Here is a 57,671-nt window from a genome sequence, read left to right on the forward strand (position 1 = left end):
TTGCTAACAGTGCCCAGTTTGGCATTTGCCAGCCACAATGATCCGTTAATGACGTTTTCCCGCGCAAAATACTGGGCGAAGGCCTGGGGTAGTGAACTGGTGGATGTTGGCGAAGGGGGACATATTAACGCGGAGTCCGGTTTCGGTCCGTGGGAATATGGGCTGCAACGTCTGGCTGAATTTGCTGAAAAAATCGCACCTTGATCACATTGTCTGGGGAGACGTTCCGCGTCTCCTGTGACTGTCTCCTTTTCTATCCCGGCGTGACCCCCTCCTTTTAAACTGGCTTACTTATCGCCGTATCTTCTCTGATATTCAAGGTCGGAAAATAATGGATAAAATTACCCTGATTACCGGGGGATCTCGTGGTATCGGTCGCGCAACAGCACTCTATCTCGCTGACAAAGGGCATAAAATCTGTATTGGTTACCATACTCGTAAAGACAGCGCTCAAGAGGTTATTGCGGCTATTTGTCATAAAGGTGGTAAGGCTATCGCCGTTCAGGCTGACATCGCAGATGAAGAACAGGTGCTGGAACTGTTCCGACAAACCGACAAAGATCTGGGGTGCCTGTCTGGTTTGGTGAACAATGCCGGGATCCTTAAACCACAGGCAACCATTGAGCAGGTGAATGCTGATCGTCTGAACGCGATATTTGCCACCAATGTGGTGGGGAGTTTTCTCTGTGCACGTGAAGCGGTCAAACGTATGGCCTTCAGACATGGCGGGCAGGGCGGTGCCATTGTCAATGTATCATCTGCCGCATCCCGGCTGGGTTCGCCACATGAATATGTTGATTATGCTGCCTCGAAAGGGGCAATTGATACTCTGACGATCGGCTTGTCGCAGGAAGTTGCCGGGCAAGGAATACGGGTTAATGCCATTCGTCCTGGATTCATTTATACCGAAATGCATGCTGATGGTGGAGAAGCCACTCGCGTCGATAGGATAAAAGATAATCTACCGATGAAACGCGGCGGCCAGCCTGTCGAGGTCGCACAAGCGATAGCCTGGTTGCTGTCTGATGAGGCTTCTTATGTTACTGGGAGTTTTATCGATCTGGCGGGTGGGAAATAGGCATCGCGCTAAATGGTGTCCCGCAGTAAACCAGCTAGATAAACGGTAATATAAAAAGGCCGTAGGTAACATACGGCCTTTTTGATTATATTTACTGCCCTGACCAGGACTGAATGGATCTATCCCGAACCTGTAGTTTTTGTGCCGGGGTGAGTGTGTTATAGCCCTTACTCATACCGCTTTCCCAGTCACCATACAAGGGATTGGGTAACACAATAAACTGTGTACCAAATTTAGTCTGGTTATGACGGACAAATTCACGTCGCTCCGCATTTTCCTTATGGTAAGTGGTGGCGCCAAAATCATTCAGATTATCGCCGATATATAGCACGATATCGTTTCCGGCTGACTTGACGGCGTTAAAGCGTTCCTGCTTGTTCGAATTCCCGGTATTTAGCAATACAGTTTGCGCTGATACACCGGGGAAACCCAACTTAATCATGTTATCGCGGGTATCATTAAATTCTGATTGTTGACGGTTTGAGATATAAACCATCTTCCCGCCGTGGCTGTTAACATAATTGGCGAACTGCACCGCGCCTGGAATAGCTGATGCCTGTTTGGCTTGAATCCATTTTGCCCAGCTTTTACTATCAAAAGGTTGGTCATGTTTGACTTGCCAGCCGCTATAAAGACTGTTATCCAGCATGGTTTCATCAAGGTCAACTACGACAACCTTTTTCTTGCCTGGCGCGGCGGATGCATTATCAAAAGCACTCCGTGCGGTGTTAAATGCTTGATAGCATAATGCCTGATATTCGCCTGATTCCTGGAACCAGTTAAGCGCCAGCACGCTCTGATTGGATAATGTGGCCTGTGCTTGTGCTTCCTGGTGCGCTTGTTGTGCACAGCCAGTTAAGGCCAGCAATACGACCAGTGTCCCTGCCTTGAAGGTCAAATTTCTCATTGTCTCTCCTGTATGTATTTTGCCGGATAAAAAATAAAACTCATCAAATCGGTACGACTATAGGCTGTAAAGCTATTCATGCCAGTTTTACTCACCTTACTCAGTTCAGATGACGAGAAAATTTTATTTATGAACACATCGGTTTTCGCCGAGAATTACCACGGTATATATAATGTAATGCTTTTTATTTATAACGAATTTTATAGATAACATCGTATTCTACGGATGAATTGCCTACTGACATCACACATAGAGACTACTTTATGAAACTGGAATCGCTGGCTTTACACCACGGCTATGTATCAGAAGCGACCACGAAATCGGCCGCTGTACCTATCTATCAGACAACCTCTTACACCTTTGATGATACTCAACACGGCGCTGATCTTTTCGATCTAAAAGTGGCAGGCAACATCTACAGTCGCATTATGAATCCAACGACTGACGTGCTTGAACAGAGGCTCGCCGCCATTGAAGGCGGTGTCGGTGCTTTGGCGGTTGCTTCTGGTATGGCTGCCATCGCCTATTCCATACAGGCATTGACTGAAGTCGGCGATAATATCGTCAGTACCAGCCAGCTCTATGGCGGTACTTATAACTTCTTTGCACACACGCTACCTCGTCAGGGCGTTGAAGTCCGTATGGCTAACTTTGATGATTTTGACGGGCTTGAATCGCTTATCGACGATCGCACGAAAGCACTGTTTTGTGAATCTATAGGCAACCCAGCAGGTAACATTGTCGATATTGCCCGTCTTGCACAAATTGCTCACCGGCATGGTATCCCCGTGATCGTGGATAATACGGTGGCAACGCCTGTATTGTGCCGGCCTTTCGAACACGGTGCCGATATCGTGGTTCATTCACTGACTAAGTATATTGGCGGACATGGTACGACTATTGGCGGAATAATTATCGATTCAGGAAAGTTCGATTGGGTTGCCAATAAGTCTCGCTTTCGTTTATTGAGCGAACCCGATCCTTCTTATCATGGCGTGATTTATACCGAAACGTTTGGTCCTGCGGCTTATATAGGCCGTTGCCGTGTCGTACCGCTGCGTAGCACTGGTGCTGCACTCTCGCCGCATAGCGCCTTTTTATTGCTTCAAGGGCTTGAAACATTAAGTCTTCGCATGGAGAAGCATTGTAGCAATGCACAGGCGTTAGCCGCTTTTCTTCAGAATCATCCTTTGGTTAACTGGGTTAACTACGCCGCGCTTCCTGGCAGTCCTTATAAGTCGAACTGTGAAAAAATAACGTCTGGCAAGGCTTCAGGGATTGTGAGTTTTGGAATAAAAGGGGGCAAAGATGCCGGTGGACATTTCATCGACGCATTAAAAATGATCTTACGACTGGTTAATATCGGTGATACCAAGTCTTTGGCTTGTCATCCTGCCAGTACAACCCACCGACAGCTTAACCCGGATGAGTTGGCTCGCGCCGGTGTGAGTGAGGACCTGGTCAGGATTTCTGTCGGTATTGAGAGTGTTGAAGACATCATTGATGACATTTCACAGGCCCTGGACGCTTCTCAAAAATAATACCTTTGGCTCTCCTGATAATGACCACATTTCATGTCGAAAGACGGAATTAAAGGAGAGCTAATATGGACATCCCCGCGACAAAACGATGTATTCATAAGCAGGATTTCTTCGTCATCTGAATGGGGAAAATCGCTATGATCTGAAGGGTAGTGAAGCTCATAAATCGCGTTTCATCGACAATCAAATCAGTCAGCAGTGAAAAACTGATCAACGGAAGATACTAAGGCGATAAAGTCCTGGCAGGACACCATAGCAGTATGGGAAGCCCGCAGGCAAACCGGAAAAGAGAGATATACGGGACCGGAATATGGCTCAGGTAAGTCTTGGAGAAAAAATCTGACGCCATATACAGCAATAAGGACAAAGAAGACACTATTACGGCATTCTTTCACGACGAAAAGCGGGCCGAAGCCCGCTCAAAAACACCGACATGTTTCGTTTCTGACGAGAGCGTTCAGAATTCTGTGTCACGTTAAAAACTCTATAGCGTTATCACACTATTCAGTCGCCCTTCAAAATAAATGGCTAACTGCGACAATGTCAAATTCCAGCTCTGGATCGGCATTGTCTATTTCTCCTGTGCATTCATCAGTCCCAGATAAAGCAGTTTCAACAGGCTGTTTTCATTCGGAAAAGCGCCTTTGGTTTTGGTCAGTTTCCTGAACTGACGGTGCACCGATTCTATCGCGTTGGTTGTGTAGATCACTTTGCGTATGTTAGCCGGGTAGCGGAAGTACGCTGACAGGTTTTCCCACTTGCGCCGCCATGACTGGAGCACCACCGGATATTGCTGACCCCATTTGGCCTCCAGCTCATCCAGTGCCGTTTCTGCGGCTTCTTTTGACACTGCACGATACACCGGCTTCAGGTCGGACATGAAGGCTTTATGGTGCTTTGAGGCCACGTATTTAATCGAGTTGCGTATCTGGTGAATAACGCACAACTGCACCTCTGTCTGCGGATAAATGCTGTTTATCGCCTCCGGGAACCCAGTCAGCCCGTCCACGCAGGCTATCAGGATGTCTTCAACGCCACGGTTTTGCAGATCGCTTAATACAGATAGCCAGAAGTTTGCCCCTTCGCTTTCCGACAGATACAGACCCAGAACTTCTTTTTTGCCTTCCAGATTCAGCGCCAGCACAGTGTAAACGGCTTTGCTCTGGTAACGGCCATCCTCGCGGATTTTATAGTGAATGGCGTCCAGCCAGACGAAAGGATAAACTTTCTCCAGCGGGCGCTGTTGCCACTGTTTTAACTCAGGAATGACTTTATCGGTGACGGCACTGATGGTGGCGGTAGACACGCTGAATGCGTATAAATCTTCAATCTCCCGGCTGATATCCTGGTAACTCATCCCCAGCGCAAACAGACGAATGATTTTGCGCTCGATCTCATCGGACAGTGTGGTCTGATGCTTTTTCACCAGTTGAGGCTCAAAAGTGCCATTACGATCGCGCGGAGTCGTCAGTTCGAAGCTGCCGGTCGGGGCTTTAATGGTTTTTTTACCAGAGCCGTTTTTACGGTTGGCTTCCACATCTGAAGCCAAATGGGAGTCAAGTTCCGCAGACAGGGCTGCTTCAGTTAACTGTTTGATTAACGGGGTTAAGATGCCATCTTTGCCGGTCAGTGACTGACCGGACTGTAGCGCTTTCAGGGCTTTGTCGAAATCAAAGGGTTGGGACATTTGTCATTCCTTTTTGATGATATATTACTGGAATGAGTCGGATAAGAGAGCCGCATTTCTGCGACTCCCTCTCCTCAGAACCGTGCGTGCAAGTTTTCCTGCACACGGCTCAAGCCCTCCATAAGGCCAGAGATACCTGACCCAGCAACCCACTGTTGTGAAGGATATTTCCGCATTCGCTCTTTAAAGTAATCAAGGTATTCCACATCGTAAGGATTGGCGGCTGAACGGATTTGTCTGTGACGTCGTATTGGCGTTGCCGAAGCTTGTTTCAGGCTGATGGTCCTGATTTCGCCACTTTTCACCCGATAGACCGCGTGAAATATCCAGCGTCGCAATCCTCTGCTGCCATAATACTTTCGGCAGAGCCAGCCGGCCGATTTCCTGCTATGTTTTCGCCTTATCATCCGATAGAGCGCCCGAAAAATGACGGCGTCAATTTTACTGAAGACGGCTTTTGCCACCACGTGTCGATAATAGTTTACCCAACCCATCAGTTTGCGGTTGAGAAGGCCTAGTAACGTTGCAGTGGGTAAAGCTATGCCTGCTTTGATCTCTTTTCGAATAATATCAAGGAAAGATTTGATGCTGCTTTTTGCAGGTTTAATCAGCAATTTGTTTCCATACTTGCGAACATTAAACCCCAGAAAATCAAATCCCTGCGAGATTGAAACGATCGAAGTCTTTTCTTCAGATAACGTTAACCCTCTTTCCTGCAGGAATACCGTTACTGCCGGTTTGATCATGTTTTCCAGCTGTTCTTTTGAACTTCCGGTTATCACAAAATCATCGGCGTACCTGACCATATGAACTTTATCAGCGGGTCTCGTGATGCTTTTCAGCATTGATTCCATGCCGTCCAGAACGCCATTAGCCAGACAAGGGGAAATTATTCCACCCTGCGGCGTCCCTGCAGCGGTTGAGAAAAGCTGCCCTTTCTCCACAAACCCTGCCTTCAGCCACTGCGCGAGTACTCTGCGCTCGACGCGGAGATGTTGTATCATCCAGTCATGGCTGATGTTATCAAAACAGCCTTTAATATCCCCTTCGAGGATCCATTGCGCTGATGACCTCTGAGCCAGCACCACAAAACACCGTTCTATTGCATCTGCGGCTGAGCGTTTTGGCCGAAAACCATACGAGTGATGATCAGCTGTAGTCTCTGCCACGGGTTCTGTTGCCAATAGAAAAAGTGCCTGCATGGCACGATCATGCATCGTTGGGATCCCTAACGGCCTTGTTTTGCCATTCTTTTTGGGAATATGGATACGTCTTAGAGGCTGAGCCTGATAACCCCGGCAGGTCAGCGCTTGAGCCGCTTGCCATTTTTGCTGCGGATTTACCCATAATGCGCCATCAATACCTGGAGTATTACGCCCCCGGTTCGATGTGACGCGTTTCACTGCCAACAACTTCGCCTGATGAGACCGGGTAAGAAGTCGTTGGAGCACACACACTTTATTCCAGCGCTGTGCTTTGGTTGCCTTGGCGATACGCATCTGTGATCGAAATACATCATCCTCCACCTGTTGCCAGTCGATCGATGACCACATGGACGATGCTGAAGGTGCACCGCATTGGCTTGTGGCCTGCGTCATTTGCGTTCCCTCATAACGTCGATATTCCCGATTTTCTCGCCAGAGAAGACCCACTGGACGTCAGCCCCCTTTCGGGTCGGTTAAAAAAAAAAAACCGTATATCGGTCATTACAACCGATCATTCGCTTCTTCCAGCGTCCCGTTCCCGCACAACCATGGCTTGCTCTCACGAGTTCGCTACCTTACGGAGTTGTACGGGATTACCACGTTCCGTTCCTGTGACTCAAGAGGTTAGGTCCCCCGTTAACACCGGCGATACACCACTCACGATGTCCCATCTGTGAGAGAACATACCTGATCGCGTGCCTTTTTGGCTGAAGCCTGACAGCCGCTTTGGCTTCTTAAGTATTACGGTGCTTATCGGGGTTTGCTTATGCTGACCATACCCTTATCCCTGGCGCCTTCACCGCCTGCGGCTGGCAGTTTCAGATTGAACCTCACGGTCCGCTCTTACAGATAATCCGTGGCTACGTTGTCCCCGGCGCTTTGCACATTGAAATTACTCTCAACGCACAGCCGGGTAGGGAACTGCTGGTGAGACAGCAGGTTTCTTCGCACTGATTACTACATACTGGCTGAAACAATCGCAGGAACAGCCTCGTGTCGCACCACGGAATTTCTAACACTCCCTTTCTGACGGGCTCATTTTGACCGTTCCAGATAATGACCTATATACACCCGGTATTCGTCATTCATGTTTTCCGGCAAATTGTCAGGAGAGAAAAAAGCGAGATCCAAACCCTCCTCAGGATCATTGACCATCTCTCCTGACCAGTCACAGGCCCAAAAAAGAGATGTAATTACGTTGATTTCATCTTGGTTGCAGAGCGTGAAAGTGTATTCCGGCCCAGAGAATACACCCAACAAGGCCAGTTGCCGGACGTCCAGGTTGGTTTCCTCTTTGACCTCCCGTACCGCTGTTTCTTCCAGGGACTCTCCCGGCTCCAGAAGTCCTCCAGGAAGCCCCCATGTACCATCCCGGCGCAGTTGCAGAAGGATCCGTTGGTGGGAGTCTGTAAGAATCACGTTAGCGCCGGCCAGCAGAAGTAAACGGTGACCAATCAGGCTTCGCATCTGTTGAACATAGCTCATTTCTCATTCCCTGCTGGCAAGTTTTCGTGACAGCGATGGTGGATTTCAATAATAACTTTACAGATTTTTTCGGCGTCCCGAGATGACAGGCCTGGGTACAGAGGCAGGCATAAAATCCCGGCCATGATCCGTTCGGTATGGGGCAGTGAACCGGTGGAATATTCCCTGAATGCTTTCATCAGATGAAGTGCGGGGGAAAGTCTTTTCGCGTGGGGATCTCTTCCTTCTGCATGTTGGCAGCCAGTTCATCCCTATCACACCCAAAAAGGTCTCTGTCAATCACCAGGGAGATATCCTTGAACGTTGTCCTGGCATATTCAGGTATTGTCTGGAGCTCAATGCCAGGAATATGACGGAGCATATTCCTGTAAATTTCAGCCGCGAGCAAATTTTACGAAAAGAAACCCGATAGCTTCGCTGGTCTGTTACAGCTCCCTGGATATTTATCTTAACAGCAGGAATAGCCTCACTGATCTTTTCACCGAGCACTCCCAGCGTCATATTCTGATGATTGTCACCAATATTAAATATTTCACCGGCTATTGATATTTTATCCGCGTGTTGGATCAGGCACAACGCCGAGGCTACAGCTTGAGGCAAATATAAATCGCCTGACTCCGACACTTGCCGACAGCTCTGCAAGTCGTGATGTCGCCTCCATTAACTTAATAAAACTTAAAGTTTATTTATACAACGATTATTTTTTGTATTTATTAAATAAAATATAAAGGAATATTCATATTATTATAATAGTTATGTGATTGAAAAAGAGGACAGGCTCACGTTCTATCAGGGATAGTCCATAGTGCATTTTTGAAATCCACCGCTGACCAGCCTGCAAACCTTAATTCGCTCGAACGCACAAATGTCAGGAGTGTAAGCTGGACTGAAATTTGTGTGATGCCTTTTCCTTTATAAGCTTCAAGGTGGTGCATAAGTTCTGGCAGACTTTCCAGAGAAAGGGTGGGGATATGGACACTCTTAGTGGAGATCACCGCACCAGCGAGATCATAGGCAGGATGTTGTCCAATCAATGCATTGTGAACTGCATATCTCATTATCGCAGTTATTCGTTGTTGCAAACGCAAAGCGAGTTCAGTGTAACCTGTTGCTTCTGCTTTTTTCAGTGGAACCAGTAAATCACAGGTTTTTAGTTCTGAAACATTACGTTTGCCGATTACAGTAAACACATGGGTAATAAGGCTGTTCAATACAGTAGTTCTATGGCTGTCAGAACCAGGTTCTGTTACTGGAATGCGAGTCTCTTGCCACTTTCTCAAAAGTCAGTAGCCCCTTGCTTCGATTTTGTAAGCTTTGCGTTTTTCACTGGGGTCAATATTTTTTGCAACGAGTTGTCGGGTTTCGTCTCTTCTGCGTCTGGCTTCTGGTAACCTCACCTCAGGATAAACACCGAGTGCGAGAATTTTCTGTTTGCCACCGAAGCGATACTGGAAACGCCAGTATTTAGAATTGTTCATTGTGATCAAAAGGTGCATATCATCACCGTCTGTCATTTTGACAGGCTTCTCAGCAGCCTTTTCATTTCTTACTTTTAACTCAGTGAGCGCCATAGTAAAAACCTTCTGATGATGGTATCTGCAAACATACCAACATATGTATCAAACAGTGTGGATTTTCCGAGCCGACTAGAGACGGAAGGAGACTATAAGACAAGGGTAACTGGCTGAAAGTAATGGGGTAAGTGAGTTTTTATATACTTTTGGAGGTTAACATATGGTGTCCCCAGCAGGAATCGAACCTGCAACTAGCCCTTAGGAGGGGCTTGTTATATCCGTTTAACTATGGGGACGTTAAGGGGGGTCATTATACTCAATTCTGCCTTGATCATAAGCACTTATCGGCTCGATTGCTCAATCCGCCACCACTCGGCCGTGATTATTTTTCTCTTATAGGATTTTTCTTCGCTTTTGGCGGTGGTGTCGTTATCTGAGTGTCCATGGTTGCCAACATCCAGTGCCTCTGCATCCGTAAACCTCGCTGCCTGATACGCCAATATGAGACGTAACCCTTTGGCAGTGGACAATAGTCACCTGTGGTATTATTACTGTCACAAAAAGTGGTGATAAACTTTCGATATGGAAGCACTGCACCTAATTTGTATCTATGCTAATCAGTAGGTTGAGTCTTGTGGTAGCGCCAGACATGGTCTGGATGGTGCTTACCACCTCGTCGCGGAATAATTCGGCAACAAAATTCAAAAGTGAGAAAATATGAAAGTGACCAGATGCATGTCTAACGCCGCTGCGGGAATGACCATGAAGGTATCGTCCAGCGTTTAATGGTGGAAACTGTTTATCACTTTTATGGTCTGCTTGAGGGTTGCTGAGCTTCGTCTATTTACTGCACAAATATTACTGAGCCGCGGCTTAACTGTCTGATTAGTGCACCATGCTGAGAAAAATGTAGCGGGAACATGCATGCCAATCACTCAATTGTGAAGAAATCGCACATTTGGCGCTAGCGCTACACAATTGGTTACAGCAGGATCCTCATACTGAAATAATGGGCCTTTGGACCTGATTTTCACCGCCGCTGAAGTGAGATCAAGTATCTGCAATTGTAGGCAAAGTAGATGCGGTGAAATAAAATGTTACACTGTTAGAAAGGCTATCACTTTATTTTCTTAATTCATTTTTAACTGAGAAAGTAAATACACATTTCTGCCAAATGGCTACACGAAAATGATCAGGGAGAACTATTATGAATTTCCGCCTGAGTGGAGTGATATTGACGAGTTTATTGCTCGTCGGATGCGCCAGTTCCAAGGAGTCTGCTCCACCACAGCGTTCAGACCCTTTTGAGGGCTTTAACCGTTCTATGTTCAACTTTAACTATTATGTCCTGGATCCCTATCTGGTTCGTCCTGCCGCTGTCGTCTGGCGTGATTATCTGCCGCAGCCTGCGCGTAATGGACTTGATAACTTTTTCACCAACCTGGCTGAGCCAGCTGCCATGATTAACTATTTTATCGAAGGCAATCCTTATAGAGCAATGGTGCATTTTAACCGTTTCTTTCTTAACACTTTGCTGGGAATGGGCGGTTTTATTGATGTGGCGTCTATGGCGAATCCTAAACTGGCGAAGGACGAACCACTCCGTTTCGGCAGTACGCTCGGGTATTATGACGTGGGTTATGGCCCTTACATTGTTTTGCCGGGTTATGGTAGTGCGACAATCCGTGAAGATGGTGGCGATGTAGTGGATACGCTTTATCCGCCATTGAGCTATCTAACCTTTTGGATGTCGGCCGGGAAGTGGGTGCTGGAAGGATTGGAAAGTCGGGCCCAGTTGCTGGATTCCGATGGCTTGCTGCGTAATTCGTCAGATCCTTATTTGGTGGTTCGCGATGCATACTTCCAACATAATAATTTCCTGGCTAATGATGGCAAGTTCACGCCACAGGTGAATCCCAATGCGAAATCAATTGAAAGTAGCTTGAGTGAGATAGATTCAGGCAAATAACTATGCCAGTTTGTTCTCCAGAGAGTCCCAGCCGGGACCGGAGAGGTTGGCAATTATCGAGTCTGAACGGTGCTGTTGCGTGATGCCGTTCACTTGAACCGGAACACCATGTTTGGTTCCCTGTAGATGCCAAACGTGGTCGTTGCCTGGGTATTCCGGTCTCTTGGCTGACGAGAATTGTCTACGCCATGATGAACTAAAGGCAGTGATCAGAATTTGTAGTTGACGTTGACGCCATAAAGCCAGGCTTTACCTTTGGAAGTGAAACTATAGGAAGGTAAAGACGCACTCACTCCCGGCTCCGTTATGCTCACTTTTTGTCCGTGCATGTAAGACACCCCGACGTCGACAGACATATCTTTATTAAACGCATAAGTGGTACCGGCACTCAACCATAAACGATCTTGATCGGGGATGGAGATAGTGCGTTTATCGGAAGGAACCGGACTATCGTCATAGGCAATCCCGGTGCGGAACGTCCAGTTATCGTCAAAGTAATAGGTCGTTCCCAGTGCAATACGGTAGACATCATGGAAACTTTCATCTTTAAGAAACAGCGTTTGTCCATTGCTACCCGTGGCTTTCAGTTGTTGGAAATGACTCCAGCCGGTGTAAGTGAGGCTGTAGTGAACCGCCCATTTCGGGGCTACGCGGTGGTAAGCGGAGACTTCCCACATTTCCGGCAGATTAAGGGTTAATTTCCCAGGTATTGTCGCACCCGCGGTGGAAATGGCGCTGCTGAATTTGCCATCAAAATCAATGTCTACTTTTGATCGATACGTAAAGCCGAAACGATTGTTTTGATCTAACTCGTACAGGATGCCCGCGTTCCAGCCATATCCCCACTCATTGCCTTCAAGTCGGGTGATTTCAGCAGAAGAACTCAGACCAAATGCTGGTCCGATTTCACCTGCATTACGCACGATTTTTGCGTCGGCATAAACGGCGTCGATTCCCAGGCCAAAACTGAAATGTTTATTAAGCCGATAGGCGGCGCTGAGGTTTAGGTTCGACGTCGACAAATCGGTTTTGCCACCGATTGAGCCTGCAGAGTAATTGTCACTGAATTCAGTCGACAAACCATAGTAGGTGACGGCAGAAGCGCCTACGGCCCACTGCTCATTCAACGGCATAATGAAATGGAGATTCGGCACCCAGGCATGTGGGGCAATGTTTTTTGCCCCCGCATCCTGGCCACTGGAACTGGAGCCAGATAGATTGATATCAGGATTAATATAGGTCACGCCACCAGAGAATGCCGGACGATCAAACAACGTCATAGTCGCCGGGTTACGGCTGCCGGACGTTGCGTTATCAGCTACGGCACTTTCGCCAGAGAAAGCGCGTCCGAGACCTGATGATGAATATTCATTGAGTTGAAAACCGGCAGCGGAAGCATTAGTGGATATCATGGTCACAACGGCAGCAAGTGACCATTTTTTTAGCGAACTTTTCTGGTTGTTCATGACCAAAACCTCATCATCTGCTCGTTATTTAACGCTGTTGTACATGTAACAAAGGATGTGCACTTCAGGGAGGGCTACGGGCAAGCAGAGTAGGCCCAGTGACAAAAATATAAAAAACAAAGCTAAGAATATTTTATTAAAATGTTAAAATTGTTAGCAAAATTATGCGTAAAGTGAGTAAAATATAACGAAAATGATAGCTTTCTTTATATTTATTTACATTTTCTTTTTTGGTAAGCCATCCAGAAATGTGATCGGTTTCACTTAATATCCCGGTGACCAGTAAATTCTAGTGATATCTCTCAGTGACGAGTAAAATGAGCTGGAAGATATCATTTTACGATCTAGGTCGTGCCTGCCCGTCAGGTTATTGCCGTAGGAGAGTTTTGCGATGACAAATGTAATAAATAATTGCCATGCCGAAGAAACAGCTGCTTGTTGTTGTGTTGATGTAGGTACGGTGATAGACAACACTGACTGTACGGCCTCTTATAGCCATGTATTTGTTGCTCGTGCTGAAGCAGAATCCATGCAAAAAGCGTTGTCGGATAAAGCGCGGGCGGTAGAATCAGACCCCTGCATCATTAGCAGCACGTTGTCAGATGTGGAAGGCGGGGTAAAACTGGACATGAATTTCATTTTCAGTTGCCAGGCTGAAACGTTGATTTTTCAGTTAGGTCTGCGTTAATTCCTTTCCTGTCAGGGGGATGCTTTCCCCCTTTCTTAACTTCTTTTTAATACCTCATTCCTGATCTTGTTTTTTATTCAGCAAAGCTCGCCATAAAACGTGGATAGCGTCTATTTTTATTACTTATTGGTTTGTTGGTTGTAATAATGTAGCTAACAATGAAATCAAATCATATCAGTCGTACCCCTCTTCTTAATATCAGCAGGAGTATTTATGGGCGAGGTATTACCAATGGTAACCCGTCGGGGCGATCGCATTGCGATTGTCAATGGGTTACGTACCCCGTTTGCCCGTCAGGCAACGGCGTATCGTGGTATACCGGCTTTGGAATTGGGCAAACTGGTAGTCACAGAGCTATTGATACGTAGCGGTATTGACTCGGAACTTGTTGAGCAACTGGTTTTTGGTCAAGTGATTCAGATGCCTGAAGCGCCGAATATTGCACGGGAAATTGTCCTGGGAACAGGCATGAGCGTTCATACCGATGCCTACAGCGTTTCACGTGCCTGTGCTAGCAGTTTTCAGGCGGTAGCCAATGTGGCAGAAAGTATTATGGCCGGTACAATTGAGGTAGGTATTGCGGGAGGTGCGGATTCATCGTCGGTATTACCCATTGGTGTCAGCAAGCGACTGGCTCGTATATTGGTGGATCTCACTAAAGCCCGTAACCTGAGGCAACGACTGGCCTTGTTTGCTCAACTGCGCTTTAACGACCTGTTGCCAGTGTCGCCAGCCATCGCCGAATATTCGACTGGACTACGGATGGGTGATACCGCAGAGCAGATGGCTAAAAGCTATGGAATTACCCGTCAACAGCAGGATGAATTGGCGCATCGCTCACATCGTCTGGCGGCACAGGCATGGCAGCGCGGTGTGCTGCGCGATGAAGTGATGACAGCCTATGTTCCTCCTTATCAACAGGCGGTAGAGGAGGACAATAATGTTCGCCATGACTCCTCTTTGGCGCAGTATGCGCAGTTACGCCCCGCATTTGATCGCCAGCATGGCACTGTCACTGCGGCCAATAGCACACCAATGACAGATGGCGCCGCCGCGGTATTGATGATGAGTGAATCCCGGGCCAATGGGTTGGGATTGACGCCTCTCGGTTATCTTCGCAGTTACGCTTTCATTGGCATTGATGTGCGGCAGGATATGTTACTGGGACCGGCCTACGCCACGCCGCTGGCGCTCGATCGCGCTGGTATCACCCTATCCGATCTGACCTTGATTGATATGCATGAGGCTTTTGCGGCACAAACGTTAGTTAATCTGAACCTGTTCGCCAGCGCCGATTTTGCCCGGCATCAACTGGGGCGCAGTGAGCCGCTGGGAAACGTGGATATGGATAAATTCAATGTGTTGGGGGGATCAATTGCTTATGGGCATCCTTTTGCCGCGACGGGAGCACGTATGATCACACAGACATTACGTGAATTACAGCGCCGTGGCGGTGGCTTGGGGTTAACCACTGCCTGTGCGGCCGGAGGATTGGGGGCCGCAATGATTCTGGAGGTGACAGCATGACGGAACAACCGGCAATTGTCGCGCTGGAGAAGGAGAAATCGGCTTTCTCGCTGACGTTGCGACCCGATAACATTGGTATTATCACAATGGATGTCGCGGGTGAAAAAGTGAATACCCTGAAAGCGCAATTTGCCAGGCAAATCATGGCGGTATTAACCCAGGCGCAACAGCATGCCGCTCTGCGGGGGGTGATTTTTGTGTCAGCCAAAGCGGATTCCTTTATCGTCGGGGCAGATATCACCATGTTGGATAATTGCACTGATGCCAAACAGGCCGAAGCGTTAGCCAGAACAGGGCAGGAGACACTGGCGTATATCGCCGGACTGCCTTTTCCCGTCGTAGCCGCTATTCATGGCGCTTGTCTGGGCGGCGGACTGGAGCTGGCACTGGCATGCGATTATCGGGTTTGTACCACAGAGGATAAAACCGTATTGGGATTGCCGGAAGTTCAGCTAGGTTTGTTACCTGGTTCAGGCGGAACACAGCGTTTACCCCGCTTAATTGGTGTTGATAAAGCGCTGGATCTTATGCTGACAGGAAAGCATGTTCGCAGCCAACAGGCTCTCAGGCTGGGCCTGGTGGATGACGCCGTACCATACAGTATTTTGCTGGAGACGGCCGAGGCGATGATACGACAAGGCAAGAGAACATCATCGCCAGTGAATTGGCGTATCGGTTTTATGCATAGTCGTCTGATCAGATCGTTGTTGTTCAGGGTGGTTAAGCAGAAAACACAGGCCAGGACGCAGGGACATTACCCGGCCACCGGGAAAATTATTCAAGTGGTACGCGATGGTTTGGAAAAGGGTGAAGCGGAAGGATATCTGGCGGAAGCGCGAGCGTTTGGCAAGCTGGTCATGTCACCAGAGTCCATCGCTCTGCGTGGTCTGTTTTTCACCGCTACAGCACTGAAAAAAACGTCGGAAGCCGGTGGTGAAGCGCGGGTGATCCATCGGGTTGCTGTGTTAGGTGGCGGTTTGATGGGGGGAGGTATTGCCAGCGTAACGGCGATTCGAGGCGGGCTGCCGGTAAGAATCAAAGATATCCAGGAAAAAGGGGTAAATCGCGCATTAAAGCACCATTGGCAGAAGCTTGAAAAACAGCTAACCCATCGACGCATAACGCATATCGAGCAGCAACGGCAAATGAGCCTGATGACTGGCAGTACGGATTATCGTGGTTTTGAGCAGATCGATATTGTTATTGAAGCGGTATTTGAGGATTTAGCCCTGAAGCAACAGATGGTGTCAGAGGTTGAGCAATTTGCCTCACCTGATACGATTTTTGCTTCGAATACGTCCTCGTTGCCTATTCATCAGATTGCCGCCAAAGCCAGTCGACCAGCACAGGTTATCGGCCTGCATTATTTCAGCCCGGTGGAGAAAATGCCGCTTGTTGAGGTTATTCCCCACACTGGTACTAGCGCGGAAACTATTGCCACTACGGTGGCATTAGTAAAAAAACAGGGAAAAACGGCTATTGTTGTCGCTGACCGTGCGGGGTTTTACGTTAACCGGATTCTGGCGCCTTACCTTGATGAAGCGGCGCGTTGCCTGCTGGAAGGCGAGCCAGTAGATACTATCGATCAGGCGCTGGTTCGCTTCGGTTTTCCGGTCGGGCCTTTTACGCTGTTGGATGAAGTGGGAATTGACGTTGCGATAAAGATTGCTCCGATCCTGACTCGTGAGCTGGGTGAACGTTTCAGTGTGCCTCCCGCGCTGAAGGTTATTGCCAGCGATGATCGTCAGGGACGGAAAAATGCGCGTGGTTTTTACCGTTATGGTCATCAGCAGCATATCTGGCAACGGTCTAAGAAAGATGTTGATAATACCGTTTATCCGTTGCTCGGTGTTACCCCGAAAGCGCATTTGGATTCGGCATTGATGGCACAGCGTTGTGTGATGCTGTTGCTGAACGAAGCAGCGCGTTGTCTGGATGAAGGCATTATTCGTAGTGCCCGCGAAGGTGATATCGGTGCGGTATTGGGTATTGGTTTTCCACCATTTCTGGGAGGACCATTTCGCTACATCGATCATTTGGGGAGCGATACGGTGGTTAAAACACTGCAAGTATTACAACAACAGTATGGTGATCGTTTTGCGCCTTGTCGTGCTTTGCTTTCCCGGAGTGAAAGCGCGGAACCGTATTTTTATCCTTCAAGGCATTCTGATACGTCCGCCCTGAAATCTGAGGCAGGGTAATTAGCTTTCAGGGATTCACTCGATTGCCTCTTCCCTGCATTTTGAAATCTATTGGGTATATTACGAATGGTGGTCATCTATACCGAATAGATCTTTTTATTAAATAGACTAGAAGCCAATAATTAATTAGCTCATTGCGTTTTAACAGTGATATACCCTATTGGGCTATGACCAAATAAAATATGTTAATGTAAAAACGGCGAATATAGTAAAAAACAGCGCGCATTGAAGCGGAACGTGCATGTAATAAATGGGCTGAATAAGTAGTGAGTTTACTGATATAACAGGGGGTTTTGATTCCCTGGATGTTGGGCATAACCCTAAAATAGGACAGGAGAAAAATACAGTGAGTCTTCATTAATAAATGTAGATGAACAATCCTATTTTTCCAATCGCATGAAATGAAATTGTCATAAATAAGCGTCACGATATATTTAGAATAAAACTGGCATTATTTGTTCTGTATTTATTACTTTATTGGGCTTTTATGCTTAATTTGTCTTGTTATTTGGGTGAAAATAACGGAAAGAAAATAAATAAAGACATTGAAAAGAATATTGTTTTTATAATAACAGTGTCAGCCATCCCGTATGCAAGAGTAATGTGCTGAAAAGGTAGAAAATTACATCCCAATGCGTGATATGACGCTTTTGTCGGATAGTCGAGTGGTATGGCTGGTTGCTATCCAAGGATAAATGGGGTAAAAAAATGCGCTTTGTATTGGTTAAAACTGCTGCAAATATGCATTCAAGTACGCTGTTCCAGTCTGTGATGTAGAGCAACACGAGGGCGCGGCGTTTCAGGTAATCTATGATTGTTATAAATTTTTACCATCATTTTCATCAATATAGCGGTGTAATATGCAAGTTTTGATCATGCGTCATGGTGATGCTGTACCTGACGCAGCCAGTGATGCGCTCAGGCCTCTTAGCGCCCGGGGCTGTAATGAGACACATCAAATGGCTGCCTGGTTGAATAATCAGGCGATTGATATCGATCGAGTCTTGGTCAGCCCTTATCTCCGTGCCCGTCAGACGTTGCAGGCTGTGCGGAGCACACTTCCCCTGCCAGAGGAAGATGAATGTCTGCCGGAATTGACACCAGGTGGTGATGCGAAACTGATAAGCTACTATTTGCAAACACTGGCAAAAGAAGGGACTGGCGGTGTGCTGATCATCTCTCATTTACCGCTTGTTGGCTATCTGGTCGCCTCGTTGTGTCCTGGTGAAACCGCACCGATGTTCGCTACTTCAGCGGTTGCCTGCGTGAACCTGGAAGCGGAGTCCGGTGTCGGCGAGTGTCACTGGCAAGTGAGCCCTTCGCAGTTAACGATTAAAGCCAGTAGTTAGTAAAGCCAGTAGTTAGCCAAGCCACCTGGTCCTATTATTCCACTGTCGGAATATCCATTGCGACAAGTACCAATAACGCGGCGTCGCCGCCGAATTCCCGTGGTGCCTGATGAAACGCCAGCACATCGGGGTGTTGGGCCAACCAGAGTGGCGTCTGCTGTTTTAGAATGTGTTTGCCGTGTCCATGCATGACGCAGGCGCAATACACATGTTCGCGGCGGCAGGCGGCCAATAGCGCCCCAAGTTCCTGTTTTGCTTCCTGCTGCGTCAGCCCATGTAAATCCAGAAAAAGCTCGGGTGAATAGTCGCCACGGCGCAACTTTTTCAGTTCGTAGTGGTTGGTATCAGGACGAATGTAGCGCGTCGGCCCTTCATTATCCAACTGGGGCTGAAATTCGTCAGAGAAATAGAAGCTGGCATCTACCTGTTCCTGTGTCACCCGACGAGGCGCTAATTCCCCAAGTTTACGACGTTCTGGTTTATGAACAAAAGTATCCTGACGTAACCGACGGGCTCCAGCCACAGAGGAGCGAAAAAGCTGTAATTCCTCCTCATTTAGCGTGTATTTTTTTTTCATAACGGTTTCACTTCGCGATAATTTCCTCACAGTGTACATTTTCTTCCTGACGTCACTAAATAAAACTCGGTATTACCGGGCGTTGGACGGTGATATCTGCTGATTTGTCGTAGGCTTCATGGCAAACTAGACGCCGACTTTATATTGAGAGACATCTGCGGAGGGCAGACTTGGACAAAATTTTCGTCGATGAGGCGGTCAACGATCTGCATACCCTTCAGGATATGTTGCGTTGGACCGTGAGCCGGTTTAACGCAGCCCATGTCTATTATGGTCACGGTACTGATAACCCGTGGGATGAAGCGCTGCAACTGGTATTGCCCAGTCTGTTTCTGCCGCTTGATATTCCCGAGGATATGTATCGTGCCCGGTTGACCTCCAGCGAACGCCACCGCATCGTTGAACGGGTGATCCGCCGGGTGAACGAGCGTATTCCGGTAGCCTATCTGACTAATAAGGCCTGGTTCTGCGGACTGGAATTCTATGTGGATGAACGTGTTCTGGTGCCACGTTCCCCGATTGGGGAGTTGATCAACAACGGTTTCCAATCCCTGTTGTCCACATCGCCGCATCATATCCTGGATCTGTGTACTGGCAGCGGTTGTATCGCTATTGCCTGCGCCCAGGCTTTCCCGGAAGCTGAGGTGGATGCGGTGGATATTTCCCTCGATGCGCTAGCGGTAGCCGAGCAGAATATCCAGCAGCACGCTATGGAATATAACGTTACGCCCATCCGTTCTGATCTGTTCCGTGATTTGCCTGCCATTCACTATGATTTGATCGTGACCAATCCCCCGTATGTGGATGAAGAGGATATGGCCGATTTGCCACAGGAGTTCCGTTATGAGCCGGCACTGGGACTGGCGGCGGGTAGCGACGGGCTCAAGCTGGTGCGCCGGATTCTGGCTTGTGCGCCAGATTACCTCAGTGAAGAGGGAGTGCTAATCTGTGAAGTGGGCAACAGCATGGTGCATTTGATGGAGCAGTATCCGGATATTCCATTCACCTGGCTTGAATTTGAACACGGTGGTGACGGCGTCTTTATGCTGACTCGATCACAGTTGGTGGATTGCAAAACGCATTTCAGCATTTACCGCGACTGAATCTGTCCGGTAATGACCTAATTCTTTTATCACGCTAAGGAGATGTGATGGCAGGAAACAGTATTGGTCAGTTTTTCCGTGTCACCACCTTTGGTGAGTCTCATGGTATTGCCTTGGGCTGCGTTGTGGACGGCGTCCCCCCCGGTATCCCATTGACTGAAGCAGATTTACAGCACGATCTTGATCGCCGCCGTCCGGGAACTTCCCGCTATACCACCCAGCGTCGGGAACCGGATCAGGTCCGTATTTTGTCCGGTGTATTTGAAGGGGTGACTACCGGAACCAGTATTGGCCTGCTGATTGAGAATACCGATCAGCGCTCGCAGGACTACGGTGCTATTAAAGATCTGTTCCGGCCGGGGCATGCAGATTACACCTATGAACAGAAATACGGGATCCGAGATTACCGTGGCGGTGGGCGGTCCTCGGCTCGTGAAACCGCGATGCGTGTGGCTGCCGGGGCAATTGCCAAAAAATATTTGCAGCAACAGCATGGTATTCAAATCCGCGGTTATCTGGCCCAGATCGGGGAAGTCAGTTGTGAATTGAAAGACTGGGATCAGGTTGAACAGAATCCGTTCTTTTGTCCGGATCCAGATAAGCTGGAAGCCTTGGATGAACTGATGCGTGGGCTGAAGAAAGCCGGGGATTCCATTGGAGCCAAGATTACGGTGGTAGCGGAGTCTGTCCCGGCAGGGCTGGGAGAACCGGTGTTTGATCGTCTTGATGCCGATCTGGCCCATGCACTGATGAGCATTAATGCTGTAAAAGGTGTGGAGATCGGTGACGGCTTTGCGGTGGTGACCAAACGTGGCAGCGAAAACCGCGATGAAATAACTCCGGATGGTTTTCAGAGCAATCATGCTGGCGGTATTCTGGGGGGTATCAGTAGTGGTCAGGCAGTTATTGCACATCTGGCACTGAAGCCTACATCCAGCATTATGGTGCCAGGCCGCACGATTAATCGCGACGGTGAAGCGGCTGAAATGGTTACCCGTGGGCGTCACGATCCTTGTGTGGGTATTCGTGCCGTTCCTATCGCTGAGGCGATGATGGCGATTGTACTGATGGATCATCTGCTGCGTCAGCGGGCTCAGTGTGGTGATGTTGTCAGTCAGGTTCCCCGTTGGTAAGGCAGCATGAAAACAGGTTTGATAGCAATGGCGGCACTGTTGCTGAGTGTCGCAGCCGAGGCAAAAACGCCCTGGCAGGAAGTTACCCACCCGATAGCTGGCACGGCACAGTCCATTGGCAGTTTTGCCAATGGCTGTATCATCGGTGCGCAACCGTTAGCGCTGCAATCGTCGGATTATCAGGTTATGCGCGTCGATCAACGCCGTTATTTCGGTCATCCGGAGCTAGTGGCGTTTATTTATCGTCTGAGCTCGCAAATACGTCGTGCCACCGGGGCGGAATTGCTGATTGGCGATATGGGAATGCCTGCCGGTGGTCGTTTCAGTAACGGCCATGTCAGCCACCAATCTGGTCTGGATGTGGATATCTGGTTACAACTACCCCGTCGTCGCTGGAGCCAACAGCAACTACTTCAACCACAGCCTGTGGATTTGGTGATGGCGGGTGACCGGCAAGTCAATCCTCATCTGTGGCGACCTGAGATCGACTATTTGATAAAAACGGCGGCACTGGATAGAGACGTAACACGTATTTTCGTTAATCCGGCGATTAAAAAGCAGCTTTGTCGTGAAGCCGGTGAGGATCGTGCATGGTTGCATAAAGTCCGCCCGTGGTTTGCTCACCGTGCCCATATGCATGTCCGTCTGCGTTGTCCGGCTGATAGTCTGGAGTGTCAGGAGCAGGACTCTCCGCCCGCAGGTGATGGCTGTGGGGCTGAACTCTCCAGTTGGTTTCAGCCGCGCCAGCCGAGTACTAAGACACCAGTAAAAACGTTACCGCCCCCGTTGCCCCCGTCGTGTCAGACACTCGTTGACAGACATTTTAGTGTGGAATAATTCATGGAATGGTTTGTTGTAGGGCCAGAAATGCTGGGCCTGTTGTTTTTCGTTGGCATGTTGGCGGGGTTTATTGATTCGATTGCTGGGGGCGGCGGACTGTTGACCATTCCTGCATTGTTAGCGGCGGGGCTTTCGCCTACGCAAGTTTTGGCGACCAATAAGCTCCAGGCCGTGGGCGGCTCTTTTTCCTCCAGCTTGTATTTTATCCGCCATCGCGCGGTAAAACTGGGAGAGCAGAAACTGGCTATCGCTTTTACTTTTGTGGGAGCGGTTTTCGGTGCCTGGCTGATTCAGCAGATTCATGCCGGTTTCTTGCGACAGCTTTTACCGGTACTGGTGATCGGGATCGGCCTTTATTTCCTGTTGGTGCCCAAAATAGGAAATAATGATCGGCAGCGTCGTTTATCCGCTGTGCCGTTTGCTCTGGTTACTGGTGGCTGTGTCGGATTTTATGACGGTTTTTTTGGGCCGGGAGCGGGATCTTTCTTCGCTCTCGGTTATGTCACACTGCATGGTTTTAACCTGGCGAAAGCGACTGCACATGCCAAAGTACTAAACTTCACATCCAATTTTGGCAGCCTGCTGTTTTTTATTCTGGGTGGGAAAGTCGTATGGGGATTGGGTGGGGTGATGCTGCTGGGACAAATCATTGGCGCGCGCCTCGGTGCCAGAATGGTCTTGACCAAAGGACAAAAACTGATTCGTCCTATGCTGGTGATGGTTTCTGCACTGATGAGCTGTAAGTTAATTTATGATAGTCACGGCAGCGCTATTTCGCAGTGGCTGGGACAGATCTTTTCATGACAACTTCACCACAACACACCGTAGTTCATCGCTATGATCAACTGATCCAACTGTTTAATGACTGCTTTAGCCGCGATTACAACACTCAGCTAATCAAGGGTGAGGATGAGCCGATTTATCTGCCAGCGGATGAACAGGTACCCTATCACCGGATTGTGTTTGCACATGGTTTTTATGCCAGCGCCATGCACGAAATTTCACACTGGTGTATTGCGGGTGCAGCGCGTCGTCTGCAAGTGGATTTCGGTTACTGGTATTGCCCCGATGGGCGCGATGCCGAAACTCAACATCAGTTTGAAGACGTTGAAATCAAGCCCCAAGCGCTGGAGTGGTTATTCTGCGTCGCGGCGGGTTTTCCCTTTAATGTTAGCTGCGATAACCTCAATGGCGAGGTAACGCCGGATCGTATTGCGTTTCAACGGCGGGTCCACGGCCAGGTTATGCACTATTTGCAGCATACTATTCCTGAACGTCCGGCGCGCTTTATTAACGCGTTACAATTGTTTTACAATACAGCGCCATTAACGAGCACGGACTTTCCATACCCCGACGATCTCTGCTGAGTGACCGGTAATATGAATAACTGAGGACGATAGATGATCGCAGAATTTGAAGCGCGTATTTTGACGCTGATCGATGACATGGTGGAACATGCCAGCGATGATGAACTTTTTGCCGGTGGCTACCTGCGCGGTCATTTGACGCTGGCTGTCGCCGAGGCGGAAGAGCATGGCGAGAATACGGCTGAAGCGCTGTGTACCCGAGTATATGGCAGTCTGCATAACGCGATTCAACATGGCGAGCTTTCCCCGCCCGACCAGGCGTTGGTGAATGACATGTGGGAACGACTTTATCTCCAGGCGCAGCACCAGCAGGCAAGTTAAGCCATGCTGTCTCATGGGCTGATTGATTGGCCCATGTTCGATTTATCGCCTGGACAGATATATAGATAACATTACACTGGCCGGCTTTTTAGCAACTTTCTTATCCAAAAGCGGTTTGGATTGAGTGCCGCCAGGGTTTCCTTATCCAGCGGCAACGGCTCACCGTATATTTGTGATGCCAGAATTTCTGCCGCCAGCGGTGCTGAACATAAACCCCGTGAGCCAAGCGCCCCCAGAATAAACAGGTTGCGGTGAACCGGCGCGGCAGCGCTCGCGTTTCCCGTCGCCAGTTGTTGTGGTAAATCCTGATAGTCTGTCACTGTCTGCTGATAATCAGGCACCGCTCCCAATAATGGCAGATGATCGCGAGTGGCGCAGCGGATACCACTGCGCGCCAACTGACCGCTGATATCAATGTCTTCTGACCAGGCGACATCTGGCAGACAATCAATCAGCCGTTGATGGTTCTGCTGCTGATCCTCTTCGCGGTAATCCGTTCCGCTATCACCACGCTGGTAACTGGCGCCGATACAGTGCTGCTGATGCTGTGGGCTGAGTGGTGTCAGGTAGCCATTGTAGCAGAGTACCTGTTTAAGTTGTCTCAAGCGTGGGGTGGTGGGGATATGCGTTACCTGGCCGCGGACGGGATAGGCAGGTAAATGTCGGGTCTGTTCCCACTCTGTTAATCGATGACCGTTGGCCAGAATCACTGTGGCGTGGTTCTCTTCCCGATCTTCATTGAGTACCAGCGTCCAGCCTGACGAAGTCTGCACCAGACGCTTTACCGGAGTATTCATCTGTGCTACCAGTCCACGCTGTTGTGCCAGCGCTAACGTGGCGGTCGTCAGTTCTGCCGGGCATAACCAGCCGCCTTGTGGATAGGTGATACCATGAGTCTGTAACGGCAAATCGACGAGTGTGGTCAATTCCTCTGCTGAATGGCCGGCAACCAGTTCCAACGGCCAGTGACCGGCAATAATTTTTGCTATCTTGCGGGCGCTTTTGTCATCGTAAGCCAGCTGACTTACACCACACCATTGGTGCTCAAATTGAACGCCCTGAGCGGCAAGGGCATCATAATAACGCCGTGCATAGGTAAATGCATTGGCGAAGAAACAGGATAGGGCATCGTGTTTATCGTTCAATAGCGGGTAGAGTGCCCCCTGGCGGTTGCCTGACGCACCTTGCCCCACCGTGTCGTCGGTACAATAAAGCGTGACGTGAGTTCCTCGCCGTTGCAGTGCCAACGCCGTTAGAATACTGGCTATACCACCACCGATAATTGCCACATCATGGGAATCTGTTGCCGCAGGCCGGGTATACCAGGGCGTGGTATCGAGTGCTGCTATGGCTTCTGGCACTGTACCGCATAGCATTTCCCGTTTATGACCAAACCCTTTGATTTTACTTACGTTAAAACCCGCTTGTTGTAGTCCGCGGCGAACGAATCCCGCTGCCGTGAAGGTTGCAAACGTACCTTGCGGACGACATAGTCTGGCCATTGCACCGAACAAATTCTCCGTCCACATATCCGGATTTTTGGCCGGGGCAAAGCCATCCAGAAACCAGGCGTCAACTTTATGTGTCAGACTATCGTCCAATTGGGGTAGCAACGCATTGATGTCACCGAACCATAAATCCAGCGTGATAGCGCCTTTTGCCAGGACCAGACGATGACAACCGGGTAATGCCATTGGCCATTGTTGACGCAATTCATTGGCATAGTGTGCCAGCTCCGGCCACTGAGCATGCGCGGCGGCCAGATCGTGGCAACGTAACGGAAACTTTTCAAAACTGATGAAATGAAGCCGACGCAGCACAGCATGTGGTGTCTGTTTGCGAAACTGATCAAATGCTTGCCACAAGGTAAGAAAATTCAACCCAGTACCAAACCCGGTTTCCGCAACAGTACATACCGTATCGGAATGGTAGGAAAAACGTACCGGAAAATGGTTCCCCTGTAAAAAGACGTAGCGGGTTTCATCCAATCCATTCTGATTGGAGAAGTAGACGTCATCAAACTGTTGCGATACAGGTGTACCCTGATCGTTCCAACTCAGTACAGCATGTTGAATGGGAAGGGTTGTCACGGCAACTAACTCATTATTCAGGCAGTGGTGCGATTTTAGCGATCAGTCGGTTAGGGCGCAAATTTGAGAAGAGTTCGTCTGATCGGACTTGTTCAGCTTACAAGTGTACGCTAAAGTGCATGGCTAAATCCCAAACTATATAAGTGGAAGAGGTATTGAATGAAACGTGCTGTAATTACTGGTCTGGGGATCATATCTAGCATCGGTAATAACCAAGAAGAAGTCCTGGCATCTTTACGTGAAGGCCGCTCAGGCATAACGTTTTCCCAAGAGCTGAAAGATTCCGGCATGCGTAGTCACGTATGGGGAAACGTTAAACTGGATACCGCTGGACTTATCGATCGCAAAGTTGTGCGTTTTATGAGTGATGCATCTATTTATGCTTATCTTTCTATGGAGCAAGCTATTGCAGACTCCGGTTTAGCACCGGATCAGGTTTCTAATGACCGTACTGGTCTGATTGTGGGCTCTGGTGGTGGTTCCCCACGCAACCAAGTGGCTGGTACAGATGGTATGCGTGCCAAAGGTTTGCGCGGTGTTGGCCCCTATATGGTAACCAAATCCATGGCATCTGGTGTTTCTGCCTGTCTGGCGACGCCGTTCAAAATCCGTGGTGTTAACTATTCCATCAGTTCTGCCTGTGCAACTTCGGCTCACTGTATCGGTAATGCGGTAGAGATGATTCAGTTGGGCAAGCAGGATGTTGTTTTTGCTGGTGGTGGTGAAGAGTTGTGCTGGGAAATGGCCTGTGAGTTTGATGCCATGGGCGCGTTGTCCACCAAGTACAATGACACGCCGGAAAAAGCGTCACGTACCTATGACGCGGATCGTGATGGTTTTGTTATCGCTGGCGGCGGCGGTATTGTGGTAGTGGAAGAACTGGAGCACGCATTGGCGCGTGGTGCGCACATCTATGCGGAAGTTGTTGGGTATGGTGCGACCTCCGATGGTGCTGATATGGTGGCTCCGTCAGGTGAAGGTGCCATGCGTTGTATGAAGATGGCTCTGCAAAGTGTTGATACACCGGTTGATTACATTAATACTCATGGTACATCTACACCAGTAGGTGATGTGAAGGAACTGTGGGCGATGCGTGAGGTTTTTGGCAACAATGTCCCGGCGTTTTCTTCAACCAAGTCGATGACCGGCCACTCTCTGGGAGCCGCAGGCGTTCAGGAAACCATCTACTCGCTGCTCATGCTGAAGCATGGTTTTATTGCACCGAGTATTAACATTGAAACGCAGGATGAATATGCCGAAGGCATGGAAATCATCACTAAGCCGACTGAACGTAAGCTAAACACCGTGATGTCCAATGGGTTTGGTTTCGGCGGAACTAACGCCGTGTTGGTAATGAGTAAATATCCTCAGTAACTCTCTCGCTGATACCGGGGTAGTATCTATCTACCCCGGAATTCTTCTGTGTTCCGGTTATGGTTTTTCCTCAGCAAAATTTCCTATCACTACAGCCCCTCTAAGTCGTTACTTCATCAGAACAGAATCCACAGCAGAAGCATCACCAGTAATGTACCCATTATGGCTAATGCCATCGGTTTACTAAATAATGGACGCCACTCTGTGGGTAGCATGGCAATAAATGGGTTGACCAGTGGTTGACCAGATAAGGCGTAGGCAGACGATGCTTTTTCCTGCGTATTCTGCAAACGTTTGCTGAACAAAAAAGTCACTATTTCATTGATCTGAAACGGTGTTAGCTGGGTTTGTGGTGTAGCGTTAAAATGAGTTTGGGCGTAATTCAGCAACATCTGCTGTTCTTGTGTATCGACAGGCTGTTTCAGTACGGTTTGCAGCGTTGCCAGCGTCGGCGCTGGATGATGCTGAATTAATGCCGTCTGCGTTTGCAGGAACTGGCTCAGTATTTGAAAATTTTTCGCGGGAATGGGATCCCCACTATCCAGGCCCTGGATATTCATCAGTGTCAGCCATACCTTGGCGACGGGTTCACCAGTGAGTGCTGTCAGGCGAGATACGAGTTGGTTCAGGCTGTTGTGTTCAGCAGGCAACAACGGTCGTTCCAGCGGTGTGGTGACCGATAAGGGAATGGGCGTGACAACCGAGCCGGGGGAAATGCCTTGCCCAGATTGTAACAATGGCCCTGATTGCGCTACCTGACCCGATGGGAGTACTCCCGATTGCAATGACTGGCTGACCTGCGGCATTTTGCCATTTTGCAGTAGTGTGACGACCTGTTGTAACTGTGAATGACTTAGTGAGCTGAGCACGGTATGACCGAATTGCTGACGAATAAACTGACTGACTGCCTGACGGTTATTTCCTTGCGGTAACAGTTCGGTAAGCTGTTGTAATAACTGGCGAGCGCCAAGTGTATCTTGTGCGGTGGAGAGTCGGGTCTGTAGCACTTGCTCGGCAGCCTTGAATTGCGTCGACATAATCTCCGCACCATTCTTGATTCCGAGATCATGGCGTAAACCAGCCCATATTTCCGCTGTTTTAGACGAACTGAGTGCCATGATTTTTACAATCAGCCGTTCCAGCGTGGTTCGCTGTGCTGGTGTCAAGGGTAAGTCTTCTCCCTGGGTACTGGCCTTTAACGATGGCGTATCGACTGTCTTGTCGCCTTGTAAAGAGTTACCGGGGCCGCTTACTGGTTGCATTGGGGATCCTTACCGGGTCGCTGTTCAGGGATTGTGCAACAGATTGAATAAAAGATAACCATGATATCAATCACCGGATCTTACGGGTAGTCAGGTCGCATGATTGTATAAAAAATTTTAGTCGAAAAGAGAACAGTGCACGTAAGCATAGATGCTGAATCGAATGGAGACCTCTGCGAAAAGGCGGTGTAACCGGAGTGAAACCTGTTGCCACCGTAATATTATGTCTACAGCATCTCTAATAACTGATGATGCCACGGAGGCAGTTCCGCTATCTCCGTGACGATATGTTGTTGTTTAACGAGGGGAGTACGTTATATCGGTTCTACTGATGACGTGCGATGATGGTATTTGCGCCAGACTTTCAGCACAACTGGCAGAATCAGCACGGCGATAGCCAGTATCAGCAGGCTTTTGCTGATAGTGCTGTCCCACAGAATGGCTAACCCGCCATTACTGATGGACAGAGCACGACGCAGATTTTGCTCCAACATGTCCCCCAGAACAAAGCCGAGAATCAGTGGTGACATAGGGAAATGCATTTTGCGTAGAATATAGCCAAATACGCCCAATCCCACCATTAGCATCAGATCGAACGTCGTACTGTGAACGGCATAAACACCCACAGCAGAAATGGCGGCAATGGCCGGAACCAGAAGTGACATAGGAACGTTCAGCATGCGGGTGAACAGGCCGATCATCGGAATGTTCATGATCAGCAGTATCAGGTTACCAATCAGTAAGGCGGCAATCAGTCCCCAGACGATATCTGGTTGCTCGGTAAACATGGCCGGGCCGGGCGTAATGTTATATAGCGTCAGTGCTCCTACCATGACAGCGGTGGTGCCAGAACCAGGGATACCCAGTGTCAGCATGGGAATAAATGAACCGCAGGCCGAGGCGTTATTTGCTGCTTCAGGCGCGGCGATACCGCGAATATCACCTTTGCCGAAGGTGTCGCTATTGCCGCTGAGTTTTTTCTCGGTCATCCAGGCGATAGCGCTGGCAATGGTGGCGCCCGCGCCAGGCAGTACGCCGATAAAAAATCCCATTAGAGAAGAACGAATCGTCGGGCCGGCGCACTGCATGGCTTCTTTGGCGTTAAATAGCATGCGGCCGGTGTGTTTTACCGCTTTTTGTCCGCCACTGGTGCTTTCCAGCATCAGCAGAATTTCACTCACGGAGAACAGGCCGATGACCACGACGACGAACTGGATACCATCGGAAAGATGTACGTTATCAAAGGTGAAACGATATACACCGGTATTGGCATCCACCCCTACGGTGGCCAGGCTCAACCCTATCAATGCCGCCAGAAATGACTTCAGCGGATTTTGACTCATCATGCTGCCCAGACACGCAATAGCGAACACCATCAGGGCAAAATACTCCGCCGGACCGAAGGCCAGTGCCCAGTTAGCCAATAATGGTGCAAACAGAATAATGCCGAGAATGGCGATAGTGGAGCCAATAAAGGAACTGACAGCGGAAATCGAAAGTGCGATACCCGCCTTGCCTTGCTGTGCCAATGGATAGCCATCCAATGCTGTCATGATGGCACCTGCATCACCAGGCACATTAAGCAGGATAGATGAAATACGGCCACCATATTCACAGCCAATGTAAACTGTTGCCAGTAGGATTAATGCTGACTCGGCAGGCAGTTTCAATGCAAAGGCTAAGGGCATCAGGATAGCGACGCCGTTGATTGGGCCCAAACCGGGAAGCAAACCTACCACAGTACCGATAAAACAGCCAATCAGGGCAATGACCAGGTTTTCCGGCGTCATGGCTACCGCAAATCCTTGCATCAGAAAATACCAGGTTTCCATTGTATTTATCTCCCCTTAGCTGAATACGCTGCCAATCGGCAGCGTGACATCAAGTAGTCTATCGAAGGCGTAGAACAGAAAAACGCCCATGACACATCCAGATATTGCAGCGGCCCACCAGGTGGCGCCAAATAACATGCCAATGCAAAATGCCAGCAGGGCGGTGTCCAGTGGAAACCCCAGCCGCTCAAACCACCAGGCGTAAACAAACAGGGCGACAATCAGGGTCAGAAGGCGTTTTAACAACGTGTAATGCGGCCATGACACCGTATCCGATTTCCGTATCAGCATAAAAATGGCACATATGGACATCAACAGCAGAATGCCGATAGGAAAAGGACGTGGTCCTACAGGTTCGTAACTGTATTCACTCTGAATTCCCCAGCCGATATATAGTCCAGCGAGACAGAGCAACAACCAAATGCCTGCGAATAAACGGTCACTCATGGCAACCTCCATTATTTTGCCAGACCAAAGTCTTTTGCTTGCTCGTGATAGTCGACGACCTGTCTTTTGACATAGGCATCCAGGTCTTTACCCGTCATATTGAATTCAAACAGACCACGCATATCGCGTTGTTTCTTGAACTCGTCGCTGGCGGCCATTTTTTTGAAAATCGTTTCCCACCACTGGTAGGTAGTATCACTGACTTTCGGACCGAGGTAAAAGCCGCGAATGACCGGCCATACCAGGTCATAACCCTGCTCTTTGGCCGTTGGAATATTGGCTAACTGACCGGGTAGACGGTTATTGGAAAATACGGCCAACACACGGATTTTCCCACTTTTCAAATGGGGAACCATTTCACTCATATCGCCAGAAACCACCTGAACATGTCCACCGAGCATGGCGGTCAGTGGTTCACCACCACCTTCAAAAGCGACATAGCGCATTTTTCGTGGGTCGATACCGGCATAGCGTGCCAGCAACGCACTTTTCATCCAATCCTGACTGCCGATGGAGGCGCCTGCACCGATAACCACCTGATCGGGGTTTTTCTGCATGGCATTGAGTAGATCTTTCAGATTTTTGTAAGGCGAATCGGCGCGGACGGCCACCATGCCATAGTCGGTCCCCACGGCTGCCAGCCATTTCACATCATCAACGGTATAGCGGCCGAATTTTCCCTGCGAAAGATTAAGCAGTGAACCACCTGAAAACGCTACCACGGTACCTGGCTCATTCGGACGCTGTGCAATGATGGTGTTATAGGCTACTGCCCCCACGCCGCCGGGCATATAAGTGACGCGCATCGGACTGTCTATCAGTTTGGTTTCCTGCAATGTCACTTGCAGCAGTTTACAGGTGAGATCAAATCCACCGCCAGGTTTGGCTGGCGCAATACATTCGGTACGTGATGGCGTGTCTGCCGCCTGAACTATGGGTACTGCAAACAGTAGAGTAGAGGCGGTAAGGGTAAGGCAGAGGTATTTTTTCATGATGACTCCTCATATTTATGCTGTTGGTGCATCCCTGTCACGGGAACGGTCGGTTGTTGAATTGTTACGGATGTAACCTTTCAGTTACCTTTCAATCGCTATAAAAGTTTCACTGATGTGATTTACATCGCTTAAAACAGGTGATAGAGGCGACAGGAATAGATGAAAGTGTTAATGGAATGCTGGATGTTGGTTCGCAAATTGAAACTTTTGTTGTGTCCGTCTTCCCATCAATGGTCATTATTGCCTCGGTGATGTGGTAAATAAATGGTGTCTGAAATACGAATGACTGATAAGGCAATTTTTTGATGACAACGATTTTTAACCAGAATAGTTTTTCACAATAGGTTGTTTGTAATGCGTATTTTACTTGTCGAGGATCATCCGGAACTGGCGCACTGGTTGCAGAAAGCACTCAGTGGTGCCGGGTTCGCGGTAGATCTGGTCGGCGATGGGCTGTCAGCAGATCATCTGTTGCAGAACGAATGTTATGCACTGGTTGTACTGGATGTCTCTTTGCCGCGGATGAACGGGCTGGAATTGTTGGCTCGGATCAGAAAACGTGGTCAGAGCCTGCCAGTGCTGTTGCTTACGGCACGCTCCGGCGTGGCTGATCGCGTCAAGGGGTTGAATTCAGGGGCGGATGATTACCTCACCAAACCGTTTGAACTGGAGGAATTGGAAGCCCGACTGCGGGCTTTACTGCGGCGCAGTCGCGGGCAGATGCAGGAAGTGCAACATTTTGGTGACTTGAGTTGGCATGACGAGGGGTATTTTTTGCTACAGGGCAAACCTCTGACATTAACGCCACGGGAATTGGCGGTACTGAATACGTTAATGCAACGGTGTGGTCGTCCGGTTTCCCGCCAACATGTTTACGACCAGGTATTTACGCTGACCGATGATGCCAATCCGGAAAGTATCGATCTTTATGTCCACCGTGTGCGTAAAAAACTGGCGGGCAGTAATGTGGTTATCGTGACATTGCGGGGGCTGGGATACAGTCTTGAGTGCCAGAATGCGTCTGACTGACTCATTACGTGGTCAACTGATTTTATATCTCGGCATGCCGATGCTGCTGTTGTGGGCGCTATCGGTATGGACGCATTACCATAATGCGGTAGCGGCGGCCACGCAGGCTTATGATCGCATGTTGCTGGCTTCTGCACGGACGGTTGCAGAGCGTCTGACCGTGCGGCAGGGTCACCTGGTAGTAGATGTTCCCTGGGTAGTGCTTGATAGTTTTGAGCGTAACATGAACGATCATCTCTATTACCAGGTGTTGTCTACCAACGGGGAAACGCTTTCCGGCTATGATGACCTACCGCCTTTGCCACCCAATACACCATTATCGACGCTTTATCCGGCATTGGTACATTTCTATGATGCGCAGTATCGTGGTCGGGATATTCGAATTGCCGCGCTTTGGCAACCGGTCAATGAAGATAGTGTAGACGGCATGGCGCTGATTCTGGTGGCGGAAACGTTGTCTTCCCGACAGGATTTTGCCCGTCAGTTACTGATTACCGCTATTATCAGTCAGGGTGCTTTGGTTTTGATCACGGTGATCCTGGCTATTTTTCTGTTGAAAAAACTGCTGCAACCGCTGCGTCGTCTTTCCAGTCTGATGTTGCGGCGTGATCCCGGCGATTTAACGCCATTGCCGCCCATTTTACCCTGGTCGGAAACCCAACCGTTGATTCTGGCTTTCAATCGTTATATCGAGCGCCTAAGCAACATGGTTTCTCGTCAAGAACGGTTCAGCGCGGATGCTGCTCATCAGTTACGAACCCCCCTCGCTGTACTGAAAACCCAAGTTTCGGTTGCGTTATCCAGCCCTCAACCAGAATTGTGGCGTGAGAGTCTGGCGGGGATGAAACAAACGCTGGACAGCACTATCCAGTTAACCGATCGCTTATTACAACTGTCACGTTTGCGGGCGTACGATAATAGGGAACAGACATGGCAGACGGTGAATTTAGCCGAGCTGGTACGTGAAACCTGTTTTTCCCGTTTGCCACAGGCGCGCAGTAAATGCATTGATTTGGGGTATGAAGGCGCGGTGTCTTGTCTGATATGCGGTGAGCCGTTATTGCTGACAGAATTGTGCGCCAATTTATTGGATAATGCGTTGAAATATACACCATATGGCGGTGTGGTAACGGCCAGGGTCATCGGCCAACAACTTGAGATCGAAGACAGTGGTCCCGGAATCGCTGAAACTGACCGGGCACAGGCGATGATGCCGTTTCACCGTCTTGACAGTGGCGCAGGACTGCCGGGTACGGGATTGGGACTGGCGCTGGTCAAGGACATTACCGCCTGGCACGGGACGCGTGCCGAGCTTTCTCAGGGCGCTGAGCTGGGGGGGCTGCTGGTTCGAGTGCAGTTCAAAAAGCGCCCATCTGCCTGAACCATCGCTCTGCCATGTAGCACGTCGACAAGGTGTATTCCCGCGCTGCCGGTATTCCCTTACAGTAGTTTGTGGCAAAATAACCCCCCTTGCTTTCACTGGAACCGCGCGTTTGTCGCCAGACGTAAATCAGGAAATATAACGTGAAAATCCTCGTTGATGAAAATATGCCTTATGCCCGTGAGCTGTTCAGCCGACTGGGTGATGTTATTACCGTGCCGGGAAGGCCGATTCCGGTTGAGGCGCTGAATGGCGCTGATGCTCTGATGGTTCGCTCGGTCACGAAGGTCAATGCCAGTCTGTTGGCAGGGAAAACGATCAAATTTGTTGGTACGGCTACGGCGGGAACTGACCATGTTGATGAGGATTTCCTTCAGCAGCAGGGCATTGCTTTTTCTGCGGCCCCTGGTTGTAATGCCATTGCAGTGGTGGAGTACGTTTTTTCTGCCTTGTTGATGCTGGCGGAACGTGATGGATTCAGTCTGAAAGATCGCTGTGTCGGTATTATTGGTGTAGGGAATGTGGGGTCTCGTCTTCATGCCCGACTCAAGGCTTTTGGCGTCCGGACTCTGCTATGCGATCCGCCGCGTGCCGAACGTGGTGACAACGAGGACTTCCTGTCGCTGGAGCAGGTGGCGGGGCAGGCGGATATTCTGACTTTCCATGTCCCGTTGTTTAAAGACGGTCCGTATAAAACCTGGCATAACGTGGATGCGACACTGCTTGATTCACTGAGAGACGGCACTATTCTGATCAATGCCTGCCGTGGCCCGGTGGTAGATAATGCCGCCCTGCTCAATGTGCTCAAACAGGGGAAAAAACTTAGCGTAGTGCTGGATGTCTGGGAACCTGAGCCCGAGTTATCAACGGAACTATTAAGTCTGGTCGATATCGGTACTGCCCATATCGCTGGCTATACATTGGAAGGCAAAGCGCGCGGTACAACCCAGGTATTTGAGGCCTGGAGCCGTTTTATCGGCCAACCACAGCAGGTGGCATTGTCATCCTTATTACCGGCACCGGAGTTTACTGAAATCACGTTAACCGCCTCGCTGGATGAACGGCTGTTAAAACGGCTGGTGCATCTGGTGTATGATGTCCGCCACGATGATGCATTGTTGCGTCAGGCGGCACCTATTCCCGGTGGTTTTGATCGGTTACGCAAATTCTATCAGGAACGTCGGGAGTGGTCGTCACTGCATGTCATTTGCGTTGACCAGGGCAGTGCAGAACTGTTGAAGCAGTTAGGATTCAATGCTGTGGTCCAGGGTGAACGCTAGTCATTAGTTTATCAACGAATTCGTTTTTTCAGGCGGTGTCTTCACCGCCTGAGGTGTTTTATAAAAAGGTTGGGGGAGAAGAACCACATGTCCAATGGCTGGAATATAGCGGTGCTTGGCGCGACGGGCGCAGTAAGCTCTGCGTTGCTGGAGTTATTGCAGGAACGTGAATTTCCAGTGGGTGAGCTGTATCCGCTGGCCAGTGAACGCAGTGCGGGGGAAGTTATACGGTTCAATGGTCGCTCCAGACCGGTTGAAAATGTCGCAGACTTTGATTGGTCACAAGCGCAACTGGCTTTCTTTGTCGCCGGACAGGAGGCCAGTTCCCTCTATGCTGACGAAGCGGGGAATGCTGGATGCCTGGTTATTGACAGCAGTGGCCTGTTCGCGCAGGAACCGGATATTCCACTGGTGGTGCCGGGTGTTAATTCGCAGGTGCTGGCTGATTACCGTAATCGTAATATCGTGGCGGTGGCAAGCAGTCTGACCAGTCAGTTGCTGAGGGCCATTAAACCACTGACAGAACAGGCCGGACTTTCCCGCTTGCATGTGACCAATCTGTTATCAGTGTCGGCGCATGGTAAAGCTGCCGTGGACGATCTGGCCGGGCAAAGTGCTCGCTTGCTCAATGGTATTCCGCCAGAACCGGGCATTTTCCCGAAACAACTGGCATTCAACCTATTGCCATTACTACCAGATAATGAAGGAAGTGTAAGAGAAGAACGTCAACTGGTAGATCAAGTGAGGAAGGTGTTGCAGGATGATGGTTTGCCGATTTCGGTGAACTGTATTCAGTCACCGGTGTTCTATGGTCATGCTCAGGTCGTTCATCTTGAGGCATTACGTCCATTATCGGCAGAAGAGGCTCGTGATGAACTGAATCAGGCTGACGATATTGTGCTTAGTGAGGATCAGGATTACCCCACTCAGGTGGAAGATGCTTCTGGCAATATTCATCTCAGTATTGGTTGTCTGCGTAATGATTATGGCGTAGCAGAACTGCTGCAATTCTGGTCGGTGGCGGATAATATCCGCTTTGGTGGTGCTCTGATGGCGATAGAAACTGCTGAACGTCTGGTTGAGGAGTATCTGGGGTAATGACCGAGTTGCAGGTTGATGAAGGGGCGGTATCACTGAAGATTGCCCTGGGAATCGAGTATGACGGCAGCCGCTATTGTGGCTGGCAGCGTCAGGCAGACGTAGAAAGTGTACAAGGTTATCTTGAACGTGCGTTATCACAAGTCGCCAACGAACCGATTACTGTTTTCTGTGCTGGTCGGACGGATGCCGGCGTTCATGCGACGGGACAAGTTGTCCATTTTACAACGCATGCAGTGCGTAAAGATGCCGCCTGGACCATGGGCGTCAATGCGAATTTACCGCCTGATATCGCGGTTCGTTGGGTTAAAACCGTGGACGATGATTTTCATGCCCGTTTTAGTGCTACCGCCCGCCGTTACCGTTATGTCATCTATAATCACCGCTATCGGCCGGCTATCTTGTCTCGCGGTATCACACATTTTTACCTGCCACTGGATGCGGAACGTATGGAACGAGCGGGGCAGTGTCTGTTAGGGGAACATGATTTTACCTCGTTTCGCGCGATGCAATGTCAGTCCCGTACGCCGTGGCGGAATGTCAAGCATCTAAAGGTCACGCGTTATGGTGACTATATTGTGGTAGATATCAAAGCCAATGCCTTTGTGCATCATATGGTGCGCAATATTGTCGGCAGCCTGATGGAAGTGGGATGCGAAAACCAGCCGGAAGGCTGGATTGCCGATCTGCTGGCGGCCAAAGATCGTTCGTTGGCAGCTGCTACCGCCAAAGCGGAGGGACTTTATTTGGTGATGGTTGATTACCCGGCGAGTTTTGGTCTTCCCAAACTGGCCATGGGGCCATTATTTCTGGCTGATGACTGATTCTGGTTTATTCGGGAACGGAGTGCGCTGTTGCGCGGAGAGATATCCAATATGATGGAATTTGTACGGTTTGTTATCGATTTTATCTTGCACATTGATGTCCATTTGGCGGAATTGGTAACGCAGTATGGCGTTTGGGTCTATGCCATTTTGTTCATTATTTTATTCTGTGAAACCGGGCTGGTTGTTATTCCCTTCCTGCCGGGGGACTCCTTGCTCTTTGTCGCTGGTGCGCTGGCGGCGTTGCCATCAAATGCACTGGATATTCATCTGATTGTTGTTTTACTGGTGATCGCAGCTATTTTGGGGGATGCGGTGAATTATGCCATCGGATGGTTGTTTGGTGAGAAACTGTTCCGCAATCCTGATTCAAAGATTTTCCGTCGCCGCTATCTGGACAAAACGCATCAGTTTTATGTTCGTCATGGCGGGAAAACAATTATTCTGGCGCGCTTTGTACCGATTGTGAGAACATTTGCGCCGTTTGTGGCGGGAATGGGGCGCATGAGTTACCGGTACTTTGCCGCTTACAACGTGGTAGGCGCATTACTGTGGGTATTACTATTTTCCTATACGGGCTATCTGTTCGGTGATTTACCCTTCGTGCAGAAAAATCTGAAACTGCTGATTGTGGCAATCATCTTCATCTCTATTCTGCCCGGTATGATTGAGTTCTGGCGTCATAAAAGAGCTACGATACACAGTAGTAGGAAATAAGTGGAAAATTATTTTAACGCCCGGTTTGACCAGTTTTTTATCCACAGATCGGCGTCGTTATGCTTTAATGAGCGGCATTTATGGCTATGTTTATGTGGACAGCTATGAGTGTTAATGCCTACTCCTGTTCTTTCAGGTGTTCAGGCATCGCTTTTTCGGCTGCGTTACCATGGAATGGTAGCGCATAAGCAGCGTACTGGCGTACGCCAGGTTCAAGCAGAAAGGTTATCAATGAGCTGGATTGAACGAATTCTTAACAAAAGTAATATCACACCAACCCGCAAGGCGAACATCCCCGAAGGGGTTTGGACTAAATGTGATAGTTGCGGGCAGGTACTTTACCGCGCTGAACTGGAACGTAATCTGGGCGTGTGTCCTAAATGTGACCACCATATGCGTCTGTCCGCCCGTGCCCGTCTCAGCGCCTTCCTTGATAAAGAAGGTGCGATTGAGTTAGGTAGCGAACTGGAACCCAGAGATGTACTGAAGTTTAGAGACTCCAAAAAGTACAAGGATCGTCTGGTTGCTGCACAGAAGCAATCCGATGAAAAAGACGCCATGGTGGTCATGAAGGGGACGCTTTATGATATGCCAGTGGTAGTGGCATCCTTTGAGTTTTCGTTTATGGGCGGTTCCATGGCTTCGGTCGTCGGTGCACGGTTTGTGCGGGCTGTTGAGCAATCGCTGGAAGATAACTGTCCGCTGGTGTGTTTCTCCGCCAGTGGTGGTGCCCGTATGCAGGAAGCGCTGATGTCGCTGATGCAAATGGCGAAAACCAGCGCCGCGTTAGCCAAAATGCGTGAACGTGGACTGCCGTATATTTCAGTCCTGACTGATCCCACCATGGGTGGGGTGTCAGCTAGTCTGGCGATGCTCGGTGATCTGAATATTGCTGAGCCGAAAGCATTGATTGGTTTTGCCGGACCACGTGTTATTGAGCAGACGGTACGTGAAAAGTTGCCACCAGGCTTTCAGCGCAGTGAATTTCTGTTGGAAAAAGGCGCGATTGATATGATCATTCGCCGTCCCGAGATGCGCTATAAACTGGCGACTCTCCTTGCCAAATTGACTAACCATCCCGAGCCGGAGGACATTGCTGAACACCAGCATGTTGCCACTACCGAATCTCAGGATGAAGCCTGATTAAAATGATGAACAGGATGCGCGAGCACTACTGTGTTTCTCCGTGTTCTGTGTCAATGAACCGTAAGTCAGTGAACGGGACTCATGGATAATCTTCAAATACCACAAGCCACGTCGCCTTTGGCCACGTGGCTTCATTATCTTGAGCATCTGCATGCCCAGCCCATTGAACTGGGACTGGAGCGTGTCAAACAGGTTGCCGAAAATCTCCAACTCTTACAGCCTGCCAGCGTCGTATTCACGGTCGCTGGAACCAATGGTAAAGGGACAACCTGCTGTACGTTGGAATCAATCCTGCTGGCCGCCGGGAAGCGGGTAGGGGTTTATAGCTCTCCTCATTTGTTGCGTTATACCGAGCGGGTCCGCATTCAAGGCAAAGAACTACCTGAAGCGGCGCACTGCCAGGCTTTTGCGGATATCAACGCTGGCCGGGATCGTGTTTCTTTAACTTATTTTGAATTTGGTACGCTGGCGGCATTGCAACTCTTCAAACAGGCGCAACTGGATGTGGTCATCCTTGAAGTTGGTCTGGGAGGGCGCTTGGACGCAACCAATATTGTTGATGCTGATGTGTCCGTAGTGACCAGTATTGCACTTGATCACACCGATTGGTTGGGAAATGACCGGGAAAGTATCGGCCGGGAGAAAGCCGGTATCTTCCGTCGTGGTAAACCCGCCGTGGTAGGTGAGCCGGATATGCCGGCATCGATCGCTGTTGTTGCGGAAGAAAAAGGGGCCGTACTGTATCGTCGGGGTAACGAGTGGCGTTTTGTCTCTCAATCAGCCAGTTGGTGTTGGGAAAACGCGTCGCATCAGTTAACCGAACTGCCGCTACCGCATGTGCCGCTGCCAAATGCCGCTACTGCACTGGCCGCGCTGTATTATTCTCCGTTAGACGTAGATGAATCTGCAATTCGACATGGCCTGCAGCAGGCAACTTTGCCGGGACGTTTTCAGATTGTGAACGAAAAACCACTGCTGATTCTGGATGTGGCGCATAATCCTCATGCGGCCGCTTATTTGGCCAGCCGTCTGTCTGCATTACCGCGGAGAGGTAAGATCCGCGCAGTAATGGGGATGCTGGCAGATAAGGATATTCCGGGCACGTTGGCACATTTGAAGCCGCTGGTGGATGAGTGGTATTGCGCTCCGCTGGAGGGCCCGCGAGGTGCCAGTGCCGATGAACTGGCCCGGTATCTTGACACTTGCCGGCAATATCCGGATGTGGTGTCCGCATGGCGACAGGCTATGCAAGAGGCGCTCGAACAGGATATCGTTATCGTTTGTGGTTCTTTCCATACAGTAGCGCATGTTATGGAAGCGCTTGACGGGAGCAGAATGCATGGCGAGTAAATTCCAGAATCGCCTGGTGGGAACCATTATCCTGGTCGCATTGGGTGTCATTGTCCTGCCTGGACTGCTGGACGGTAAGAAAAAACATTACGAAGATGAGTTCGCGGCTATTCCGCTGGTGCCCAAACCGGGTGATGCCGTGGAGGCAGAGTCTATGCCGTCAATTAATCAGTTATTGCCGACTCAGCCGCCGGAAGGTGCCGAAGCTGCGATGCAGGATAAGAATGACGGTTCGACCATGACGGCACCGACAGCGAAAGAAGACGATGGATCTACGAAGCGTGTTTCACACTCGGAAACGCAGTCTGTGCCGGTAGCTGTAGCACCGCCCGTTGTTGTTAAACCTGAACCCAAGCCAGAGATAAAGCCAAAATCGGAAACTAAATCGAAAGAGGTGTTAAAACGGGCTGAAGGGAAACCGGAGACATCAACGCAAGAGCAGACGGCGCCAGCAGGTCAGGCATTTGTCGTTCAACTGGGTGCTCTGAAAAATTCAGACAAAGTGAATGAGATTATCGCTAAATTGCGTCTGTCCGGTTATCGGGCCTATACCACGCCTTCTGTACCGGTAGCCGGACAGATTACGCGAATCTATGTAGGTCCGGATGTATCAAAAGAGAAACTGCAATCATCATTACATGAACTGAAACAACTCAGTGGATTGAATGGTCAGATAAAAACGTACAGCGCACGTTAGAGTGGCAACGGAAGGGGTAAAATGACCTTACCTTTTGCCGGTTTTATTTTGCTGTATTGAATCAAATGATCGGTGTTGCTGTTGCAGGCGTACCCGGATATTACAGCGGGTAATAAAATTTTCGTGCGGGTATCTCTATGGACATTCGACGATTTTTTTATTTGTGCATTTATTGAATTAATGACAGGGAAATCCGCTACGCAAACGTTTTCTTTTTCTGTTAGAATGCGCCGCGAACAGGATGAGCGGTGCTGTCGATAGTTATTGTTCATTATTAGGATAGTTCATGGTTTGGGTTGATTACGTCATTATCGGTATTATCGGATTTTCGGCTCTGGTCAGTCTTGTCCGCGGGTTTATACGTGAAGCGTTGTCGTTGGTTACCTGGGGATGCGCGTTTTTCATCGCAAGCCATTATTATGTGTACCTTGCGGTGTATTTCACGCGGTTTAATGATGAATTGGTGCGTAACGGCATCGCCATTACCATTCTGTTTATTGCGACGTTGATTGTGGGTGCTATTGTCAACTATGTGATCGGTTCGCTGGTTGAACGTACCGGGCTGTCAGGCACTGATCGTGTTCTGGGGATCTGTTTTGGTGCCCTGCGTGGTGTGTTGATCGTCTCTGCTCTGCTGTTCTTTTTGGATACCTTCACTGGTTTTTCACAGAGTGCCGACTGGAAGCAGTCTCAGTTAATTCCGCAGTTCAGTTATATAATCAGGTGGTTTTTTGACTATCTGCAAAGCACGTCGAGTTTCTTGCCGCGGCACATTTAGCCACGGTAGCGCTGATGAGGAAAAGACAACATGTGCGGTATTGTCGGTATCGCCGGTTTTACACCGGTCAACCAGTCGATTTATGACGCATTAACGGTGTTACAGCATCGTGGACAGGATGCCGCAGGCATCGTCACCATTGATGCCTTTAATTGTTTTCGCCTGCGTAAGGCCAACGGCCTGGTAAAAGATGTGTTTGAAGCACGGCACATGCAGCGATTACAGGGTAACATGGGGCTGGGTCATGTGCGTTATCCAACAGCCGGCAGCTCCAGTGCTTCTGAAGCCCAGCCTTTTTATGTCAATTCCCCTTTTGGTATCACACTGGCACACAACGGTAATCTGACCAATGCTCACGAACTGCGTAAACAGTTGTTCGAGCAAGGTCGCCGGCATGTGAATACCACCTCTGATTCTGAAATCCTGCTCAATATCTTTGCTAAAGAGCTGGACCGTTTTCAGCATTATCCGCTGGAGGCTGATAATATTTTTGCCGCTGTTGCCTCAATGCAGCAGCAAATTCGCGGCGCCTACGCTTGTGTCAGCATGATTATTGGCCACGGTATGGTCGCATTCCGCGATCCGAACGGTATCCGCCCTCTGGTGATTGGTAAGCGCACACTGGAAGACGGACATAACGAATATATGGTTGCATCCGAGAGCGTGGCGTTAGATACGCTGGGCTTTGAATTTTTACGTGATGTTGCACCAGGCGAAGCGATTTACATTACGGAAAAAGGGCAACTGTTTACCCGGCAGTGCGCGGAGAATCCGAAGAGCAACCCTTGTCTGTTTGAATATGTCTATTTCGCACGTCCCGACTCGTTTATTGACAAGATTTCAGTTTATAGCGCCCGTGTACGCATGGGGCAGAAATTGGGTGAAAAGATTGCCCGTAATTGGGAAGACCTGGATATTGATGTGGTTATCCCGATTCCGGAAACGTCTTGCGATATCGCACTGGAAATCGCTCGCATTATCAACAGACCTTATCGTCAGGGGTTTGTGAAAAACCGTTATGTTGGCCGCACGTTTATCATGCCTGGGCAGCAGACGCGCATAAAATCGGTGCGGCGTAAACTGAATGCCAACCGGGCTGAATTCCGTGATAAAAATGTACTGCTGGTGGATGACTCTATCGTGCGTGGTACTACGTCGCAACAGATAGTGGAAATGGCGCGTGAAGCGGGTGCTAAACGAGTTTATCTGGCCTCGGCGGCACCGGAAATCCGTTTCCCGAACGTCTACGGTATCGATATGCCCAGCGCGAATGAGCTGATTGCGCACGGCCGCGAAGTAGAAGAGATTCGGCAGATTATTGGTGCCGATGCTCTTATTTTCCAGGATCTTGACGATTTGATTGACGCGGTACGTGAAGATAATCCTGACATTGTCCAGTTTGAGTGTTCCGTATTTAATGGCATTTATGTGACCAAAGATGTGGATCAAGGTTATCTGGATTATCTGGAAGTGCTGCGCAACGATGATGCTCAAGCATTGCGTAGTCAGAGCGAAGTGGAAGACCTGGAAATGCATAACGAAGGGTAAAACCAGAGAGTTGTGACACATCAAAAGGGGAGACGCTGATGCGGACTCCCCTTTATCATTGTTATTCTTGCCAATCACTGGCTGATGCGGCAAAGTCAGCGCAGATCATTTCACCGTATCCAGATGTGGTATGTCAGAGGTCATCTTATGAAACGACTCATCATCGGTATTTCCGGTGCCAGTGGGGTAATTTACGGTATACGTTTATTGCAGGTTTTGCAGTCGGTGGATGGGATAGAAACCCATTTGATCATGAGTCAGGCGGCACGACAAACGCTGTCGCTGGAAACCGATTTGAATGTGAAGGACGTACAAGCGCTGGCAGATGTGGTGCATGATTCACGTGATATCGCCGCCAGCATTTCTTCTGGATCATTTAAAACTGCGGGCATGGTTATTTTACCTTGCTCGATCAAAACCCTTTCCGGAATTGCCCACAGTTATACGGATAGTTTGCTCACCCGTGCGGCGGATGTAATGCTGAAAGAGCGGCGTTCACTGGTGTTGTGTGTGCGGGAAACGCCATTGCATTTAGGTCATTTACGCCTGCTGAATGCCGTTGCAGAGCTGGGGGCTATCATCATGCCACCTGTCCCAGCGTTTTATCATCGCCCACAAACTGTGCAAGATATCATCGATCAAACAGTCAACCGGGTTCTTGACCAGTTTGATATTAGGTTGTCACAAGATCTGTTTACTCGCTGGCAAGGTACGTAATCATTTATTTTATAGTGAAATTTATCTCCGGAAGCGCCTTTTCATGATTAACGGCTGAACACCGCGCATGTAACTATTTTGCCCTAGTTTACTACAGTGCACTATTATGATGCAGTAATGTGATCTAATTTGGTGCAATGTGATCTCTATTCATGCTTTTTTATCCGAAAATATGGCGAATGAAACGTAGGTGGAGAGCTGCCTAATTAATTGATTACATTGATTGATTAGTACAGTAGTGGCCATATTATTTCCCTTTGTTACTGGTATTTATTATGGCACGGAAAGTGCATTGCCATGCTGTAGCAAACACACACATAGTAAATACAATGGCATTATCGACTAAAAAAGCGTTTTGATTCAATGAATAGCTTCGGCGTTCAACCATTTATTGATAAGGGTAACTTTATGAAAAATCTGTTTAAACTTTTGCCTTTAGCGTTGGTATTCGCAACGAGCAGTGCCCTTGCGGAAATACCAAAAGATATAAAAATCGGTACTGATCCAACGTATGCACCGTTTGAATCTAAAAACGCTAGCGGTGAACTGGTAGGATTTGACATCGATCTGGCGAAAGAGATGTGTAAGCGTATGGCGGTTAAATGTACCTTTGTCGAAAGTGACTTTGATGCGTTGATTCCGTCGCTGAAAGCGAAAAAAATTGATGCCATTATTTCCTCTCTGTCTATCACTGAAAAACGTCAGAAAGAGATCGCCTTTACCGATAAACTGTATGCCGCCAATGCTCGTCTGATTGCTAAAAAAGGCGCCAATATTCAGCCGACGGTGGAATCATTGCGTGGAAAACGGGTCGGTGTATTGCAAGCGTCAACCCAGGAAGCTTACGCCAATGCCAACTGGCAGCCGAAAGGGGTTAATGTTGTGGCTTACCAGAATCAGGACTTGATTTACTCTGACCTGATTGACGGTCGTATTGATGCCGCCTTCCAAGATGAAGTGGCGGGGAGCGAGGGTTTCCTCAAGCAGGATATGGGTAAAGACTATGCTTTTGCCGGTCCGGCAGTGAAAGATAACAAATTTTTTGGCGTGGGCACCGGTATGGGGCTGCGTAAAAATGAAACCGAGCTGAAAGCCGCGCTGAATAAAGCTTTTGAATCTATGCGTAAAGACGGTACTTACAGCAAATTGGCGAAAAAATATTTCGACTTTGACGTATACGGCGGTTAACCCTTCCGTGATTAACTTCTGCCTGCTCTGGCAGGCAGAAGATGGTTTTTACTGAACGGATATACGTGATGTTGTATGGTTATTCCGAATTAATACTGGAAGGCGCGTACATGACGCTGCAACTGGCGATATGCTCGTTGTTACTGGCGTTGGCGATTGGTTTAATCGGTGCGGGTGCCAAGTTATCTTCTAATCGGCTATTGTCGATCTGCTTTTCTGGCTATACCACCTTGATTCGCGGCATCCCTGATCTGGTGCTGATGTTGCTCATTTTTTATGGACTGCAAATAATACTGAACAATCTGACTGACGCGGTTGGCCTTTCACAGATCGATATCGATCCGTTATCAGCGGGGATTATCACGTTAGGGTTCATTTATGGCGCTTATTTTACCGAAACATTTCGTGGAGCGTATCTGGCGGTGCCACGCGGACAAATCGAGGCCGCAGTCGCTTTTGGTTTCTCTCCGTCACAGGTGTTCAGGCGCATCATGTTTCCCTCGATGATGCGTTTTGCTTTGCCGGGTATTGGCAATAACTGGCAGGTTATTTTGAAAGCAACTGCTCTGGTTTCTCTACTGGGGTTGAGCGATGTGATTAAGGCGACTCAGTTAGCGGGTAAGAGTGCTCATCAACCTTTCTTTTTCGCCATTGTCGCGGGTGTGATGTATCTGATTTTTACTACCTTGTCTAACGGGGTGCTGTGGTGGCTGGAACGCCGTTATTCTGCAGGAGTCAGGAAAGTTAATTATGAGTGAGATCCTGCAACAATACTGGCGGCCTTTGTTATGGAGTGATGGCTATCACTTTACTGGTCTTGCCATGACACTTTGGCTGCTGATTATTTCGGTCGTGATTGGTGGCTTGATGGCGATTCCACTGGCCGTTGCCCGGGTTTCTCCCCGGCGTCGCTTTTCCCTGCCGGTGTGGTTATTTACCTATATTTTCCGGGGAACACCGCTCTACGTACAATTATTGATTTTTTATTCCGGTGTCTACAGTCTGGAAATAATCCGTGGCACGGATTTACTGAATGCTTTTTTTCGTAGTGGCCTGAATTGCGCCATCCTTTCACTGTCGCTTAATACGTGCGCCTATACTACCGAAATTTTTGCTGGTGCGATCCGTTCTGTTCCTCATGGTGAAGTTGAGGCAGCCAGAGCCTATGGATTTTCCCGTTTCAGGCAGTATAGTTGCATTATTTTGCCAAGCGCACTGCGTATTGCACTTCCTGCCTATAGCAATGAAGTGATCTTGATGCTGCATTCTACTGCGCTGGCATTTACCGTTACTGTGCCGGATATCCTCAAGGTTGCACGCGATATTAACGCGGCGACTTATAAGCCGTTTTATGCTTTTGGCATTGCCGCCGTCATGTATCTGTCGATTTCATTTGTGCTGATCTCCTTGTTCAGAAAGGCAGAGCAACGCTGGTTACGGCACCTCCATACCCGTTCATCTCATTAGATATGCAGGAATATAGCATGCAGAATAATAAGCTGATGGTGACGGAATTACGTAAACGTTATGGCCAACATGAAGTGCTTAAAGGTATTTCATTGCAGGCTAAAGCGGGGGACGTTATTTCAATTATCGGATCGTCGGGATCAGGTAAAAGCACCTTGCTACGTTGTATTAATTTTTTGGAAAAACCGTATGAAGGTTCTATCCATGTGGGCGGCCAGGAAATTCACATGGTGCGGGACAAAGATGGTCAATTGAAAGTGTTTGATAAAAAACAGCTTCAATTGTTGCGTACCCGGCTGACGATGGTGTTCCAGCACTTTAATCTGTGGAGCTTTATGACAGCTCGGGAGAACGTTATTGAAGCGCCGGTACAGGTGTTAGGGCTGAGTAAAGCTGAAGCCCGTGAGCGGGCGATATTTTATCTTGATAAGGTCGGTATAACTGGTGTGGCACAGGATAAATATCCGGCGGATCTCTCCGGTGGCCAACAGCAACGTGTATCAATTGCCCGTGCGTTAGCAATGGAACCGGAAGTCTTGCTCTTTGATGAGCCGACTTCCGCGCTGGATCCTGAACTGGTAGGTGAAGTTCTGCGTATCATGCAACAACTGGCCGAGGAGGGAAAAACCATGGTGGTAGTTACCCATGAAATGGAATTTGCACGCCATGTTTCCAGCCACGTTATTTTCCTGCATCAGGGGGTTATTGAAGAACAAGGGCCACCAGAGCAGGTCTTTGGTAACCCGCAGAGTCCGCGTTTACAGCAGTTTCTATCTGGTGCACTGAAATAGCCTGAATATCCATTCAGGCTCAGACGGCTGACCGCGCTTTTCTTCCTCAATAAATATACTCCCGAGAAATCGGGAATATATTTATAATCAATGCATTAAATTACAGATAGCTCACGCGATTTTGTGGGCATGACAAGATTAAGATGTTTTTGTCATCAACCATAACCTAAACATTTGTTCAGGCCGGTATAGTGTTAAGTATCATGTCGGGTTGGGCCGGTGTCAGCCCGCGTTTTTAATCAGATCATTCAACGCTTCTTCCAATTCAAAGAACCGGAAACCGAATCCTGCTTGTTCCAGCCGATAGGGAATAGCGCGTTGTCCACCTAGCGCCAACGTTGCCGCTTCTCCCATTATGAGCTTCAACACCCAACCAGGCATGCGCAAAAAGCCTGGGCGATCCAGCACATTGGCCAGCATGGCGGAGAATTTCTCATTACGGACTGGATAGGGGGAAACCATGTTGAATGGGCCACTCAGGATTGGATTATCCAGCAGGTAAAGAATACCATTGACCATATCGTCGATATGTATCCATGGCAGATACTGTTTGCCAGTGCCTATTGGTCCCCCCAAACCCAGACGAAATAACGGCAGCATCTTGGCCAGCGCCCCCCCTTTGGTGGAAAGCACTACGCCAGTACGTAGCAGACATACTCGCGTTTTATCGCTTTCAGCAGCTTGTGCCAGTGTTTCCCAATGAGAGCATAGTCGATAGGTAAACTCATCATGAGGCGTCTCGTCTTCTGTTACCAGCGCTTGTCCTTGGTCGCCGTAATATCCGACTGCGGAACCTGAAATAAACACTGCTGGTGGTGTATCGCTGTTTTTGATCAGTTGCGCCAGTTGCTCGGTTATTTCCCAACGGCTGTGACATAGCCGATCTTTCTGGATAGCTGTCCAGCGTTTATCAGCAATAGGCTCACCTGCCAGATTGATAACGCCGTTAAAACCATCAAGGGACGTTTGATTCCGCAACGTAGGCCAGTAATCCACTTGATTACCCAACAGCCGACGGGCTTGTTCAGGATTGCGAGTCAATACGGTAATGCTGTGGGAAAGTGACAGTAATCGCTGAATCAAATGACGACCGATAAGGCCGGTGCCACCGGTGATTAATAGCTGCATATATGGCCTCGCTTAGTGCTTATCCCAATAGACTACGGTTGCCATGCTTGTGGTAGATAGTACTTACTGCGGTTCCTGGATACTGAGTGTATGCATCGATTCTAAAATACACATCTGAATCATCTTCCGCGTGGCATACCAGAGAGCCAGCTATATCTTGTGATAGCTCATGGTCATAGAGACGGAATCGGCATAACGCAGAGCAAACAGTTTATCGACCTCGACTTCTGCATAAGTCACCCATTCGTGCTCGCAGATAATATTAAGTATATCCTGCGTTAGTTTCTCCAGCAGTGAGAAACGGTTTCCCTCTACATGATGAATCACTTTTTTTGTGATGGTGCGATAATTCAAGGCATCGGTGATATTTTCGCTGTTTCGCGCCTTATCCGCCGGGTAATGGATCACAATGTTGATGACAATGTCCTGTTTATTATTGATTTCCTCTTCCTTGATACCAATAAAAGTGCGTAATCGCAGATTTTTTATACGAATAACAGCATTAGCGTAATGTTGCAGCATAGCGGCTCCGATAGTATTACTGGCATGACCTTTTATTTACCATACCAGAATTTATCGTGGGTCAATGTACTGGAATAGTGGGAATTAATTACTGTTCTGCGAGCTTATAAGCACGTTGAGTGGCAGAGCGATCCCGGATGCGTTCGAACCAGTCTTTTATTGCCTGAAATTCTGACAAGGCAATATTCTGCCGTTCATGAGAAACGACCCAGGGATAGGTTGCCATATCAGCAATACTGTAGTTTTCACCGGCCAGCCATGGCGTCTCCCGTAATTGTTTATTCAGTACGGTATAGAGACGATATGTTTCCTTTTGATAGCGCTCAATCGCATAAGACACAGGCTGCGGAGCATAGTGGTTGAAATGATGATACAGCAATGACTATTGTCACATCAGTGGGAGGTATGATTTTTTGATCGAATTCGGGTGCGCATTTATGGAGCAAAAAGTGCTGTGTTCTAGTGCATTTGATTCAGAATGGCGCAGCATGACCATGGTCGGATGAAGCAGATGATGGCTAACGTATAGCGGTGTTTCGATTTCACACTAATCTGGCAACTGGTACAACCTTTGCACTTCCCTGAACAATGATTGCTTCCAAGGGGAAAAGAGAATGCAACAGCATCCATTAGCGACAGGGTTGAAACGCACATTAGGTAGCTTCCATCTCTGGGGGATTGCCGTCGGCCTGGTGATATCTGGGGAGTATTTTGGCTGGAGTTATGGTTGGTCACAGGCAGGAACGTTAGGTTTTCTGATTACAGCACTGGCTATTGCTGCTATGTACTGCGCATTTATTTTCAGCTTTACCGAGTTAACCACGTCTATTCCTCATGCCGGAGGGCCTTTTGCTTATGCTTATCGGGCCTTCGGTCCTACCGGCGGATTCATCGCCGGGTTCGCAACCTTGATTGAGTTTGTTTTCGCGCCACCAGCGATTGCCATGGCCATCGGTGCTTATCTGAATGTGCAGTTTCCAGCGTTGGAGGCCAAATGGGTAGCCGTCAGTGCTTATCTTGTTTTTATGGGGTTGAATATTCTGGGGGTCGGTATTGCGGCCACATTTGAACTGATAGTGACACTGTTGGCGATTTTTGAGCTGTTGGTATTTATGGGGGTGGTCGCCCCTGGATTTGAATGGAGTCATTTTACTCATGGTGGATGGGCTGGAATGGACACCTTCAGCCCGGTGGCCGTTTCGGGTATTTTTGCTGCCATTCCCTTTGCTATCTGGTTTTTCCTGGCGATAGAGGGAGCGGCGATGGCGGCGGAGGAAGCGCACGATCCACAACGTACCATTCCACGCGCGTTTATTGGTGGCATTTTAACGCTGACACTGCTGGCGATCGGGGTAATGTTGTTTGCCGGTGGTGTTGGCGACTGGAAACAGCTGTCTAACATCAATGACCCATTGCCGCAGGCGATGAAGTTGATGGTGGGAAACAGTAGTGGTTGGCTGCATATGTTGGTATGGCTGGGGCTATTCGGGCTGATAGCGTCATTCCACGGTATTATTATGGGATATTCCCGTCAGATCTTTGCCTTAGCCCGTGCGGGTTATCTACCTAAAATGCTGGCTAATGTCCATCCGCGTTTTCGTACGCCGAACCGGGCCATTATTGCCGGTGGTATAGTGGGTATTGCTGCCATTTTTTCTGATTCTCTGGTGACGATTGGTGGTCAGCCGTTGACAGCCAACATTGTGACCATGTCAGTATTCGGTGCTATCGTGATGTACATTATTTCCATGGTGTCGCTATTCAAGCTACGTCGCAGTGAGCCAAACTTGATCCGTCCATTTCATGCACCGTTGTTCCCATTCGTACCCGCCTTCGCACTGGTGATGGCCAGTATCTGCCTGATCGCGCTGGTCTATTATAATGTCTTACTGGCATTGGTGTTTACCGCTATGATGCTGCTTGGCTATGGCTGGTTCCGATTAACCACGCAGGCTCGTGCGATGGCCGTGTTTGATCCGCATTTGACTGTGTCGAAGTGAATGTCAGGGGACATATGTATCAGACGACGTTAGGACATCGCCGTTATATCTTCAGGGATTTGCGGGAATTAATGGCCAAGGCCTCGCCTTTTCGTTCTGGTGATGCATTGGCTGGTATTGCTACACAAAGTGCGGAAGAGCGCATGGCAGCACGCATTGCACTGGCGGATGTTCCTCTGCGCGCATTTTTACAGCAGGTATTGATTCCTTATGAGGAAGACGACGTTACCCGGTTGATTATTGACAGCCACGATAGTGTGGCGTTTGCATTGATCTCTCATCTGACAGTAGGCGAATTTCGCAACTGGTTGCTTAGTGAACAAACTGACAGTGCGCTGCTTGCTAAAACAGCCCCAGGCATCACGCCAGAAATGGCGGCTGCGGTCAGTAAAATCATGCGTAATCAGGATTTAATTCTGGTAGCCAAGAAATGTCGGGTGGTTACCCGTTTTCGTAATACCATCGGCTTGCCGGGACACCTCAGTGTACGGCTACAACCGAATCATCCTACTGATGATCTGAAAGGTATCGCTGCCAGTATGTTAGATGGGTTGTTATATGGCTGTGGTGATGCTGTCGTGGGGATCAATCCCGCCAGTGATAGTTTGCCGCTGTTGGAGAAGCTTAACTACATGCTGGATGACGTGATTAGCCATTTCGGGATTCCCACCCAGTCGTGTGTATTGACCCATGTTACCAACACACTGCGGTTGATTGAACGCGGGGTTCCGGTGGATCTGGTGTTTCAGTCGATAGCCGGAACGCAAGCAACCAATGCCAGCTTTGGCTTTAATCTGGCAATGTTGGAAGAGGCACATCAAGCGGCGTTGAGCCTGAATCGTGGCACGCTGGGCAACAACGTGATGTATTTTGAAACGGGTCAGGGGAGTTGCCTGTCTGCCAATGCGCATCATGGCGTTGATCAGCAAACCTGTGAGGCCCGGGCATATGCAGTGGCTCGCCACTATTCACCGCTGCTGGTGAATACCGTGGTAGGGTTTATTGGCCCTGAATACCTTTATGATGGTAAACAGATTATCCGCGCCGGTTTGGAGGATCATTTCTGTGGCAAATTGCTGGGTGTGCCATTGGGCTGCGATGTTTGTTATACCAACCATGCCGAAGCCGATCAGGATGATATGGACACCTTACTGACTCTGCTGGCGACGGCTGGTCTTACTTTCCTTATCGGCGTACCCGGTGCGGACGATATCATGCTCAATTATCAGAGCACGTCTTTTCATGATGCCCTTTATATCCGTGAATTACTGGGACTGAAACATGCCCCGGAATTTGGCGACTGGCTGACACAAATGCAGATTATTGATGCGCAAGGACGATTGCAAGATGCGAGTCACCAACATCCATTATTGCAGCATCGACCCTATCTTGAGGGGGAGGTATGAAACCGGTAGTTCATCCCAATCCATGGCAGGAATTACGAGAATACACCGCCGCGCGTATCGCCTTGGGACGTACCGGTGCCAGTATGCCAACCGATGAACTACTGAAGTTCGGTCTGGCTCATGCGCGAGCGAGGGATGCAGTACATCAGCCTTTTGACAGTGAAATGCTAGCGAATTCACTGCACGAGGAAGGGCTGAAAACATTGACGGTACACAGCGCGGCAGAGCGTCGTGAACAGTATTTGTGCCGCCCGGATCTTGGGCGTCGTTTGTCGTCGGATAGTCGTGAGCTATTACTCGCTGTTGCCGATAAACCGGCCGATCTGTTACTGGTGGTGGGCGATGGTCTGTCTTCCAAGGCGGTTCATCGTCAGGCATTGCCGTTGATTCAGGCTGTGTTGCCCTATGTTGCACAACTGGAATTGACGTTGGCGCCGATTGTATTGGCACATCAGGCCCGGGTGGCGTTAGGTGATGATATTGGTGAGTGTTTGCAGGCGAGAATGGTGGCAATACTGATTGGAGAACGGCCCGGTCTGTCATCGCCGGACAGTTTGAGCATTTATATGACCTGGGATCCAAATACCTGCCGTCTGGAATCGGAGCGAAATTGCATTTCCAATATCCGTCCAGAGGGGTTGAATTACCCTCAGGCAGCCTACAAACTGGCCTGGTTGCTGGAACAAGCTTTCCAACGTCGCTTATCCGGCGTACAACTGAAAGATGAAAGTGATAACCCGGTAATGCAGGGACTTATCCGACCGTTGGCGTCTTTGCCGACAGCAAATGACGCATGAGGATTTTGCAGTCACGACTGACAAATGTTTTGGTAAACTTCTCCTGGTCTGATCTTTTTCCAAGACACTTCGGGAATTAACCATGAAACTGATGTTTGCATCTGATCTGCACGGCTCTCTTACGGCGACAGAAACAGTATTGACGCAATTTGAACGCAGTGGTGCGCAATGGCTGGTTTTGCTTGGCGATTTTCTTAACCATGGCCCGCGTAATCCGCTACCAGAAAACTATCTGCCAGCAGAGGTGGCAGTCAAACTGAATGAGTATGCTCCCCGGATTATTGCGGTGCGAGGAAACTGTGATAGCGAAGTGGATCAGATGTTGCTGCAATTTCCGATGATGGCACCCTGGCAACAGGTACTGCTGCCGCAATGTCGGTTATTTCTCACCCACGGACATCTTTACCACCCCGATCAGCGGCCTCCGTTACAGGCCGATGATGTTCTGGTTTATGGGCATACACATATCCCAGTGGCTGAACGGCATGATGATATTTACTGCTTTAATCCGGGTTCAGTCAGCCTGCCGAAAGGGGGATATCCCGCCAGCTACGGGCTGTTGATGCAGAATAGATTGCAGGTTGTGTCACTGGTTGGGGGAGAAGTTATTGCGCAGGTAGTCATTACACACTAATTTAGTTCTACTCTCATGCTACATCTATTATTCAAACAAATGGGCGCGATAACGCGCCGCTACTAAAAGGTTTCAGAGGATGGCGGAACAAACTCAGATGGCAGGTACCGAGTGGGTGGATATCGTTGATGAAAACAATGAAGTAATCGCTCAGTCAAGCCGCCAGCAGATGCGTGCGCAGTGCCTGAGGCATCGCGCTACCTATATCGTTGTACATGACGGCATGGGGAAAGTCCTGATCCAACGTCGAACCGAAATCAAGGATTTTTACCCCGGCTGGCTGGATGCAACGGCTGGGGGCGTCGTACAAAGTGGTGAAAACATGTTGGAATCAGCTCGTCGAGAAGCAGAGGAAGAGCTTGGTATTGCTGGCGTCCCCTTTGCCGAGCACGGCTTGTTCTACTATGAAAGCGACGACTGCCGTGTATGGGGGGCGTTGTTCAGCTGCGTGACTCATGGGCCGTTTGCGCTGCAAGAAGAGGAAATTGACGAGGTAAGTTGGCTGACACCAGAAGAGATAACGTCGCGCTGCGATGAATTTACGCCGGATTCACTCAAGGCATTATCACTGTGGTTAACTCGTAATAACGCCAACGAGTATGGAAAAATTCTGCCGCGGCCGGCACGTACACTGGTTGATGATCTTCCTGGGCCTGAAGATCGCAGTGCGCTGGAAGAGGAAAAATAGTACCACGTGATTTCTCTATATGGGATAGAAGAGGAACCCGGCCTTGTCTTATCCCGTCAGGTGGAACACCAATAAAAAACGCCAGCTTTCGCTGGCGTTTTGGCAGATAAAACTGACTAATTGATTAGATCTGAGTCGCCTGAATAGCGGTCAGCGCTACGGTGTACACGATATCGTCTACCAATGCACCACGGGACAGATCGTTAACCGGCTTGCGCATACCCTGTAGCATCGGCCCAATGGAGATCAGGTCTGCTGAACGTTGTACCGCTTTGTAAGTTGTGTTACCGGTGTTCAGGTCAGGGAAGATGAACACTGTAGCTTTACCGGCAACTGGTGAGTTTGGTGCTTTGGATTTTGCAACATCAGCCATAATGGCGGCGTCGTATTGCAGAGGGCCATCAATAATCAAATCCGGACGTTTTTGCTGGGCGATATGGGTGGCTTCGCGTACTTTTTCCACGTCGCTACCCGCACCTGAATCACCAGTGGAATAGGAAATCATCGCAACACGAGGTTCTATACCAAATGCAGCAGCAGAATCAGCCGACTGAATGGCAATCTCAGCCAACTGTTCAGCTGTCGGATCCGGATTGATGGCACAGTCACCATACACCAGAACCTGTTCCGGCAGCAGCATGAAGAATACAGAGGAGACCAGTGAACTGTTTGGTGCGGTTTTGATTAACTGTAATGGCGGACGGATGGTATTGGCTGTGGTGTGAACCGCACCGGAAACCAGACCGTCAACTTCATTCTGTTCCAGCATCAGAGTACCGAGTACCACGTTGTCTTCCAGTTGTTCACGGGCAACGACTTCAGTCATGCCTTTGTTCTTGCGCAGCTCAACCAGACGGGCTACATAGCGCTCACGAACGGCGACAGGATCGACGATCTCAATACCTTTACCCAGTTTCACACCCTGAGCGGCGGCAACACGCTGGATTTCATCTGGATTACCCAACAATATACAGTGTGCGATACCTCGTTCGGCACAGATCGAGGCGGCCTTAACGGTACGAGGCTCAGTACCTTCAGGAAGCACGATACGTTTGCCAGCTTTACGCGCCTGTTCCGTCAATTGGTAACGGAAAGCCGGAGGAGACAAACGACGTGAACGTTCAGAAGCGGCAGACAGAGAGTCTATCCATTGGCTATCAATGTGACGGGCAACGTATTCCTGGACTTTTTCTACACGTTCATGGTCGTCGATCGGCAGTTCCAGGTTGAAGCTTTGCAGACTCAAAGAGGTCTGCCAGGTGTTGGTGTTAACCATAAATACCGGCAGGCCGGTCTGGAAGGCACGTTCACACAGCTTGCTGATGCTCGGATCCATTTCGTAGCCGCCAGTCAGCAACAGTGCTCCAATTTCGATACCGTTCATCGCTGCCAGACAGGCTGACACCAGTACATCGGGACGGTCCGCTGAAGTTACCAGCAATGAGCCGGGACGGAAATGTTCCAGCATGTGAGAAATACTGCGGGCGCAAAAGGTGACAGACTTAACGCGGCGAGTCTGAATATCGCCTTCGTTGATGATCTTGGCATTCAGATGCTTCGCCATATCGATCGCACGAGTAGCGATCAGATCGAAACTCCAGGGAATGCAACCCAATACCGGTAGCGGGCTGTTGGCAAACAGCAGTTTGGGATCAATGTTGGCAACGCTGGCCTTGGTTGAATCATCAAAAATTTCAGACAGGTCTGGACGGGTGCGACCTTGTTCATCCACCGGCGCATTCAGTTTATTAATGATGACGCCAGTGATGTTTTTATTCTTACTACCACCAAAACTAGAGCGTGCCAGCTCGATGCGTTCTTTCAATTGGGTCGGTGAGTCGTTGCCCAGCGCCAGAACGAACACGATTTCTGCATTCAGGGTTTTGGCGATTTCATAGTTTAGCGCATTGGCAAACTGATGTTTGCGGGTAGGCACCAGACCTTCAACCAGCACAACTTCAGCGTCTTTCGTATTGTCGTGATAGCGGGCAATAATTTCTTCCATCAATGCGTCCTGCTGGTTAGTGCTCAGCAGTGATTCGACGTGGCTTATCTGTAGCGGTTCAGCGGCATTGATGGCGGAAGTTGCACGAATAATAGCGGTGGTCTGGTCCGGTGCATTGTCACCGGCACGGGGTTGGGCGATCGGCTTGAATACGCTCAGTCGAACACCTTTCTGTTCCATTGAACGGATGACACCCAGGCTGACACTGGTCAGACCCACACTGGTGCCAGTAGGAATCAACATAATTGTACGGGACACGACTTAACCTCTTTACGGTTGCTCGTTGTTCAAAAACAACTCCGTCAGCCTGAGCTGACGGAGTTGGGATACTTTATTTATGCGGTCAGACGGAGAGCATCTTGAGCGATAACCAGTTCTTCATTGGTAGGGATTACCAGAGCTGGTCGGCTGCTGTCTTTGGCAATGTTGCCACTGTTACCAAAACGGGCGGCAAGATTACGTTCGTGGTCGATTTCAAAGCCCAAAATACTCAGTTTGTTCAGTGTCAATTCACGGACCATG

At 49.2% G+C, this 57,671-nt stretch carries 51 protein-coding genes, 1 tRNA gene and 3 pseudogenes (2 of these 55 running past the window's edge); 36 read left to right on the plus strand and 19 right to left on the minus strand.

The features are described from left to right. Both RS889_RS07525 and RS889_RS07530 read left to right on the plus strand, forming a co-directional pair. A protein-coding gene (locus tag RS889_RS07525) for an RBBP9/YdeN family alpha/beta hydrolase (protein WP_315710950.1) crosses the window boundary here: on the plus strand, positions 1 to 204 show its 3' end. The gene continues 363 nt to the left of window position 1, outside the view; only the last 204 of its 567 coding nucleotides appear in the window; its start codon lies off the left edge, out of view; its stop codon occupies positions 202 to 204. A 127-nt stretch (positions 205 to 331) separates the two neighbouring features. Next, positions 332 to 1,078: an SDR family oxidoreductase gene (locus RS889_RS07530; protein ID WP_315710073.1), complete on the plus strand. Its 747-nt coding sequence runs from the start codon at positions 332 to 334 to the stop codon at positions 1,076 to 1,078. Between the two features lie 91 nt (positions 1,079 to 1,169). Here RS889_RS07530 and RS889_RS07535 read toward each other — a convergent pair whose 3' ends face one another. Beyond that, entirely contained in the window at positions 1,170 to 1,985 is an 816-nt protein-coding gene (locus RS889_RS07535; RefSeq protein WP_315710074.1) for a 5'-nucleotidase, lipoprotein e(P4) family, read from the minus strand. Positions 1,986 to 2,248: 263 nt separating this feature from the next. Here RS889_RS07535 and RS889_RS07540 point away from each other — a divergent pair, with 263 nt between their 5' ends. Then, positions 2,249 to 3,526: an O-acetylhomoserine aminocarboxypropyltransferase/cysteine synthase family protein gene (locus RS889_RS07540; RefSeq protein WP_315710075.1), complete on the plus strand. Its 1,278-nt coding sequence runs from the start codon at positions 2,249 to 2,251 to the stop codon at positions 3,524 to 3,526. A 484-nt stretch (positions 3,527 to 4,010) separates the two neighbouring features. Here the strand turns inward: RS889_RS07540 and RS889_RS07545 are convergent. From RS889_RS07545 to RS889_RS07565, 6 genes and pseudogenes are all read right to left on the minus strand, one after another. Next, a pseudogene (locus RS889_RS07545) lies at positions 4,011 to 5,213 on the minus strand (IS256 family transposase). A 74-nt stretch (positions 5,214 to 5,287) separates the two neighbouring features. Then, positions 5,288 to 6,811 (minus strand): group II intron reverse transcriptase/maturase, encoded by a 1,524-nt coding sequence (ltrA, locus tag RS889_RS07550; RefSeq protein WP_315707905.1) that lies wholly within the window; start codon positions 6,809 to 6,811, stop codon positions 5,288 to 5,290. Between the two features lie 642 nt (positions 6,812 to 7,453). Beyond that, entirely contained in the window at positions 7,454 to 7,903 is a 450-nt protein-coding gene (locus RS889_RS07555) for an NUDIX hydrolase (RefSeq protein ID WP_315710077.1), read from the minus strand. After that, positions 7,900 to 8,082, minus strand: a complete 183-nt coding sequence (locus RS889_RS23770; RefSeq protein ID WP_425475117.1) for a DegT/DnrJ/EryC1/StrS family aminotransferase — start codon at positions 8,080 to 8,082, stop codon at positions 7,900 to 7,902. Before RS889_RS23770 ends, RS889_RS07555 begins: the two co-directional genes overlap by 4 nt. Before the next feature lie 612 nt (positions 8,083 to 8,694). Further along, positions 8,695 to 9,474 (minus strand): annotated as a pseudogene (locus RS889_RS07560) (tyrosine-type recombinase/integrase); the annotation flags it as partial. Positions 9,475 to 9,638: 164 nt separating this feature from the next. Beyond that, positions 9,639 to 9,713, minus strand: a tRNA-Arg gene (locus tag RS889_RS07565). Positions 9,714 to 10,624: 911 nt separating this feature from the next. Between RS889_RS07565 and mlaA the strand changes: the two genes are divergently transcribed. Then, complete coding sequence (mlaA, locus tag RS889_RS07570; protein ID WP_315710078.1) at positions 10,625 to 11,386, plus strand: phospholipid-binding lipoprotein MlaA; 762 nt, start codon at positions 10,625 to 10,627, stop codon at positions 11,384 to 11,386. Positions 11,387 to 11,595: 209 nt separating this feature from the next. Here the strand turns inward: mlaA and fadL are convergent, their stop codons facing one another. Beyond that, entirely contained in the window at positions 11,596 to 12,852 is a 1,257-nt protein-coding gene (gene fadL / locus RS889_RS07575; RefSeq protein ID WP_315710079.1) for a long-chain fatty acid transporter FadL, read from the minus strand. A gap of 391 nt (positions 12,853 to 13,243) precedes the next feature. On the opposite strand from fadL, the gene RS889_RS07580 reads away from it, so the two are divergent. The 4 genes from RS889_RS07580 (at position 13,244) to sixA (ending at position 18,617) form a co-directional block, all read left to right on the plus strand. Continuing rightward, entirely contained in the window at positions 13,244 to 13,540 is a 297-nt protein-coding gene (locus RS889_RS07580; RefSeq protein WP_315710080.1) for a YfcZ/YiiS family protein, read from the plus strand. Between the two features lie 213 nt (positions 13,541 to 13,753). Continuing rightward, the gene (gene fadI / locus RS889_RS07585; RefSeq protein ID WP_315710081.1) at positions 13,754 to 15,067 is read left to right on the plus strand and encodes an acetyl-CoA C-acyltransferase FadI; all 1,314 of its coding nucleotides are present in this window, start codon (positions 13,754 to 13,756) and stop codon (positions 15,065 to 15,067) included. Then, the gene (fadJ, locus tag RS889_RS07590; RefSeq protein ID WP_315710083.1) at positions 15,064 to 17,268 is read left to right on the plus strand and encodes a fatty acid oxidation complex subunit alpha FadJ; all 2,205 of its coding nucleotides are present in this window, start codon (positions 15,064 to 15,066) and stop codon (positions 17,266 to 17,268) included. Before fadI ends, fadJ begins: the two co-directional genes overlap by 4 nt. A gap of 860 nt (positions 17,269 to 18,128) precedes the next feature. Continuing rightward, on the plus strand, positions 18,129 to 18,617 hold the full coding sequence (gene sixA, locus RS889_RS07595) for a phosphohistidine phosphatase SixA (RefSeq protein WP_021016687.1): 489 nt from the start codon (positions 18,129 to 18,131) through the stop codon (positions 18,615 to 18,617). A gap of 34 nt (positions 18,618 to 18,651) precedes the next feature. Here sixA and smrB read toward each other — a convergent pair whose 3' ends face one another. Continuing rightward, positions 18,652 to 19,194, minus strand: coding sequence for an endonuclease SmrB (smrB, locus tag RS889_RS07600; protein WP_037381893.1), 543 nt, complete (start codon positions 19,192 to 19,194; stop codon positions 18,652 to 18,654). 170 nt (positions 19,195 to 19,364) lie between these two features. Between smrB and prmB the strand changes: the two genes are divergently transcribed. From prmB to RS889_RS07630, 6 genes are read left to right on the plus strand one after another with little or no spacing between them, the layout of a single operon-like run. Continuing rightward, positions 19,365 to 20,297, plus strand: coding sequence for a 50S ribosomal protein L3 N(5)-glutamine methyltransferase (gene prmB / locus RS889_RS07605; protein ID WP_315710084.1), 933 nt, complete (start codon positions 19,365 to 19,367; stop codon positions 20,295 to 20,297). Between the two features lie 47 nt (positions 20,298 to 20,344). After that, positions 20,345 to 21,430: a chorismate synthase gene (gene aroC, locus RS889_RS07610; RefSeq protein ID WP_315710085.1), complete on the plus strand. Its 1,086-nt coding sequence runs from the start codon at positions 20,345 to 20,347 to the stop codon at positions 21,428 to 21,430. A 6-nt stretch (positions 21,431 to 21,436) separates the two neighbouring features. After that, positions 21,437 to 22,267 (plus strand): penicillin-insensitive murein endopeptidase, encoded by an 831-nt coding sequence (gene mepA, locus RS889_RS07615; protein ID WP_315710086.1) that lies wholly within the window; start codon positions 21,437 to 21,439, stop codon positions 22,265 to 22,267. A 3-nt stretch (positions 22,268 to 22,270) separates the two neighbouring features. Then, a complete protein-coding gene (locus RS889_RS07620; protein WP_021016682.1) occupies positions 22,271 to 23,074 on the plus strand; it encodes a sulfite exporter TauE/SafE family protein in 804 nt (267 codons plus the stop codon). Further along, a complete protein-coding gene (locus RS889_RS07625) occupies positions 23,071 to 23,637 on the plus strand; it encodes an elongation factor P hydroxylase (RefSeq protein WP_021016681.1) in 567 nt (188 codons plus the stop codon). The genes RS889_RS07620 and RS889_RS07625 overlap by 4 nt, the downstream gene beginning before the upstream one ends. 33 nt (positions 23,638 to 23,670) lie before the next feature. Continuing rightward, positions 23,671 to 23,958 carry a YfcL family protein gene (locus RS889_RS07630; protein WP_021016680.1) on the plus strand — a complete coding sequence of 96 codons (288 nt, stop codon included), beginning with the start codon at positions 23,671 to 23,673 and terminating at the stop codon, positions 23,956 to 23,958. 71 nt (positions 23,959 to 24,029) lie between these two features. Here the strand turns inward: RS889_RS07630 and mnmC are convergent, their stop codons facing one another. Beyond that, positions 24,030 to 26,048, minus strand: a complete 2,019-nt coding sequence (mnmC, locus tag RS889_RS07635; protein WP_315710087.1) for a bifunctional tRNA (5-methylaminomethyl-2-thiouridine)(34)-methyltransferase MnmC2/FAD-dependent 5-carboxymethylaminomethyl-2-thiouridine(34) oxidoreductase MnmC1 — start codon at positions 26,046 to 26,048, stop codon at positions 24,030 to 24,032. A gap of 159 nt (positions 26,049 to 26,207) precedes the next feature. Here mnmC and fabB point away from each other — a divergent pair, with 159 nt between their 5' ends. Further along, positions 26,208 to 27,422, plus strand: a complete 1,215-nt coding sequence (fabB, locus tag RS889_RS07640; protein ID WP_315710088.1) for a beta-ketoacyl-ACP synthase I — start codon at positions 26,208 to 26,210, stop codon at positions 27,420 to 27,422. Positions 27,423 to 27,538: 116 nt separating this feature from the next. Here fabB and flk read toward each other — a convergent pair whose 3' ends face one another. The 4 genes from flk to RS889_RS07660 form a co-directional block, all read right to left on the minus strand. After that, positions 27,539 to 28,684: a flagella biosynthesis regulator Flk gene (flk, locus tag RS889_RS07645; RefSeq protein WP_315710090.1), complete on the minus strand. Its 1,146-nt coding sequence runs from the start codon at positions 28,682 to 28,684 to the stop codon at positions 27,539 to 27,541. Positions 28,685 to 28,998: 314 nt separating this feature from the next. After that, a complete protein-coding gene (locus tag RS889_RS07650) occupies positions 28,999 to 30,516 on the minus strand; it encodes a tripartite tricarboxylate transporter permease (RefSeq protein ID WP_021016676.1) in 1,518 nt (505 codons plus the stop codon). Positions 30,517 to 30,531: 15 nt separating this feature from the next. Beyond that, positions 30,532 to 30,963: a tripartite tricarboxylate transporter TctB family protein gene (locus RS889_RS07655; RefSeq protein WP_315710091.1), complete on the minus strand. Its 432-nt coding sequence runs from the start codon at positions 30,961 to 30,963 to the stop codon at positions 30,532 to 30,534. An 11-nt stretch (positions 30,964 to 30,974) separates the two neighbouring features. Then, complete coding sequence (locus tag RS889_RS07660; protein WP_315710092.1) at positions 30,975 to 31,955, minus strand: Bug family tripartite tricarboxylate transporter substrate binding protein; 981 nt, start codon at positions 31,953 to 31,955, stop codon at positions 30,975 to 30,977. 357 nt (positions 31,956 to 32,312) lie between these two features. Between RS889_RS07660 and tctD the strand changes: the two genes are divergently transcribed. The 16 genes from tctD to hisP all read left to right on the plus strand — a co-directional run bounded on the left by tctD (position 32,313) and on the right by hisP (position 47,969). After that, entirely contained in the window at positions 32,313 to 32,987 is a 675-nt protein-coding gene (gene tctD, locus RS889_RS07665) for a transcriptional regulator TctD (protein WP_021016673.1), read from the plus strand. After that, positions 32,974 to 34,368, plus strand: coding sequence for a sensor histidine kinase (locus RS889_RS07670; RefSeq protein WP_315710093.1), 1,395 nt, complete (start codon positions 32,974 to 32,976; stop codon positions 34,366 to 34,368). The genes tctD and RS889_RS07670 overlap by 14 nt, the downstream gene beginning before the upstream one ends. A 143-nt stretch (positions 34,369 to 34,511) precedes the next feature. Next, a complete protein-coding gene (pdxB, locus tag RS889_RS07675) occupies positions 34,512 to 35,648 on the plus strand; it encodes a 4-phosphoerythronate dehydrogenase PdxB (RefSeq protein ID WP_315710094.1) in 1,137 nt (378 codons plus the stop codon). An 87-nt stretch (positions 35,649 to 35,735) separates the two neighbouring features. Further along, entirely contained in the window at positions 35,736 to 36,746 is a 1,011-nt protein-coding gene (locus tag RS889_RS07680) for an aspartate-semialdehyde dehydrogenase (RefSeq protein ID WP_315710095.1), read from the plus strand. Further along, entirely contained in the window at positions 36,746 to 37,570 is an 825-nt protein-coding gene (truA, locus tag RS889_RS07685) for a tRNA pseudouridine(38-40) synthase TruA (RefSeq protein ID WP_021016669.1), read from the plus strand. The genes RS889_RS07680 and truA overlap by 1 nt, the downstream gene beginning before the upstream one ends. A gap of 54 nt (positions 37,571 to 37,624) precedes the next feature. Beyond that, positions 37,625 to 38,287, plus strand: a complete 663-nt coding sequence (locus RS889_RS07690; RefSeq protein ID WP_037382169.1) for a DedA family protein — start codon at positions 37,625 to 37,627, stop codon at positions 38,285 to 38,287. Between the two features lie 231 nt (positions 38,288 to 38,518). Continuing rightward, entirely contained in the window at positions 38,519 to 39,430 is a 912-nt protein-coding gene (gene accD / locus RS889_RS07695) for an acetyl-CoA carboxylase, carboxyltransferase subunit beta (protein WP_315710952.1), read from the plus strand. An 84-nt stretch (positions 39,431 to 39,514) separates the two neighbouring features. Continuing rightward, a complete protein-coding gene (gene folC, locus RS889_RS07700; RefSeq protein WP_315710097.1) occupies positions 39,515 to 40,783 on the plus strand; it encodes a bifunctional tetrahydrofolate synthase/dihydrofolate synthase in 1,269 nt (422 codons plus the stop codon). Then, entirely contained in the window at positions 40,773 to 41,480 is a 708-nt protein-coding gene (gene dedD / locus RS889_RS07705) for a cell division protein DedD (RefSeq protein ID WP_315710098.1), read from the plus strand. The genes folC and dedD overlap by 11 nt, the downstream gene beginning before the upstream one ends. 286 nt (positions 41,481 to 41,766) lie before the next feature. Then, a complete protein-coding gene (gene cvpA, locus RS889_RS07710; protein WP_315710100.1) occupies positions 41,767 to 42,258 on the plus strand; it encodes a colicin V production protein in 492 nt (163 codons plus the stop codon). A 30-nt stretch (positions 42,259 to 42,288) separates the two neighbouring features. Beyond that, positions 42,289 to 43,806, plus strand: a complete 1,518-nt coding sequence (gene purF, locus RS889_RS07715; RefSeq protein ID WP_290179827.1) for an amidophosphoribosyltransferase — start codon at positions 42,289 to 42,291, stop codon at positions 43,804 to 43,806. Between the two features lie 147 nt (positions 43,807 to 43,953). Further along, positions 43,954 to 44,523 (plus strand): UbiX family flavin prenyltransferase, encoded by a 570-nt coding sequence (locus tag RS889_RS07720; protein WP_290179826.1) that lies wholly within the window; start codon positions 43,954 to 43,956, stop codon positions 44,521 to 44,523. 408 nt (positions 44,524 to 44,931) lie between these two features. Continuing rightward, a complete protein-coding gene (locus RS889_RS07725) occupies positions 44,932 to 45,711 on the plus strand; it encodes a lysine/arginine/ornithine ABC transporter substrate-binding protein (RefSeq protein ID WP_315710103.1) in 780 nt (259 codons plus the stop codon). Positions 45,712 to 45,779: 68 nt separating this feature from the next. Further along, complete coding sequence (locus RS889_RS07730; RefSeq protein ID WP_037381883.1) at positions 45,780 to 46,469, plus strand: histidine ABC transporter permease HisQ; 690 nt, start codon at positions 45,780 to 45,782, stop codon at positions 46,467 to 46,469. Next, positions 46,462 to 47,178 carry an ABC transporter permease gene (locus RS889_RS07735; protein WP_021016659.1) on the plus strand — a complete coding sequence of 239 codons (717 nt, stop codon included), beginning with the start codon at positions 46,462 to 46,464 and terminating at the stop codon, positions 47,176 to 47,178. Before RS889_RS07730 ends, RS889_RS07735 begins: the two co-directional genes overlap by 8 nt. Positions 47,179 to 47,195: 17 nt before the next feature. Further along, the gene (gene hisP / locus RS889_RS07740; RefSeq protein WP_021016658.1) at positions 47,196 to 47,969 is read left to right on the plus strand and encodes a histidine ABC transporter ATP-binding protein HisP; all 774 of its coding nucleotides are present in this window, start codon (positions 47,196 to 47,198) and stop codon (positions 47,967 to 47,969) included. A gap of 222 nt (positions 47,970 to 48,191) precedes the next feature. Here hisP and RS889_RS07745 read toward each other — a convergent pair whose 3' ends face one another. The 3 genes and pseudogenes from RS889_RS07745 to RS889_RS07755 all read right to left on the minus strand — a co-directional run. After that, positions 48,192 to 49,097, minus strand: coding sequence for a TIGR01777 family oxidoreductase (locus RS889_RS07745; RefSeq protein ID WP_315710104.1), 906 nt, complete (start codon positions 49,095 to 49,097; stop codon positions 48,192 to 48,194). Between the two features lie 150 nt (positions 49,098 to 49,247). Then, a complete protein-coding gene (gene folX, locus RS889_RS07750) occupies positions 49,248 to 49,619 on the minus strand; it encodes a dihydroneopterin triphosphate 2'-epimerase (RefSeq protein WP_021016656.1) in 372 nt (123 codons plus the stop codon). A gap of 88 nt (positions 49,620 to 49,707) precedes the next feature. After that, positions 49,708 to 49,989 (minus strand): annotated as a pseudogene (locus RS889_RS07755) (glutathione binding-like protein); the annotation flags it as partial. Positions 49,990 to 50,233: 244 nt separating this feature from the next. On the opposite strand from RS889_RS07755, the gene eat reads away from it, so the two are divergent. The 5 genes from eat to yfcD all read left to right on the plus strand — a co-directional run bounded on the left by eat (position 50,234) and on the right by yfcD (position 55,144). Further along, a complete protein-coding gene (gene eat / locus RS889_RS07760; protein WP_315710106.1) occupies positions 50,234 to 51,619 on the plus strand; it encodes an ethanolamine permease in 1,386 nt (461 codons plus the stop codon). Positions 51,620 to 51,633: 14 nt separating this feature from the next. Further along, the gene (locus tag RS889_RS07765; RefSeq protein WP_021016653.1) at positions 51,634 to 53,025 is read left to right on the plus strand and encodes an ethanolamine ammonia-lyase subunit EutB; all 1,392 of its coding nucleotides are present in this window, start codon (positions 51,634 to 51,636) and stop codon (positions 53,023 to 53,025) included. After that, a complete protein-coding gene (eutC, locus tag RS889_RS07770; RefSeq protein ID WP_021016652.1) occupies positions 53,022 to 53,822 on the plus strand; it encodes an ethanolamine ammonia-lyase subunit EutC in 801 nt (266 codons plus the stop codon). The genes RS889_RS07765 and eutC overlap by 4 nt, the downstream gene beginning before the upstream one ends. Before the next feature lie 82 nt (positions 53,823 to 53,904). Further along, a complete protein-coding gene (gene yfcE / locus RS889_RS07775; protein WP_315710108.1) occupies positions 53,905 to 54,456 on the plus strand; it encodes a phosphodiesterase in 552 nt (183 codons plus the stop codon). A 79-nt stretch (positions 54,457 to 54,535) separates the two neighbouring features. Next, positions 54,536 to 55,144, plus strand: a complete 609-nt coding sequence (yfcD, locus tag RS889_RS07780) for an NUDIX hydrolase YfcD (RefSeq protein WP_021016650.1) — start codon at positions 54,536 to 54,538, stop codon at positions 55,142 to 55,144. Between the two features lie 124 nt (positions 55,145 to 55,268). Here yfcD and pta read toward each other — a convergent pair whose 3' ends face one another. Both pta and ackA read right to left on the minus strand, forming a co-directional pair. Beyond that, positions 55,269 to 57,407: a phosphate acetyltransferase gene (gene pta / locus RS889_RS07785; RefSeq protein ID WP_021016649.1), complete on the minus strand. Its 2,139-nt coding sequence runs from the start codon at positions 57,405 to 57,407 to the stop codon at positions 55,269 to 55,271. Positions 57,408 to 57,484: 77 nt separating this feature from the next. After that, a protein-coding gene (ackA, locus tag RS889_RS07790) for an acetate kinase (protein ID WP_315710110.1) crosses the window boundary here: on the minus strand, positions 57,485 to 57,671 show its end. The gene runs 1,016 nt beyond the window's last position; only the last 187 of its 1,203 coding nucleotides appear in the window; the start codon falls outside the window, past its right edge — the gene reads right to left on this strand; it ends in the stop codon at positions 57,485 to 57,487.

This window comes from Brenneria uluponensis, from assembly GCF_032395385.1.
In the GTDB taxonomy this organism is placed as follows: Bacteria; Pseudomonadota; Gammaproteobacteria; order Enterobacterales; family Enterobacteriaceae; genus Prodigiosinella; species Prodigiosinella aquatilis.

Bases quoted from the DNA above. Each gene is read 5' to 3' on its own strand.
- RS889_RS07530 (WP_315710073.1), top strand. From the start codon at position 332: ATGGATAAAATTACCCTGATTACCGGGGGATCTCGTGGTATCGGTCGC.
- RS889_RS07535 (WP_315710074.1), bottom strand. From the start codon at position 1,985: ATGAGAAATTTGACCTTCAAGGCAGGGACACTGGTCGTATTGCTGGCC.
- RS889_RS07540 (WP_315710075.1), top strand. From the start codon at position 2,249: ATGAAACTGGAATCGCTGGCTTTACACCACGGCTATGTATCAGAAGCG.
- ltrA (WP_315707905.1), bottom strand. From the start codon at position 6,811: ATGACGCAGGCCACAAGCCAATGCGGTGCACCTTCAGCATCGTCCATG.
- RS889_RS07555 (WP_315710077.1), bottom strand. From the start codon at position 7,903: ATGAGCTATGTTCAACAGATGCGAAGCCTGATTGGTCACCGTTTACTT.
- RS889_RS23770 (WP_425475117.1), bottom strand. From the start codon at position 8,082: ATGAAAGCATTCAGGGAATATTCCACCGGTTCACTGCCCCATACCGAA.
- mlaA (WP_315710078.1), top strand. From the start codon at position 10,625: ATGAATTTCCGCCTGAGTGGAGTGATATTGACGAGTTTATTGCTCGTC.
- fadL (WP_315710079.1), bottom strand. From the start codon at position 12,852: ATGAACAACCAGAAAAGTTCGCTAAAAAAATGGTCACTTGCTGCCGTT.
- RS889_RS07580 (WP_315710080.1), top strand. From the start codon at position 13,244: ATGACAAATGTAATAAATAATTGCCATGCCGAAGAAACAGCTGCTTGT.
- fadI (WP_315710081.1), top strand. From the start codon at position 13,754: ATGGGCGAGGTATTACCAATGGTAACCCGTCGGGGCGATCGCATTGCG.
- fadJ (WP_315710083.1), top strand. From the start codon at position 15,064: ATGACGGAACAACCGGCAATTGTCGCGCTGGAGAAGGAGAAATCGGCT.
- sixA (WP_021016687.1), top strand. From the start codon at position 18,129: ATGCAAGTTTTGATCATGCGTCATGGTGATGCTGTACCTGACGCAGCC.
- smrB (WP_037381893.1), bottom strand. From the start codon at position 19,194: ATGAAAAAAAAATACACGCTAAATGAGGAGGAATTACAGCTTTTTCGC.
- aroC (WP_315710085.1), top strand. From the start codon at position 20,345: ATGGCAGGAAACAGTATTGGTCAGTTTTTCCGTGTCACCACCTTTGGT.
- mepA (WP_315710086.1), top strand. From the start codon at position 21,437: ATGAAAACAGGTTTGATAGCAATGGCGGCACTGTTGCTGAGTGTCGCA.
- RS889_RS07620 (WP_021016682.1), top strand. From the start codon at position 22,271: ATGGAATGGTTTGTTGTAGGGCCAGAAATGCTGGGCCTGTTGTTTTTC.
- RS889_RS07625 (WP_021016681.1), top strand. From the start codon at position 23,071: ATGACAACTTCACCACAACACACCGTAGTTCATCGCTATGATCAACTG.
- RS889_RS07630 (WP_021016680.1), top strand. From the start codon at position 23,671: ATGATCGCAGAATTTGAAGCGCGTATTTTGACGCTGATCGATGACATG.
- fabB (WP_315710088.1), top strand. From the start codon at position 26,208: ATGAAACGTGCTGTAATTACTGGTCTGGGGATCATATCTAGCATCGGT.
- flk (WP_315710090.1), bottom strand. From the start codon at position 28,684: ATGCAACCAGTAAGCGGCCCCGGTAACTCTTTACAAGGCGACAAGACA.
- RS889_RS07650 (WP_021016676.1), bottom strand. From the start codon at position 30,516: ATGGAAACCTGGTATTTTCTGATGCAAGGATTTGCGGTAGCCATGACG.
- RS889_RS07655 (WP_315710091.1), bottom strand. From the start codon at position 30,963: ATGAGTGACCGTTTATTCGCAGGCATTTGGTTGTTGCTCTGTCTCGCT.
- RS889_RS07660 (WP_315710092.1), bottom strand. From the start codon at position 31,955: ATGAAAAAATACCTCTGCCTTACCCTTACCGCCTCTACTCTACTGTTT.
- tctD (WP_021016673.1), top strand. From the start codon at position 32,313: ATGCGTATTTTACTTGTCGAGGATCATCCGGAACTGGCGCACTGGTTG.
- RS889_RS07670 (WP_315710093.1), top strand. From the start codon at position 32,974: ATGCGTCTGACTGACTCATTACGTGGTCAACTGATTTTATATCTCGGC.
- RS889_RS07680 (WP_315710095.1), top strand. From the start codon at position 35,736: ATGTCCAATGGCTGGAATATAGCGGTGCTTGGCGCGACGGGCGCAGTA.
- truA (WP_021016669.1), top strand. From the start codon at position 36,746: ATGACCGAGTTGCAGGTTGATGAAGGGGCGGTATCACTGAAGATTGCC.
- RS889_RS07690 (WP_037382169.1), top strand. From the start codon at position 37,625: ATGGAATTTGTACGGTTTGTTATCGATTTTATCTTGCACATTGATGTC.
- accD (WP_315710952.1), top strand. From the start codon at position 38,519: ATGAGCTGGATTGAACGAATTCTTAACAAAAGTAATATCACACCAACC.
- folC (WP_315710097.1), top strand. From the start codon at position 39,515: ATGGATAATCTTCAAATACCACAAGCCACGTCGCCTTTGGCCACGTGG.
- dedD (WP_315710098.1), top strand. From the start codon at position 40,773: ATGGCGAGTAAATTCCAGAATCGCCTGGTGGGAACCATTATCCTGGTC.
- cvpA (WP_315710100.1), top strand. From the start codon at position 41,767: ATGGTTTGGGTTGATTACGTCATTATCGGTATTATCGGATTTTCGGCT.
- purF (WP_290179827.1), top strand. From the start codon at position 42,289: ATGTGCGGTATTGTCGGTATCGCCGGTTTTACACCGGTCAACCAGTCG.
- RS889_RS07720 (WP_290179826.1), top strand. From the start codon at position 43,954: ATGAAACGACTCATCATCGGTATTTCCGGTGCCAGTGGGGTAATTTAC.
- RS889_RS07725 (WP_315710103.1), top strand. From the start codon at position 44,932: ATGAAAAATCTGTTTAAACTTTTGCCTTTAGCGTTGGTATTCGCAACG.
- RS889_RS07730 (WP_037381883.1), top strand. From the start codon at position 45,780: ATGTTGTATGGTTATTCCGAATTAATACTGGAAGGCGCGTACATGACG.
- RS889_RS07735 (WP_021016659.1), top strand. From the start codon at position 46,462: ATGAGTGAGATCCTGCAACAATACTGGCGGCCTTTGTTATGGAGTGAT.
- hisP (WP_021016658.1), top strand. From the start codon at position 47,196: ATGCAGAATAATAAGCTGATGGTGACGGAATTACGTAAACGTTATGGC.
- RS889_RS07745 (WP_315710104.1), bottom strand. From the start codon at position 49,097: ATGCAGCTATTAATCACCGGTGGCACCGGCCTTATCGGTCGTCATTTG.
- folX (WP_021016656.1), bottom strand. From the start codon at position 49,619: ATGCTGCAACATTACGCTAATGCTGTTATTCGTATAAAAAATCTGCGA.
- eat (WP_315710106.1), top strand. From the start codon at position 50,234: ATGCAACAGCATCCATTAGCGACAGGGTTGAAACGCACATTAGGTAGC.
- RS889_RS07765 (WP_021016653.1), top strand. From the start codon at position 51,634: ATGTATCAGACGACGTTAGGACATCGCCGTTATATCTTCAGGGATTTG.
- eutC (WP_021016652.1), top strand. From the start codon at position 53,022: ATGAAACCGGTAGTTCATCCCAATCCATGGCAGGAATTACGAGAATAC.
- yfcE (WP_315710108.1), top strand. From the start codon at position 53,905: ATGAAACTGATGTTTGCATCTGATCTGCACGGCTCTCTTACGGCGACA.
- yfcD (WP_021016650.1), top strand. From the start codon at position 54,536: ATGGCGGAACAAACTCAGATGGCAGGTACCGAGTGGGTGGATATCGTT.